Annotated in this window: 53 protein-coding genes (2 of these 53 only partly in view); 29 read left to right on the top strand and 24 right to left on the bottom strand. The window is 71.3% G+C overall.

The window, feature by feature from the left end; genetic code table 11:
* The 4 genes from Q0Z83_RS14395 to Q0Z83_RS14380 all read right to left on the bottom strand — a co-directional run.
* On the bottom strand, nt 1-300 hold the 5' portion of the coding sequence (locus tag Q0Z83_RS14395; protein WP_317794408.1) for a hypothetical protein. It extends 234 nt beyond the left edge of the window; the window shows 300 of its 534 coding nt (coding positions 1-300); the start codon lies at nt 298-300; its stop codon lies beyond the left edge, outside the window.
* A gap of 138 nt (nt 301-438) precedes the next feature.
* Nucleotides 439-5,493: an AAA family ATPase gene (locus Q0Z83_RS14390; protein WP_317794407.1), complete on the bottom strand. Its 5,055-nt coding sequence runs from the start codon at nt 5,491-5,493 to the stop codon at nt 439-441.
* A gap of 105 nt (nt 5,494-5,598) precedes the next feature.
* Nucleotides 5,599-5,892, bottom strand: a complete 294-nt coding sequence (locus Q0Z83_RS14385) for a hypothetical protein (RefSeq protein ID WP_317794406.1) — start codon at nt 5,890-5,892, stop codon at nt 5,599-5,601.
* Between the two features lie 95 nt (nt 5,893-5,987).
* Nucleotides 5,988-7,070: a tetratricopeptide repeat protein gene (locus Q0Z83_RS14380; RefSeq protein WP_317794405.1), complete on the bottom strand. Its 1,083-nt coding sequence runs from the start codon at nt 7,068-7,070 to the stop codon at nt 5,988-5,990.
* A gap of 37 nt (nt 7,071-7,107) precedes the next feature.
* Between Q0Z83_RS14380 and Q0Z83_RS14375 the strand changes: the two genes are divergently transcribed.
* A complete protein-coding gene (locus tag Q0Z83_RS14375; protein ID WP_317794404.1) occupies nt 7,108-8,463 on the top strand; it encodes a phenylacetate--CoA ligase family protein in 1,356 nt (451 codons plus the stop codon).
* Here Q0Z83_RS14375 and Q0Z83_RS14370 read toward each other — a convergent pair.
* Nucleotides 8,460-9,656, bottom strand: coding sequence for a protein kinase domain-containing protein (locus Q0Z83_RS14370; RefSeq protein WP_317794403.1), 1,197 nt, complete (start codon nt 9,654-9,656; stop codon nt 8,460-8,462). The genes Q0Z83_RS14375 and Q0Z83_RS14370 overlap by 4 nt on opposite strands.
* An 81-nt stretch (nt 9,657-9,737) precedes the next feature.
* Here Q0Z83_RS14370 and Q0Z83_RS14365 point away from each other — a divergent pair, with 81 nt between their 5' ends.
* Nucleotides 9,738-10,550 (top strand): NmrA family NAD(P)-binding protein, encoded by an 813-nt coding sequence (locus Q0Z83_RS14365; protein ID WP_317794402.1) that lies wholly within the window; start codon nt 9,738-9,740, stop codon nt 10,548-10,550.
* A 74-nt stretch (nt 10,551-10,624) separates the two neighbouring features.
* Nucleotides 10,625-11,830: a molybdopterin molybdotransferase MoeA gene (locus Q0Z83_RS14360; protein ID WP_317794401.1), complete on the top strand. Its 1,206-nt coding sequence runs from the start codon at nt 10,625-10,627 to the stop codon at nt 11,828-11,830.
* Nucleotides 11,831-11,949: 119 nt separating this feature from the next.
* Here Q0Z83_RS14360 and Q0Z83_RS14355 read toward each other — a convergent pair whose 3' ends face one another.
* Nucleotides 11,950-12,501 (bottom strand): GNAT family N-acetyltransferase, encoded by a 552-nt coding sequence (locus tag Q0Z83_RS14355; RefSeq protein WP_317794400.1) that lies wholly within the window; start codon nt 12,499-12,501, stop codon nt 11,950-11,952.
* Nucleotides 12,502-12,566: 65 nt separating this feature from the next.
* Here Q0Z83_RS14355 and Q0Z83_RS14350 point away from each other — a divergent pair, with 65 nt between their 5' ends.
* The 3 genes from Q0Z83_RS14350 to Q0Z83_RS14340 are packed head-to-tail and all read left to right on the top strand — an operon-like array spanning nt 12,567 to nt 16,203.
* Nucleotides 12,567-12,986: a hypothetical protein gene (locus Q0Z83_RS14350; protein WP_317794399.1), complete on the top strand. Its 420-nt coding sequence runs from the start codon at nt 12,567-12,569 to the stop codon at nt 12,984-12,986.
* A gap of 2 nt (nt 12,987-12,988) precedes the next feature.
* Complete coding sequence (locus tag Q0Z83_RS14345; RefSeq protein ID WP_317794398.1) at nt 12,989-15,439, top strand: DUF4132 domain-containing protein; 2,451 nt, start codon at nt 12,989-12,991, stop codon at nt 15,437-15,439.
* Nucleotides 15,436-16,203, top strand: coding sequence for a DUF4253 domain-containing protein (locus tag Q0Z83_RS14340; RefSeq protein ID WP_317794397.1), 768 nt, complete (start codon nt 15,436-15,438; stop codon nt 16,201-16,203). The genes Q0Z83_RS14345 and Q0Z83_RS14340 overlap by 4 nt, the downstream gene beginning before the upstream one ends.
* A gap of 569 nt (nt 16,204-16,772) precedes the next feature.
* Here Q0Z83_RS14340 and Q0Z83_RS14335 read toward each other — a convergent pair.
* Complete coding sequence (locus Q0Z83_RS14335; RefSeq protein WP_317794396.1) at nt 16,773-17,111, bottom strand: YnfA family protein; 339 nt, start codon at nt 17,109-17,111, stop codon at nt 16,773-16,775.
* A gap of 32 nt (nt 17,112-17,143) precedes the next feature.
* Nucleotides 17,144-17,791 carry a GOLPH3/VPS74 family protein gene (locus Q0Z83_RS14330; protein ID WP_317794395.1) on the bottom strand — a complete coding sequence of 216 codons (648 nt, stop codon included), beginning with the start codon at nt 17,789-17,791 and terminating at the stop codon, nt 17,144-17,146.
* A gap of 187 nt (nt 17,792-17,978) precedes the next feature.
* Here Q0Z83_RS14330 and Q0Z83_RS14325 point away from each other — a divergent pair, with 187 nt between their 5' ends.
* Nucleotides 17,979-18,506: a hypothetical protein gene (locus Q0Z83_RS14325; RefSeq protein ID WP_317794394.1), complete on the top strand. Its 528-nt coding sequence runs from the start codon at nt 17,979-17,981 to the stop codon at nt 18,504-18,506.
* On the opposite strand, the gene Q0Z83_RS14320 is transcribed toward Q0Z83_RS14325, so the two are convergent.
* Nucleotides 18,497-19,657 (bottom strand): sensor histidine kinase, encoded by a 1,161-nt coding sequence (locus Q0Z83_RS14320; RefSeq protein ID WP_317794393.1) that lies wholly within the window; start codon nt 19,655-19,657, stop codon nt 18,497-18,499. The two genes, Q0Z83_RS14325 and Q0Z83_RS14320, sit on opposite strands and share 10 nt — an antisense overlap.
* A gap of 132 nt (nt 19,658-19,789) precedes the next feature.
* Between Q0Z83_RS14320 and Q0Z83_RS14315 the strand changes: the two genes are divergently transcribed.
* Both Q0Z83_RS14315 and Q0Z83_RS14310 read left to right on the top strand, forming a co-directional pair.
* Nucleotides 19,790-20,416, top strand: a complete 627-nt coding sequence (locus Q0Z83_RS14315; RefSeq protein WP_317794392.1) for a TetR/AcrR family transcriptional regulator — start codon at nt 19,790-19,792, stop codon at nt 20,414-20,416.
* 190 nt (nt 20,417-20,606) lie between these two features.
* The gene (locus Q0Z83_RS14310) at nt 20,607-22,403 is read left to right on the top strand and encodes a flavin-containing monooxygenase (protein WP_317794391.1); all 1,797 of its coding nucleotides are present in this window, start codon (nt 20,607-20,609) and stop codon (nt 22,401-22,403) included.
* A 44-nt stretch (nt 22,404-22,447) separates the two neighbouring features.
* On the opposite strand, the gene Q0Z83_RS14305 is transcribed toward Q0Z83_RS14310, so the two are convergent.
* Together Q0Z83_RS14305 and Q0Z83_RS14300 are read right to left on the bottom strand one after the other, a co-directional pair.
* Entirely contained in the window at nt 22,448-23,083 is a 636-nt protein-coding gene (locus Q0Z83_RS14305) for a lipoprotein (RefSeq protein WP_317794390.1), read from the bottom strand.
* 53 nt (nt 23,084-23,136) lie between these two features.
* Nucleotides 23,137-24,243, bottom strand: a complete 1,107-nt coding sequence (locus Q0Z83_RS14300; RefSeq protein ID WP_317794389.1) for a phospholipase D-like domain-containing protein — start codon at nt 24,241-24,243, stop codon at nt 23,137-23,139.
* 191 nt (nt 24,244-24,434) lie between these two features.
* On the opposite strand from Q0Z83_RS14300, the gene Q0Z83_RS14295 reads away from it, so the two are divergent.
* The 4 genes from Q0Z83_RS14295 to Q0Z83_RS14280 all read left to right on the top strand — a co-directional run bounded on the left by Q0Z83_RS14295 (nt 24,435) and on the right by Q0Z83_RS14280 (nt 27,153).
* A complete protein-coding gene (locus tag Q0Z83_RS14295; RefSeq protein WP_317794388.1) occupies nt 24,435-24,749 on the top strand; it encodes a hypothetical protein in 315 nt (104 codons plus the stop codon).
* A 96-nt stretch (nt 24,750-24,845) separates the two neighbouring features.
* Complete coding sequence (locus Q0Z83_RS14290; protein ID WP_317794387.1) at nt 24,846-25,439, top strand: RNA polymerase sigma factor; 594 nt, start codon at nt 24,846-24,848, stop codon at nt 25,437-25,439.
* Nucleotides 25,429-25,923: a hypothetical protein gene (locus Q0Z83_RS14285; protein WP_317794386.1), complete on the top strand. Its 495-nt coding sequence runs from the start codon at nt 25,429-25,431 to the stop codon at nt 25,921-25,923. The genes Q0Z83_RS14290 and Q0Z83_RS14285 overlap by 11 nt, the downstream gene beginning before the upstream one ends.
* A 96-nt stretch (nt 25,924-26,019) precedes the next feature.
* Nucleotides 26,020-27,153, top strand: a complete 1,134-nt coding sequence (locus tag Q0Z83_RS14280) for a S8 family peptidase (RefSeq protein ID WP_317794385.1) — start codon at nt 26,020-26,022, stop codon at nt 27,151-27,153.
* 113 nt (nt 27,154-27,266) lie between these two features.
* Here Q0Z83_RS14280 and Q0Z83_RS14275 read toward each other — a convergent pair whose 3' ends face one another.
* Nucleotides 27,267-30,347, bottom strand: coding sequence for a CHAT domain-containing protein (locus Q0Z83_RS14275; RefSeq protein ID WP_317794384.1), 3,081 nt, complete (start codon nt 30,345-30,347; stop codon nt 27,267-27,269).
* A gap of 400 nt (nt 30,348-30,747) precedes the next feature.
* Between Q0Z83_RS14275 and Q0Z83_RS14270 the strand changes: the two genes are divergently transcribed.
* Both Q0Z83_RS14270 and Q0Z83_RS14265 read left to right on the top strand, forming a co-directional pair.
* A complete protein-coding gene (locus Q0Z83_RS14270) occupies nt 30,748-30,993 on the top strand; it encodes a hypothetical protein (RefSeq protein WP_317794383.1) in 246 nt (81 codons plus the stop codon).
* A gap of 388 nt (nt 30,994-31,381) precedes the next feature.
* Entirely contained in the window at nt 31,382-31,888 is a 507-nt protein-coding gene (locus tag Q0Z83_RS14265; protein ID WP_317794382.1) for a DUF4190 domain-containing protein, read from the top strand.
* A gap of 1,007 nt (nt 31,889-32,895) precedes the next feature.
* Here Q0Z83_RS14265 and Q0Z83_RS14260 read toward each other — a convergent pair.
* Nucleotides 32,896-34,077 carry an alpha/beta hydrolase fold domain-containing protein gene (locus Q0Z83_RS14260; RefSeq protein ID WP_317794381.1) on the bottom strand — a complete coding sequence of 394 codons (1,182 nt, stop codon included), beginning with the start codon at nt 34,075-34,077 and terminating at the stop codon, nt 32,896-32,898.
* 10 nt (nt 34,078-34,087) lie between these two features.
* Nucleotides 34,088-34,567, bottom strand: a complete 480-nt coding sequence (locus tag Q0Z83_RS14255) for a DUF1877 family protein (RefSeq protein WP_317794380.1) — start codon at nt 34,565-34,567, stop codon at nt 34,088-34,090.
* A gap of 141 nt (nt 34,568-34,708) precedes the next feature.
* On the opposite strand from Q0Z83_RS14255, the gene Q0Z83_RS14250 reads away from it, so the two are divergent.
* Complete coding sequence (locus tag Q0Z83_RS14250) at nt 34,709-35,455, top strand: SAM-dependent methyltransferase (RefSeq protein WP_317794379.1); 747 nt, start codon at nt 34,709-34,711, stop codon at nt 35,453-35,455.
* Here Q0Z83_RS14250 and Q0Z83_RS14245 read toward each other — a convergent pair.
* Nucleotides 35,442-35,921 carry a nitroreductase family deazaflavin-dependent oxidoreductase gene (locus Q0Z83_RS14245; protein ID WP_317794378.1) on the bottom strand — a complete coding sequence of 160 codons (480 nt, stop codon included), beginning with the start codon at nt 35,919-35,921 and terminating at the stop codon, nt 35,442-35,444. The genes Q0Z83_RS14250 and Q0Z83_RS14245 overlap by 14 nt on opposite strands.
* A gap of 80 nt (nt 35,922-36,001) precedes the next feature.
* Between Q0Z83_RS14245 and Q0Z83_RS14240 the strand changes: the two genes are divergently transcribed.
* From Q0Z83_RS14240 to Q0Z83_RS14220, 5 genes are all read left to right on the top strand, one after another.
* Nucleotides 36,002-36,889, top strand: coding sequence for a CPBP family intramembrane glutamic endopeptidase (locus Q0Z83_RS14240; RefSeq protein WP_317794377.1), 888 nt, complete (start codon nt 36,002-36,004; stop codon nt 36,887-36,889).
* Entirely contained in the window at nt 36,861-37,337 is a 477-nt protein-coding gene (locus Q0Z83_RS14235) for a macro domain-containing protein (protein ID WP_317794376.1), read from the top strand. The genes Q0Z83_RS14240 and Q0Z83_RS14235 overlap by 29 nt, the downstream gene beginning before the upstream one ends.
* A 73-nt stretch (nt 37,338-37,410) precedes the next feature.
* Nucleotides 37,411-37,782 carry an STAS domain-containing protein gene (locus Q0Z83_RS14230; protein ID WP_317794375.1) on the top strand — a complete coding sequence of 124 codons (372 nt, stop codon included), beginning with the start codon at nt 37,411-37,413 and terminating at the stop codon, nt 37,780-37,782.
* Nucleotides 37,783-37,808: 26 nt separating this feature from the next.
* Nucleotides 37,809-38,534, top strand: coding sequence for an STAS domain-containing protein (locus Q0Z83_RS14225; protein WP_317794374.1), 726 nt, complete (start codon nt 37,809-37,811; stop codon nt 38,532-38,534).
* A gap of 38 nt (nt 38,535-38,572) precedes the next feature.
* Nucleotides 38,573-39,124 carry a thymidine kinase gene (locus Q0Z83_RS14220; RefSeq protein WP_093613220.1) on the top strand — a complete coding sequence of 184 codons (552 nt, stop codon included), beginning with the start codon at nt 38,573-38,575 and terminating at the stop codon, nt 39,122-39,124.
* Here the strand turns inward: Q0Z83_RS14220 and Q0Z83_RS14215 are convergent.
* Genes Q0Z83_RS14215 through Q0Z83_RS14195 form a run of 5 tightly spaced genes read right to left on the bottom strand, consistent with a single transcriptional unit; the run spans nt 39,116 to nt 46,253 of the window.
* A complete protein-coding gene (locus Q0Z83_RS14215; RefSeq protein ID WP_317794373.1) occupies nt 39,116-39,736 on the bottom strand; it encodes a TetR/AcrR family transcriptional regulator in 621 nt (206 codons plus the stop codon). The two genes, Q0Z83_RS14220 and Q0Z83_RS14215, sit on opposite strands and share 9 nt — an antisense overlap.
* A 3-nt stretch (nt 39,737-39,739) precedes the next feature.
* Entirely contained in the window at nt 39,740-41,362 is a 1,623-nt protein-coding gene (locus Q0Z83_RS14210) for a glycoside hydrolase family 36 protein (RefSeq protein ID WP_317794372.1), read from the bottom strand.
* A complete protein-coding gene (locus tag Q0Z83_RS14205) occupies nt 41,359-44,184 on the bottom strand; it encodes a glycoside hydrolase family 2 TIM barrel-domain containing protein (protein ID WP_317794371.1) in 2,826 nt (941 codons plus the stop codon). Before Q0Z83_RS14205 ends, Q0Z83_RS14210 begins: the two co-directional genes overlap by 4 nt.
* On the bottom strand, nt 44,181-45,479 hold the full coding sequence (locus Q0Z83_RS14200) for a glycoside-pentoside-hexuronide (GPH):cation symporter (RefSeq protein ID WP_317794370.1): 1,299 nt from the start codon (nt 45,477-45,479) through the stop codon (nt 44,181-44,183). The genes Q0Z83_RS14205 and Q0Z83_RS14200 overlap by 4 nt, the downstream gene beginning before the upstream one ends.
* A gap of 45 nt (nt 45,480-45,524) precedes the next feature.
* On the bottom strand, nt 45,525-46,253 hold the full coding sequence (locus tag Q0Z83_RS14195; RefSeq protein ID WP_317794369.1) for a Rossmann-fold NAD(P)-binding domain-containing protein: 729 nt from the start codon (nt 46,251-46,253) through the stop codon (nt 45,525-45,527).
* A gap of 47 nt (nt 46,254-46,300) precedes the next feature.
* On the opposite strand from Q0Z83_RS14195, the gene Q0Z83_RS14190 reads away from it, so the two are divergent.
* The gene (locus Q0Z83_RS14190) at nt 46,301-46,678 is read left to right on the top strand and encodes a winged helix-turn-helix transcriptional regulator (protein ID WP_317794368.1); all 378 of its coding nucleotides are present in this window, start codon (nt 46,301-46,303) and stop codon (nt 46,676-46,678) included.
* 5 nt (nt 46,679-46,683) lie between these two features.
* On the opposite strand, the gene Q0Z83_RS14185 is transcribed toward Q0Z83_RS14190, so the two are convergent.
* On the bottom strand, nt 46,684-47,502 hold the full coding sequence (locus Q0Z83_RS14185; RefSeq protein ID WP_317794367.1) for a GNAT family N-acetyltransferase: 819 nt from the start codon (nt 47,500-47,502) through the stop codon (nt 46,684-46,686).
* A 145-nt stretch (nt 47,503-47,647) separates the two neighbouring features.
* Between Q0Z83_RS14185 and Q0Z83_RS14180 the strand changes: the two genes are divergently transcribed.
* Nucleotides 47,648-47,827, top strand: coding sequence for a hypothetical protein (locus Q0Z83_RS14180; RefSeq protein WP_317794366.1), 180 nt, complete (start codon nt 47,648-47,650; stop codon nt 47,825-47,827).
* 25 nt (nt 47,828-47,852) lie between these two features.
* On the opposite strand, the gene Q0Z83_RS14175 is transcribed toward Q0Z83_RS14180, so the two are convergent.
* Nucleotides 47,853-49,067 (bottom strand): MFS transporter, encoded by a 1,215-nt coding sequence (locus Q0Z83_RS14175; protein ID WP_317794365.1) that lies wholly within the window; start codon nt 49,065-49,067, stop codon nt 47,853-47,855.
* A 75-nt stretch (nt 49,068-49,142) separates the two neighbouring features.
* Here Q0Z83_RS14175 and Q0Z83_RS14170 point away from each other — a divergent pair, with 75 nt between their 5' ends.
* Nucleotides 49,143-49,898 (top strand): DeoR/GlpR family DNA-binding transcription regulator, encoded by a 756-nt coding sequence (locus Q0Z83_RS14170; RefSeq protein ID WP_317794364.1) that lies wholly within the window; start codon nt 49,143-49,145, stop codon nt 49,896-49,898.
* Nucleotides 49,895-50,509, top strand: coding sequence for an HAD family hydrolase (locus Q0Z83_RS14165; protein WP_317794363.1), 615 nt, complete (start codon nt 49,895-49,897; stop codon nt 50,507-50,509). The genes Q0Z83_RS14170 and Q0Z83_RS14165 overlap by 4 nt, the downstream gene beginning before the upstream one ends.
* Here Q0Z83_RS14165 and Q0Z83_RS14160 read toward each other — a convergent pair.
* Entirely contained in the window at nt 50,471-51,916 is a 1,446-nt protein-coding gene (locus Q0Z83_RS14160) for a hypothetical protein (protein WP_317794362.1), read from the bottom strand. The two genes, Q0Z83_RS14165 and Q0Z83_RS14160, sit on opposite strands and share 39 nt — an antisense overlap.
* A 47-nt stretch (nt 51,917-51,963) precedes the next feature.
* Between Q0Z83_RS14160 and Q0Z83_RS14155 the strand changes: the two genes are divergently transcribed.
* On the top strand, nt 51,964-52,710 hold the full coding sequence (locus tag Q0Z83_RS14155; RefSeq protein WP_317794361.1) for an SDR family oxidoreductase: 747 nt from the start codon (nt 51,964-51,966) through the stop codon (nt 52,708-52,710).
* Nucleotides 52,711-52,783: 73 nt separating this feature from the next.
* Nucleotides 52,784-53,458: a DUF6891 domain-containing protein gene (locus Q0Z83_RS14150; protein ID WP_317794360.1), complete on the top strand. Its 675-nt coding sequence runs from the start codon at nt 52,784-52,786 to the stop codon at nt 53,456-53,458.
* A 33-nt stretch (nt 53,459-53,491) separates the two neighbouring features.
* On the opposite strand, the gene Q0Z83_RS14145 is transcribed toward Q0Z83_RS14150, so the two are convergent.
* A complete protein-coding gene (locus Q0Z83_RS14145) occupies nt 53,492-54,127 on the bottom strand; it encodes a TetR/AcrR family transcriptional regulator C-terminal domain-containing protein (protein ID WP_317794359.1) in 636 nt (211 codons plus the stop codon).
* 153 nt (nt 54,128-54,280) lie between these two features.
* On the opposite strand from Q0Z83_RS14145, the gene Q0Z83_RS14140 reads away from it, so the two are divergent.
* Together Q0Z83_RS14140 and Q0Z83_RS14135 are read left to right on the top strand one after the other, a co-directional pair.
* Complete coding sequence (locus tag Q0Z83_RS14140; protein ID WP_317794358.1) at nt 54,281-55,012, top strand: DUF4386 domain-containing protein; 732 nt, start codon at nt 54,281-54,283, stop codon at nt 55,010-55,012.
* Nucleotides 55,013-55,051: 39 nt separating this feature from the next.
* A protein-coding gene (locus Q0Z83_RS14135) for an MFS transporter (protein WP_317794357.1) crosses the window boundary here: on the top strand, nt 55,052-56,068 show its 5' portion. The gene runs 192 nt beyond the window's last position; 1,017 of the gene's 1,209 nt are visible here — the first part of the coding sequence; it begins with the start codon at nt 55,052-55,054; its stop codon lies beyond the right edge, outside the window.

Raw genomic sequence — 56,068 nt, 5'->3', positions numbered from 1 at the left:
GAATGCCGAGCGGTGGGTCACGGCGATGCGGACCTGGGGCGCGTAGCCGATGTTGCTCGTCTGTGACTCGAACATCAGATGGCGGGTCGACATCCCCTTCACACAGTCCAGCAGGGCGAGCGCCTCACCGAGGTGCATTTCGCCGCGCTGGATGGCACGGGCGACGGCTGCCGCACCGAGGTCCAGGACTTCGTGATTGTCGTCGACCAACGCGAGCAGCCCTTGCGCGTCGGCGATACCCCCGGCCCCGGCGACGACGGTGATGAATTTCCGAATGAGCACCTTGTCGGCGATGTCCATCCTGGACCTCCAGACAACGGCCACTATGTCACAGGCGGGCCGCAGGTGGTCTCGTACCGCTCCGGACTGTCACCGGTTGGTGGAGGCGTTGCGCAACTCGGCGAAGGTCTCCAGCGGCACGGGAGAACAGACACCTGATCACGACCGTCGGAGCCCGGGTGGAAGCGTGAACCAGAAGGTCGCCCCGCGGCCGGCCGCTCCCTCGGCCCAGGTCTGCCCGCCGTGCCGTTCCACCACCCGGTGCACGGTGGTCAGCCCGATTCCGGTGCCGGGGAACTCGTCGGCGCTGTGCAGTCGGGCGAACGGCTGGAACAGCTCCGCGGCCTTCCCGGCGGGGAAGCCGACGCCGTTGTCGCGGACGAAGAACCCCCGGTCGGTGCGGCCGATCTCGACGGCCGGCCGTTCGGCGTCACGGGTGAACTTCACCGCGTTGTTGATCAGGTTCTCCAGCACCACCCGGATCAGGCCCTCGTCGGCGTCGGCGGTCATGGCTTCGTGCACGGTGAAGTCGACCTTCGACGCCGGGTGACGGGACTCGACGTCGTCGATCACCTGCCGGGCCGTCACGGTGAGGTCGAACGGCGCCCGACGCAACTGGCCGCGGCTGGCCCGGGCCAGGACCAGCAGCGACTCGACCAGATCGGTCATCCGGCCGGCGGCGGTCTGGACGCGGCCCAGCCGGCGGAGGCTCTCCGGGCCGATCCGGCCCTCCTCGTCCTCGAGTACCTGCTCGGTGTAGCTGCCGATCACCTGGAGCGGGCCGCGCAGGTCGTGCGAGACCGAACCGGAGAACGCCTCCAGCTCGCGGTTGCGCCATTGCAGCTCGGCGACCAGGGCCGCACTGGTCGCGGTACGCTCGGCGACTTTGGCTTCCAGGGAGGCGTAGAGCAGCGCGTTGTCGATGGACACGGCCAACTGCCCGGCGATGAGGCGGACGGCGTCGAGGCGGTCGGTGGTGAACGCACCGCGGGCGAGCCGGTTCTCCAGCAGCAGGATGGCCCGCGGCACGCCCTGCGCGAAGATCGGCAGCACCAGCAGGGAGCAGCAGGTCAGACCGGTCAGATAGGGATCTCGGGCGAACCGGTCGTCGTGTACCGCGTCGTCGACCAGCAGCGGCTCGCGGGTGCGTTCGGCGTAGCGGACCACCGACATCGGTACCAGCCCTCGCGCGGCGCCCTCCTCGACCGCGACCGTCGCGCCGGGTTCGCCGGGCGGGCCGGGTAGACGCCAGCCGCCGTCCTGATCGTCGCGCAGCAGGACCTGGACGGCGGTGGCTCCGGTCATGGCACTCAACACCCCGCTGACCCGGGCTCGGATCCGGTCCAGGTTGGTCTCCGAGCTGAGCGCCTGGGAGGCGTTGAGCACGGCGAGCAGGTCGATGGCATCGGTGGAGAGGTCGCTGTTGCCGCGGCCGGTGGCGGGCGAGCCGGCCGGCTCCGGATGGGCGCCGTCGATCTGGCGGACCTTCGCGGTGGCACCCCATGCCTCGTACCCGGCACGGGCCTCGGCCAGCAGGGTCCGGCCGGTGTGTTCGAGTCCCTGCGCGGTATGGAACCGAGCGGCACGTTCGAGGATCAGTGCACGATGCCAGGGCCGTTCGGTCGCCGCGGCCGCGCGGATCGCCGCGTCGAACGCGGATGCCGCAGCCGGGGCGTCGCCGAGCGCCCAGGCCTGCTCGGCCTCGATCAGATCGGCGAGGTGGGCGAAGTTGTCGGGCGCGTCCGCGGCCCGGGCGGCGAACCAGCGGCCGCAGGCGGCCAGGTCGGCGGTGACCCGCTCGTCGGCCGCCGAGGTCCGGACCCGCTCGGCGAGGGCGATCCCGCACAACAGCCGGGCGATCGCCGTACAGTATTCGCCCGTATTGTCCGGCAGTAGGGTGGTCATCACCGCCGTGTAGGCGGCAAGGCCGGACATGCTGCCGCAGAGCACTTCGGCGATCCCGTGCATGGTGTGGAACGTCAACGCCACGATGGGATTCGCGGCCAGCCGGGCCACGAACGCCGACTCGTCGAACGAATCGTCGTCGAAGGAGGCGGGCGCCGCGGTCTCGCCGCGCAGCGCGCGGGCCAGCTGGCGGATCGGCGTCAGCGAGTCGACGACGTTCGGGTCGCAGGTCGCGGGGGTGCGGGCGATCGACGCCTCCACCTCGGTGACCAGGTCGGTGAGCGTCGGCGCGCTGTCGACCAGGGCGATACCGAGCGCGACCCGGCAGTAGGCCGCCGTATACGGATCTCCGGCCCGCAGCAGGCCGTCGTGTGCCCGCCGCAGGGCGGCGACGGTGCCCTCGAGCCGCTCGAACCAGTGCGCCGCTCCGGTGTTGAACACCAGCAGTGCGGTCGGGGCGGTGCCGTACCCACGCGCCTGGGCGACCGCGACCGCGTGCCGCGCCACCGTGTAGCCGGACCGGAGTTCCTGCCGCACCGTCTGCTCGACGAAGGCCACACAGCTCAACGGCACGATCAGTTCGGCGCAGGGGCCGTGCTCGACCCAAAGACGCCAGCCCTCGAAGACCAGCCGTCCGTAGACGGCCGGATCGCCGACATGAGCGATGGGCATCAACCGCGTCAACAGCCCGGCGACGGCCAGCGCCGACGGATCGGTCACCTCGGGCCGGTCCAGGTCGGCGGCCGGGCCGCCGGCCGCCACCCAGCTGTCGACGGCGGCCATCCGGTCCTCGAACCCGGCACCCGCCGCCTCGGCCGCGGGCACCACCACCCCGAGCCGGCCGAGCAGGTCCAGGCCCAGCACCATCGCCTCGCGTACCCGGCCTCGGTTGACCAGACTGGGGATCTGGGCGTTCGCGGCGGCGGCGAGCGCTTCCGGGCCGGGATCGCGGCGCTCGATCGACCGGTAGACCTCGTCCGCCTCCGCCGTCCGGCCCAGGGCGAACAGTGCGGCGTGCCGGTCGATCTCCAGCACTACCAGCAGCGGCTCGCCGTCGGCCAGGGCCAGCGCCGCGGCCAGCAGGCGTTCCGCGGTCACCGGGTCGACCACCCGCAGCGCCGCCGCGTGGGTCTGGAACAGCCCGGCCACCGACAGTCGTTCACCTCGGTCGACCAGCTCGGCGGCCCCCGGCAGATACTGTTCCGCCGCGGCTGCCGCGAACTGCGGGATCGGCGCCAGCCGCCGGGCCAGCTTCAGACTCAGCTCCTGCCGGGCCACCGGTGCGAGGAGGGCGAACGCGGCCTCCTGAACCCGGTCGTGCCGGAACCGCACCGCAGAGGTGGCCTCGCGCTCCATCAGCAGCAGGCCGTCCTCGAGTGCCGGCCGTAGGCTCTCCTCGACGACGTGGATGCCGAGACCGGCCGCGGCCGCCAGCAGGTCGAGGGTGACCTCGCCGCCCAGCAGAGCCGTCATCGTCAGCAGATCCCGGGTGGCCGGCGGCAACCGGTCGATGCGGGCCATCACGAGTTCCAGCACGTCGCCCCGGCCGACATGGCGGCGCACCGCGTCCGCGTCCCACCGCCATCCGTCCGGGCCGGGTACGAGCACCCCCTCCCGACGCAGCGCGTTGACCACTTCGACGCTGTCGTAGGGATTGCCACCGGTACGAGCGACGAGCGCCTCGGCCAGACCTGCCGCATCGTCCGGACCCAGGCGCAGCATCTGAGCGAGCAGCACGCCCAGGTCGGTCGGCGGCAGGTTCGCCAGCCGGATCCGCTCCGGTGCCGGCTCGCGGCCCGCCCACTGCGACGACGCCGCCGCCAGCGGGTGGGAATTGTCGATCTCGGCATCCCGGTAGGCGCCGACCAGCAGGAGCCCTCGAATCTCGGGATCGGTGAGCACCGCGTCGATGAAACCGACCTGTGCGGCCCCGGCCCACTGCAGATCGTCGAGGACCAGCACCACCGGCCGTTCCGGTGAGGCGACGACGCGCAGCACGTCGAGGCCGACCCGCACCAGCCGCCGTTCGACGGTCCTCGGGTCGGGGGCCGTCTGGTCCGGGGCCACGTCCATCAGCGGCGCGAGTTCGGGCACCGCCGCCGCGGCCAGGCCGACGTTGGTGTCCAGCGTGGCATGCAGCCGCCGGACCAGCGCCGCCACGGCCTCCTCCGGTTCCGCCAGCAGCAGGCGGCACAGCGCGCGCATGGCCTGCCGTACCGCGTCGGAGTCCGGATTCCGGCGGTACTGGTCGCATTTGCCCGACACCAGCCAGCCGCCACGTCCGGTCACGTACGGCCGTAACTCGTCGATCAGGCTGGACTTTCCGACGCCGGGACCGCCGCTGACCAGCACGCCACGCCCCCGGCCGGCCATCATCTCGTCGAAGGCGGCCCGCAACCGGGTGATCTCGGTGTCCCGGCCGACCAGCCGCGACGGCGGCACCAGCCGTACCGGGAAGTCCCGCTCCCCGAGCGGGAACACCGTCGACCCGGCACCGCGCAGGCCGTCGAGCAACCGCGACAGGTCGTGGGCCAGACCGTCGGCGCTCTGATAGCGCCGGTCCGGTTCCTTCTCCAGCAGCCGCCCGACGATGTCCGACAGCAGAGGTGGTACCAGCGGATTCACCTCGGCCGGCGGGACCGGGGTACGGGCCAGATGATCGTGCGTGAGCCGCAACGGGTCGCCGAACCCGAAGGGTGGACCGCCGGTCAGCATCTCGTACAACGTCGCGCCGAATCCGTACAGGTCGGCGCGTCGGTCCACCGGGCGGGCGGTGCGCCCGGTCTGCTCCGGCGCCAGGTAGGCCAGTGTGCCCACGATCCGGTTCTCGTGGGTGAAGGCCGGCCGTTCCTCGGCGAACGTGGTCGCCAGGTCGAAGTCGATCAGCGCGGGACGCCGTCGCGCTCCGCAGAGCAGCACGTTCGACGGACTGATGTCCCGGTGCACGACACCACGGCGGTGCACCTCGGCGAGGATGCCGGCCAGGACCACCGCGACCTCCACGGCGTCCACCGGATCGAGTGGCCCGGCGGCGAGAGCCGTGTCGAGGCCGGCACCTGCCACGTCGGCGCACACGATCGCCTCGTCACCGTCGCGGCACACCAGGTCGGGTACGCCCACGACGCCGGCCAGACGTTCCAGGATCGCCCGCTCGTGACGGCGCCGGCCGGCGGCGTCGGCACCGAAGACGTCCTTACGGATCACCACCTCGGTGCCGTCCGCCGAGCGCACCCGAGCGACCCGCGTCCGGTCGCTCTCGTACAGCACCTCGACGTCGGCTTCGACGGCCGAGGTCCCACCCGCTGCCATGAGTCACCCCCAAAGTCGCCCCTGTTCGATCATTCCCCTCGGGGCGGAGCAACTTCGGGTTTCGCCGAGGCCCGGCTGTCCGGCCGGTCCCCCGACTAGATTCGGTCAGGAGTCCGGTGTCGCGGGAGCCCGCAGGGGGTGGGCCCGAGCCTCCTCGGCGGCGAGGTCGGCCATCGCGGCCCGGTAGTCGTCGCGGGAGATCCGGCCGGCGCGCAACTTCTTCAGCAGGGCCTTCTCCGGGTCCGGGGCCGGTGGCAGTGGCAGGTCGAGCAGCGGGGCCAGGCATGGGTCGGGGTGTGGCGGTAGCGGGGTGGGTGGGCGGTCGACCAGGGACAGGGCGATCAGGCCCACGACTTTCATCAGCAGGATCACGGCGAACAGCATCAGCACGGCGGCCATGGTCACATCACCTCCGACGAGGCCCGGGACACCGGCAACGTCCGCCGATGTCTCCGGACTCAATGTCACCACGTGAACGCCCGTAGTGATAGGGCTTATCGGCTCCCCTTGGTCACGGTCAGGGTGCTGACCGGGGTGGGGTTCAGCGCGTTCGCCCGGGTGCCGGTGTCGCCCCAGGTCCCGGCGGTGATGGCGGCGTCCCGTTCGGCGATCAGGGTGGTGAAGGTGGCGGTGGTCAGGCGGTCCAGGCGCAGCTGCCACTCGACGCCGGTGCCCTCCGGTTTCGTCGAACCCAGATACACCGTGTACGGGGCGGCGACACCGTCGTAGAGGTCGACCTTGCCGTCGAGGTAGCAGCGCCCGGCCACGCAGATCGACAGGGCGACGACCGTGGCGGTGGCGGTGGCGTCGGCGGCCGAGACGGCGAACTCGGCGTCGAACGGCCACGGAACGGTGCTGTGGTCCGCCGGCGAGACGATCCCGGTCTTCACGGCGGCGCTGGAGGCGGGGGCTTCGACCGTACGGGATGGGGCTGTCGACGGCGTGGCCTGGACCGTGGCGGCCGACGCGGGCTCGGATTCGTCGTCCGGCAGGACGAGGATCGTGGTCACGGCGATGGCGATCACGCCGACCGCCGCAGCGGCGAGCGCCCAGGACTTCCGCGACGTCGCAGCGGGCTCCGCCGGGATCCCGGGGAACACCGCGGGCGAGGCGATCGACGCGGGCGAAGGGGCCGGCGCGGCCGGCGCGGGCTGGTCCGAGCCCAGGTAGGCGAGTGCCCGGACCACTGCCGGATGCTCCGGGCCGAGAGCCGCCGGGCCGAAGGCCGCGACCCTCGCGTGGTTGGTCCGAGCCACATGGCGGTTGGCCAGTTCCTCGGCGACGACCGCGAGATCATGGGCCAGCAGCAGCCCGAGCGGATCCGCGTCCTCGAGTCGATGCCCGATCTCGAGAGCCTCCTCCAGGACCCGCCGGGCGGACATCGGGTCGTCCGCGCGCATGTGGATCCCGGCGAGCTGTCGCATGGTGGACAGCAACTCGGTGTCTGCCTGGGCGAGCTGTGCCCGCCCGATCTCGATGGCACGTTCGAGCAGCGCCTGGGCACCCTGCAGGTTCCCGGCGGCGGCGAGTGTCTCGGCGTGCTGCCGGGCTTGGGCGAGGGCGGGTGAGTCAGGCATCCGATCATGCTGCCAGACCGGGTTTAATCTGATTTCCATGCAGGTGCTGGAGTTGTTCCGGAACACAGTCGCGCACGTGCCCGCCTACTCCGTGTTCCTGCGGGAGCAGGGCGTCGACCCGGATGAGGTGACCGACCCCGCCCAGATCCCGTTGATGACCAAACAGGATTACCACCAGCGGTTCGACCTGCCACAGCGCTGCCGGGACGGCCGTCTGGACGCGGCCGCGACGGTGGCGGTGTCGTCGGGATCGTCCGGCCGGCCCACGGTCTGGCCGCGAACGGTCGCCGACGAGGACCCGGTGGCGGCCCGGTTCGCGCAGGTGTTCCTGGACGGCTTCCGGGCGGGTGAGCGCCGCAGCCTGGCCGTGGTGTGTTTCGCGCTGGGCAACTGGGTCGGCGGGATGTATACGGTCGCCGCCTGCCGTCGGTTGCCGGTGACGGTGGCCGCGCCCGGCAACGACATCGGCGAGATCCTGCGGGTGGTCGGCGAGTTGGGCGGCCACTTCGATCAGACGGTTCTGCTGGGCTATCCGCCGTTCGTGAAGAACGTGATCGACGCCGGTGTGGCCCGGGGTGTCGACTGGCCGTCGCTGCGGGTCAAGCTGGTGCTGGCCGGTGAGGTGTTCAGCGAGCAGTGGCGTGACCTGGTGGCGGCCCGGGCCGGGATCGGCGATCCCGAGACGGACATCGCGTCGCTGTACGGCACGGCCGATGCGGGGGTGCTGGGCAACGAGACCCCGTTGAGCGTACGGATCAGGCGTTTCCTGTCCACCCGGCCGGAGGTGGCCGCGAAGCTGTTCGGCGAGTCCCGCCTGCCGACGCTGGTGCAGTACGACCCGGCCACCCGCCTGTTCGAGCCGGCCCCGGACGGCACGCTGGCGTTCAGTGCCGACGGCACGGTGCCGCTGGTGCGCTACCACATCGCCGACGACGGCGGCCTGATCCGGAAACCCGACCTGCTCGCCCTGTGCCGTGACCACGGTTTCGACCCGGGCGACGGCCCCGACCTGCCGTTCGTGTACGTCTTCGGCCGCTCCCTGTTCACCGTCTCGTTCTTCGGCGCGAACGTCTACCCGGAGAACGTCACGGTCGGTCTGGAACGCCCGGACATCAGCGCCTGGTCGACGGGTCGTTTCGTGCTGAGCACCGTGGCCGACGACGATCACGACCGCCATCTGTCGGTGGTGGTCGAGTTGGCGCCGAACGCCGAGGCGACCCCGGAGCGCGCGCGGCTGGCGGCCGACGCGATCCGGACCGAACTGCTCCGCCTGAACAGCGAGTTCGCCAACTACGTGCCCTCCGGCTACCAGACCCCCCGGGTCGAGTTGCGGCCCGCCGACGACCCGGAGTTCTTCCCGAAGGGCGTGAAGCACCGGTACACCAGGCGTTAGACCAGCCGTTGCAGCAGCGTGGCGTATCCGGCGTCGGTGAGCAGCCCGTCGCGGTGCAGCTCCGCCAGGTCGGCGCGGAGTGCGGCGGTCTTGACCGCGAGCCGGTTCGCACCGCCGCGCCCCGAGTCGAGGTCGGCCAGCTTGCGCCGCAGTTGGCGGGCCTGTTTCGCGGGCAGCGAGTCGATCACCCCGAGCGGGTCCGGCCGCGGCGGTGGGTGGGCTTGCGAGGTGGGGCGAGGCGCCGGCGCCGGCGACGTCACCGGAGCCGGTCGGCTCGGTGCCACCGGCGGCACGGCCCGTGGCGTGGTGCCGGGCGGCTCGGGCGATGATGACACGACACCGACCAGGGCTACCGCCGCCGCGACGGTGATGATCACCGGCCGGTGCCATCGCCGCCCGGTCGCGCGGTGTGGGGTGCTCAGCCGCTCCAGCGCGACACGAACCAGGGCCGGGCTGTCCGGGCGGTCCGCGGGGTACTTCGCGAGCAGCGTCCGCGTCAGCCTGTCGAGGGCCGGCGGGACGTCCGGTCGCAGCGCGCAGATCGCCTGCGGGGTACGTTCGACATGTTGCCAGGCGACCTGCTCGGTGTCGCCGTCCACGTAGGGCGGCCGCCCGGCGAGCATGTCGTAGAGCACGCAGCCGAGCCCGTACAGGTCGGTGCGGGCGTCGACGACGCTGCCGGTCACCTGTTCGGGTGCCATGTAGGCGCTGGTGCCGACCATCGGTGCCGAGTCGGCCCCGGCGAGTCCGGCGATGCCGAAGTCGCAGACCTTCACCCGCCCGGCGCGATCGAACAGGATGTTGGCCGGCTTCACGTCGCGGTGCACGATCCCGGCCCCGGCGGCCGCCTCGAGGGCGGCGCACACGCCGATCGCGATCCGGATCGCCTCGGTCACCTCAAGGGGTCCGCCGTGCAGCCGGTCGGCCAGACTCCGCCCGTGGACCAGCTCCATCACCAGGTAGCGGACCCCGTCGTCGGCCCCCACGTCGTGCACGGCGACGATGTTCGGATGGGTCAGCCCGGCGATGGTCCGGGCCTCCCGATCGAAGCGGTCCGGTCCGCCGCGGCGCAGCACCTTGACCGCCACATCCCGGCCCAGACGAAGATCGAATCCCCGCCAGACCTCGGCCATCCCACCGCGCCCGAGCGGCTCCAGCAATTCGTACCGATCACTCAATACGCGCCGCCCCATCGAGCAACCCTGGCACAGAACGCCCCGCATCCGCCCCATCTGTCCCCCGCACGGGCGTAGTCGTCGGGTTAGCGTGGGGTGATGAGCATTCTGGTGATCGGCGGGACCGGAACGGTGGGCGGCCGGGTGACCGCACGGCTGCGTAAGGCCGGACACGACGTGCGCGTGGCATCGCGACATACCGAGCCACGGTTCGACTGGACCGACCCCGGCACCTGGTCGAGCGTGCTCCACGGCGTACCGACGATGTTCGTGCTTCTGCCCGATCAGACCGAAATGCCGGAGGCATTTCTTCCGGAGGCGCTGCGCGCCGGGGTGCGCCGGGTGGTCCTGCATTCCGATCGGGGCCTGGAGGTGATGGGTCTCGGTCACCTGCAGAAGGCCGAGGATCAGGTACGCGACTCCGCCCCCGAATGGAGCATCGTCCGCCCCGACTGGTTCCACCAGGACTTCGAGACGTTCTTCCGGCAGCCGGTGATCGACGGCCGGCTGAGCGTGCCGGTCGGTGACGCCGCGCAGGGCTTCATCGACGCCGACGACATCGCCGCGGTCGAGGTGGCCGCCCTGACCGGCGACGACCTGCTCGGCCGGCTGGTCGAGGTGACCGGCCCGCGGGCCCTGTCGTTCGGCGCGGCGGCCGCCACGATCGCCGCCGCCACCGGCCGCCCGGTCGAGTTCGACGGCTCCCCCGACGCCTTCCGTGCGGCGATGCGGTCCGACGGGCTGCCCGACGAGATCGTCGAGTCCCTGATCGAGGGTTACACCCGCCTGCGGGCCCGGGGCGACACCGAACCGACGGGCACGGTCGAGGCGATCCTGGGCCGCCCCGGCCGCGACTTCGCCGACTACGCCGCCGAGGCCACGGCCCGTGGGGTCTGGGACCCGGCCGGGTAGGCCGGACGGCCCTGTCCGCCCGGGGCGGTCGGCGGGCAGGATCGAGTCGAGCGCGATCACAACGGGAGTGGACAGTGGGTGAGGTTTTGGTCGCACGCCGGCAGCCGGGTGGGCACACCGCCGACACAGCGGGCGGATCTACTCGGGCGGTGCACATGTCGTGGTCGGACGCCTATGCCACCGCGCGGGACGCCGCGAAACCGCTGGCCGCCGAGCTGTCGCCGGTGGTCGCGGCGACCGGGCGGGTGTTGGCGACGGCGGTCCGCTGTGAGCGGCCGGTGCCGGCGTTCGACAACGCGGCGATGGACGGCTACGCGGTCGCCGGTGACGGTCCGTGGGCGGTGCGGGGCCGGGTGCTGGCCGGCTCAGCGGTCGACGGCGGACTGGCTCCGGGCACCGCGGTGGAGATCGCCACCGGTGCGCTGCTGCCCGACGGCGCCGAGGCGGTGCTGCCCTACGAGGACTGCCGGGTCGAGGACGACCTGGTCATCGGCGTCATCGGGGCACGGCGGCACATCCGGCGGGCGGGTGACGCGCTGTGCCCGGGCACCCTGATCGCGCCGGCCGGGCGGGTCGTCACGGCCACCATCGCGGCGGCCGCACTGCAGGCCGGGGCCGAGCAGGTCCTCGCCCAGCGGCCACCCACGGTGACGATGCTGGTGACCGGCGACGAGGTGATCACCGCCGGCTCTCCGGGGCCGGGCCAGGTGCGGGACACGTTCACCGGGCTGGTCACGGCGATCACCGACCGCGCGGGTGGGCGGCTCGTCACCTCGCAGCGGCTGCCCGACGATCCGGCGGCACTCACCGCGGCCCTGGCGGCGGCGGTCACCGACGTGATCGTGGTGAGTGGATCGTCGTCGGCCGGAGCCGCGGATCATCTGCACCGGCTGCTCGGCGAGGCGACGGCGACCTGGCTGGTCCGTGGGGTGGCGTGCCGTCCCGGGCACCCGCAGGCGCTGGCGGTGCTGCCGGACGGGCGTTTCGTGGTCAGTCTGCCCGGTAACCCGTACGCCGGCCTGGTCGCCGCCCTGACCCTGCTGGAACCGCTGGTGGCCGCACTCGCCGGACGCCCGCCCGCGTCGCTGCCGACGGCGACGGTGACCGGCCCGGTCAAGCTGATGCCGGGCGGTGTCCGCATCGTCCCGGTCGGCCCGGACGGTGATCTCGCCGCGGCGGGCCCGGTCGGACTGCACGCGGCGGCCGCCGCCGGCAGCCTGGCCGTGCTTCCCGCCGACTGGGCCGACGGTGATCCGGCCGTCACCCTCGTCGTCCCGTGAAAAAGGGATGTGCCGGGAGCCCGCCGGTTCCTATCATCGACGGCGACGGCGGGCGGCCATCGTGGGGCTTCCTTCTCACACACTTCCAGGTATAGCCCCGCGGCTCTCCGCCCGCCGCTTCACCTCGGCGGCACGTCGTTGAGGACCCGCTCGTAGAGGTGGCTGTCCTGCCACGCGCCGTTGAGGAACAGGTGGCCGTGCGCCGTGCCGTAATGGCTGAACCCGTTCTTGACCAGCACCTTCTGCGACGGCACGTTGCCCGGCGCGGTCGCCGCCTCGATCCGGTGCAGGCCCCGCGCCTCGGCCACCGCCAACAGGTGCGCGACGGCGGCACCGGCCAATCCCCGGCCCTGCTCGGCGGCGTCCGTCCAGTAGCCCAGATCGGCGCCGCACAGCGGGGCCGGCGTGATCCGGGTCAGGCAGGAGAACCCGACGACCTGCGCACCGCGGACCATCACCCGGGTGATCACCTCACCGGCCTGCTCCTCGGCCACGATCGACCGCATCCGGTCGCGCTGGCCGTCGAGGGTGAAGAACGACTCCGGTCGCGGAAACTCGTACGGCGCCAGGTGCTCCCGGTTACGCACATGCACGTCGAGCATCGCCGCGGCGTCCTGCTCCCGCAGCGAACGCAGCACCACACCGGACGGCAGAACCACCGCATCGAACACCGACGAATCCTAGCGTGGCGATCACCGACGGACAGAATGTCGGACCCCTGTTCTAGGGTGCCGGCATGGTCGATGTCGAGGTGCGCAGCCGGGTCACCGGCACAGCCGCGGGCCTGCCGCCGGTGCTGGTGCGGCTGGCCGGCGAGAGCACGACCGCGCGGGAGCTGATCCGTGGCGCGGTCGAGGAGCAGATCCGGCTGGCCGGGGCCGACGCGGTCCGCTGCCGCCAGGCCCTGGACAGGCAGTTCCTGTCCGATGACGACCTGCGTGCTCAGGCCGCCACGGGTGCGATCCGCATGCCGTCCCGGCCGGTGACCCTGCCGGATGCCGAGGCCGAGGTCGCGCGGGCGCACCTGGCGTTCAGCCGGGGCACGTTCGTGATGTTCAACGGGGGCCGTCAGGTGCACGACCTCGATGAGCCGGTCACCGTCCGGCTCGGGCAGCCCGTGGTGTTCCTGCGGCTGGTCGCCCTGGTGGGTGGCTGATCATGCTCCCCGACGGATACGCCGACGTGATCCACACCGAGCAGGCCGCCCTGGCCGAGCTGGTCGAGACGGCCCGGGCCGCCGACCAGGCCACTCTGGCCGTCCTGGCCGACGAGATCACCCGCCGGATCGAGCGGGGCAACGGGCTGGCCGGCGGCCATCTCAAAGCCCGCATCGGCCACCTGACCGGGCAGCTCGACGAGATCTTCGACGCGGCGTTCCCGGTCGGCGACCCGGGCGACCTGCGCCACATTCTGGACATCCCGTGGCCGACCGCGTCACGTCGTGCCCTGCTGTCCCGGGCGCTGCGCGTCGAGAGTGGCCGGCTCGTGATGCTCGACGAGACCACCGAGCAGGCCATCGCCGCAGGCGACGTGCGTCTGATGCTGGTTCTGATCCACACGCCGCTGGGTTACCTGGCCCGGCATTCCCGGGCCCGGCTGCTGCAGGCCCTGCACGTGGCCGGCGCTCTGGACGCGGCGGCCGTCGAGCGGGCCTTCACCGCCGACCGCCACCTGTGGGACGGCATCGGCGGCCGGTTGGGGCTGACCTGCGCCGAGTCGGTGCGCGACCATCTGGATGCCTTCGTGTGGCGGCTGGTGACCGCGCCCGAGCCGCCACCGTGGATGGAGTTCCCGGACGGGCCCGTTCCACGCGGGCTGCGTTTCCTCCGGGCCGCCCTCGCCTGGCCCGGCGATCGGCAGATCGCCGACCACCTGGGCTCGGCCGAGCTGACCACCACCGAGCAGGCCGAGCTGGTGACGTTCCTGCGCGACCGGCCCGAGGCGGAGCAGCAGCGGGTCTGGCGCTGGCGGGTGGCCGCCGGTGACGCCGACACACTGCTGCCGGCGTTCGACCTGGAGGCGGCCGCGCCGCTGCTGCGCCTGATCCGGGCGATGCCCGACGGTCACGAGCCGTTCCGGCAGGATCGGGCCGCGGTGCTCGCCACCGTCGAGGCGGTCGGTGTGGAGTCCGCCCGGCGGCTGCTGAAACGGCAACCGCACGAGCTGGTGTCGGCGGTCCTCGGCGACAACCGGGCCGCCGTGCTCAAGCGGGTGAAGAACAACGCGCTGCAGGGCATCGCCGCGTTCGGGATGCTGCCGCTCGCTCCGGACGAGACGGTCCTCGACCGCTACCTGGCGATACGTGAGATCGCCAAGAGAGGCCCGGCCCTCGGCCCCAACCGGCGCATCTCGCACGCCGCGGCGGTCGACGTCGCCCTCGACCATCTGTCCCAGGTCTCCGGGGCCGGCTTCCTGGAGTGGGACTGTGAGGCGCAGATCGCCGCCGAGGCACCCACCACGGCTGACGCCGGCGACTACCGGGTCGAGCTTCGCTTCGACGGTGCCGATCCGGTGCTCGCGGTGAGCCGGGCCGGCAAGCCACTGAAGTCGGTTCCGGCCGCGGTCCGGTCGCACGCCTCCTACCGCGAGTTGCGCGAGCACCAGGAGCGGCTGCGCGAGCAGGCCCGGCGGATGCGGACCGGCCTGGTCGAGCGGCTGGTCGCCACCACGGCCACGCTCACCCCCGACGAGTTGGCCCGGCTGCGGTCGCTACCGGCCGGTGAGGCGATGCTGCCCGGCCTGATCTGGCGTGACCGGGGCGGCGTCATCGGCCTGCTCGACGACGTCGACGTCACCGGCCCGGTCACCGCCGTGCATCCGTTCGACCTGCTCACCGCGGGCACGCTGGCCCACTGGCAGGAGGAGGTCGTGCGGCGGCGGCTGCGGCAGCCGGTGAAACAGGCGTTCCGCGAGCTGTATGTGCTGACTCCCGCCGAGCGGGCCGCGGTCGGCGTGTCGCAGCGGTTCGCCGGGCAGACGGTCACCGGCCGGGTCGCCGCCCAGCTACTCGCCGGGCGGGGCTGGAGCACCGGCCACGAGTATGGGGATCATCAGGCCACCCGCCCGGCCGGCGACGGTGTCGTGGCCGCGTTGAGCGCCGACCTGCACGGTTACTGGGGCATGGGTGACGTGGTGATCGGCGGTCTGCGGTTCCTGCGCGACGACCGGTCGATCCCGCTGGCCGACGTGTCACCGGTGGTGTTCTCCGAGGTGATGCGCGACCTGGACCTGGCCGTCTCGGTCGCCGGGACGGCGCCGGAGCGTTGGGGGTCGCCCGCGCAGGCGGAGAGCCGGGCCCGGGTGCTGACCGCCCTGATCGACGACCTGGGCCTGACCGGGGTCACCGTCGACGGCACGGCCGCGGTGGTCCGCGGTACCCGGGCCACCTACCGGGTGCACCTGACCAGCGGCAGCATCCACGTCGAACCGGCCGGCTACCTGTGTGTCGTCCCGGCCGATTTCGGGGCCGCCGCACACCCCAGGTTGTTCCTGCCGTTCGCCGACGACGACCGGATGACGAGCGTGATCCTCTCCAAGGTCCTCCTGCTGTCCGAGGACGACCGCATCACCGACCCGTCGATCCTCCAACAGCTGAAGGCACTGACGTGACCTCGCCTGAGCCCGGTGTGCTCGCGGCCCGTCTGCCGGGCCTGCCACCTGTCGAACGGGTCGTGGTGACCCCGTCCGGGGTGGAGATCGTCGGGTTCCAGGCCGACAGCGACACGGCCCTGACCTGGTGGCGACGGTTGCGGGAGGTCTATCCAACGAGCGGCCGGTGGCCGTTGCTGATGGACTCCGACGCCGGCGAGTATCTGGAGGATCCGTACACCTCCGCCACCGTCGAGGAGTCGCTGGCCGAGGCCCACACCCTGGACGGGGCCGCCCTGCTGGCCGACACCGGCCGACGGTGGCTGGCCGAGTGCTCCCCGGAGTATGCGGCCGAGCTCCGGGCCGAGCTGGCCGGTCAGGGGACGTGGCCCGAGGAGCCCGAGCAGCCCGGTTTCGGTCTGCGCCACGATCGGGGCGGCCGTCCGGAGGCGATCACGGTCGCCCTGGTCCCCGCCGCCGAGCCATGGCTGGTCCCGGTGACCCTGCACTACGGCGGGTGGAACAAATACCCGTCCCCCGCCGAACACGCCGCGATCATGCGGCACTGGCTGGACCGCTACGGTGCCGAGCCGGTCGTGTGGACCGGCACCACCATGGATTACGCCGTCGCCCGACCACCGTCCACCAGGCCGGAGGCTCTGGCGCTGGCCTGGGAGTACCGCCATTACAACGACGGCGAATACGACCTGTACCGTGCCGAAACCCTGACCGCCCTGGCCGGCGGCCTGCTGAACGCCCCGGTCTGGCGCATGTGGTGGGACTGACCACCGGATCGGGCCGGCAGAGCCGGGGCACTGCCGGATTCAGGGTCTGGTCGATGCGCGGCGGCCGGGATCGGTCTTTGAAAACCGGCGCCGACGAGTCGCCGGGTCGAGAGAGAAGCCGCACCACACGCCCGCACCCCGACCAGGCCGCACCACACGACCACATTCCCACCAGACCACACCGGCCAGCCGCACCACAGGACCACGTCCCCACCAGACCACATCGGCCAGCCGCACCACGCCCGCACCCCGGCCAGGCTGCACCGGCAGGCGCGGGCCCGATCTCGCCACCCGGCTCGGAGGGGCGAGGTGCGGGCGTGGTGCGGCTCGGAAGGACGGGACCTGCTCGGAGGGGCGAGGTGCCGGCGTGGTGCGGCTCGGAAGGACGGGACCTGCTCGGAAGGGCGGGGCCGGCTCGGAGGGCGTCCAGATCGGCGTGGGTGTATCGGAGGTGAGTCTTCCCGGTGGCTTCGGTGATCAACAAGGCCGCAGCCTTCTCACGACGGGTGCGGCCCTTCGGCGATCAGGGTCGGTAACTGATCAGAACGCGGATCCGCGCGCGAGAACGATCAGTCGACTGCCCGTGGGGCGTACATGATCACGGCGACGCCCGCGAGGCACAGAGCGGCCCCGATCAGGTCCCACCGGTCCGGGCGGAACCCGTCGACGATCACGCCCCAGAGCAGCGACCCGGCCACGAAGACGCCACCGTAGGCGGCGAGGATCCGCCCGAAGTCGGGGTCGGGCTGGAGGGTGGCGACGAACCCGTAGGCGCCGAGCGCGATCACCCCCGCCGCGATCCACCACAGCCCGCGGTGTTCCCGCCAGCCCTGCCAGATCAGCCAGGCCCCACCGATCTCGGCGACCGCGGCCAGCACGAACAACAGCAACGACCGCAAGGTGATCATGCCGGGCACCCTATCCGTGGCCGCCGAATCGGTCAGCCGGCGGCTGCCGGTACCGCGTCGGCGGCGGTGGCTCGGGTGTGTGCGACCAGCTGGGCCAGCGGCGGCGGCATCCGGCGGCGGAACTGGTCGGAGAGCCGCGCCCGGTCGCGGGGATTGCAGGTGTCCAGGACGAACGCGTCGAGCCCGGTGGCCAGGATCAGCCCGGCCAGCATGAGGTCGGCGGTGTCGAGGTCTTCGTTGTAGGACAGGTGGGTGCGGATCCGGCCGGCGGGTTCGCCGGGGCTCTTCGGGTCGGTGAACACCAGGGTGGTGGTGCCGGCGCCGAGGAGCCGTCGTTTGGTCTCCGGCCGCAGCACCTCGGCGACGACGAGCCGCCGCTGGACGTGTTCTTCGGCGCCGGTGGCGAAATATCCGATCCACTGCCCGATGCTGTACGGCCCCCGGCCCGTCATCCGCTGGAGAACGGCAGCGGTGGCCGGGTCGGTGGTGGGCGTGGCGTCGACCACATGCAGGAGGTCGCCGTCGACCAGGAGGCGCCGCCAGAACATCAGCTCGCCGATCAGGGACGCGGCGAGACCGACGCCGAGCACCCGCTCGGGCAGCAGCGCCCGGCCGCCTATCCCGTCGTGTGCGGCCAGGTAGAAGTCGTCGGCCGGCGCTAGTTTCGGCGGCGATGTCATCGGCTCAGCCCCAGAGATCGACGTCCGTGTCGAACCGCCACGCTAGCCGCAAATGGTTGCCACAAGGTTGCCGCCCGGTGAGAGGTGGCTGGGTAAAGCCGACGTAGGGTGAGCAACGGCTCTCACGTGCGGCACTGACGTGTCGATACGCAAGAGGATCGCGTGGTCGCATCGGAGCGGAGGTCGGATGGACGAGTACGGTACGGATTCCGCCGGGGTCGGAGCGGCTCCTTCGGTGGCACGCCTGCTGCTGGAGTTGCGCAGCCGGGCCACCGTCGACGTGAAGACGCTGGGTAAGTCGTTACAGGTGCGCCCACAGGGCAAGACGGGCGTGGCGGTGCGGATTCACCCGGGCGGGGTGGACTTCGCCGTGGACCCGGAGCGGGCCAACGACGTGGCGCTGAGCATGCCCGGGTCGTTCGTGATCGACCCGGACGACCCGGACTGCTGGGTGTCGGTGCAGGCGGACTACATCGACGACAACTACGAAGCCCTGCTGGACGCGTCGGTCGAGGCCGTCGAGCTGCGGTCCGCGGGCAAGCCGGCGCCGGTCAAGCGGGTTCGGGCGGCCGCCGCGCCCAAGGCGGAGCGGAGCACCGCGACGAAGTCCCGGGCCGCGGCCAAGCCGGCACCACGTCCGGAGCCGCCCCGGTGCCCGAAATGCCGCCAGTACGAGTTGCTGGCCAGTGGTGAGTGCCCGTCGGGCTACTGCTGAGGAGCCGGCACCGGCGGGGGTGGGAAGGTCACGACCATCGCCACCCCCGGTTCGCGTGCCTCGGCGGTCGCCTGGCCGCCGTGGGCCACGGCCAGTTGCCGGACGATCCACAGCCCGAGCCCGACGCCCTGCTCGCCGCCGACTGCGAACTGCCCGAACAGCCGCGGCCGCAGGTCGTCCGGGATGCCCGGGCCGTGGTCACGGACTTCGAGCCGGTCGCCGGTGGCGTCGCGGGCGAAGGTGACGATCACCGGCGCCTTGCCGTAGCGCAGAGCGTTGGTGACGAGGTTCATCAGGATCTGCTCGAACCGCTGCTTGTCGACGTACACGGTCAGGGCCTCGTCGACCTCGGCTCGCACGTCGGCGTCCTCCCGGACGTAGGACAGCGTGTCCTTGACCAGCAGATGTGCCGGGTGTGGCGCCCGGTCGAGTTTGAGGTGCCCGGTGCTGTCGATGCGCTGGACGTCCAGTAGGCCGTCGGCGAGTCGCGCGATGCGCGACGTCTGCCGCAGGGCGGCCCCGACCATCGCGACCTGCGCCTGGTCGGCGTCCTCGGCGATTTCTTCGAGCACCAGTCGTACGGTACTGAGCGGCGCCCGGACGTCGTGCGCCAGCGTGTTGATCATGGCGGCGCGCCACTGCTCGATCCGGGACAGCCGGTCCCGGTCGTCGCGGAGTCGGCGGGCCTGCGCCTCGATCAGGAAGGCGACGGCGAGTGCGATCGGCATCAGCACGGCCGCGCTACCGAGCACGAGGGGCGGCTGGTCGGTGAGGATCAGCGGGACCAGGTAGGCGAGGGTGGCCGGCAGCGCGTACAGGCCGAGGATCCAGCGCGGGAAGTGCAGCGCCGCCCAGGCGTAGAGCAGCACCAGGAATGGGCCGGTCCCGGCCGCGACCCCGCCGAACGACCAGGTGGACAGGCCGAGGACGGCGAATCCGGCCAGCCCGAGCAGTGCCGGGGCGTGCCGGGCGACACGCCGCCAGGGGACGAGCAGGCCGATCAGGGCCAGGAGGAGATCGCAGGCGGCCACGATGAGCAGTCGGCCGGTGTGCACGGGGTCGTTGAGGATGCCGATGAGGGCGAGCAGTCCGGCGACGGTGAAGAGTACGGCCGCCTGCCGGGCCGCGGCTCGCGGTCCGGTTCCCAACACGCGGAAGGGTCCGTTTTGCACAACTGTGGCAGCATATAGCGGCTCCGAGGGGTGAACGGGCGACTCCGGTGACCCACCCGGGCCGAGACAGGCCCTATCCTTGCGCTTTCCCCCACGGCACGGAGTTCGACGATGAGCACGGGCGGGCGGCGCGCGCGGACCGGACAGGCGGAGCAGACCCGGGCGCTGATCCTGGCGACGGCCGAGCGGCTGTTCGCCGAGCAGGGCGTGCACGCGGTCTCGAACCGGCAGATCGGCGAGGCGGCCGGGCAGGGCAACAACGCGGCGGTCGCCTATCACTTCGGGACGAAGACCGATCTGGTACGGGCGATCATCCGCCGCCATGCGGAGCCGACCGAGCGGATCCGGCGCCGGCTGCTGGCCGTGCACTCGGGCAGCGACGATCTGCGCGTCTGGGTGACGTGTGTGGTCCGGCCGATCACCGACCATCTCGCCGAGCTGGGGCATCCGAGCTGGTACGCACGGTTCTCGGCACAGCTGATGACCGAGCCGGCGCTGTTGGAGGTGGCGGCCGAGGAGTTCCGGGACGCGTCCGGGCTGCATGCGGTCATCGACGGGCTTCAGCGCTGCCTGCCGGATCTCTCCGAGGAGGTACGGCACGAGCGCACCCACATGGCGCACACCCTGCTGGTGCACTTCTGTGCGCAACGCGAACGGGAGGCGGCGCCGGTGTGGGATGCGACGGCGGTCGGGCTGATCGACGCGATCGTGGGCCTGTTCACAGCACCGGTGACCTGAGGACGCCTCTTTCCCTCCACGGCAGGCGTCCGATCGTACGATATGAGGCTTTTTAAAGGGGTCTTGCCTTTATTGAAGTTGAATTTTCGGACATCCATGATGTCGAGCACGCTTTTGGTAAGACAAGTGCTTTAAATTGTGCCCTCTGAGTTTGGTCGCACCACCGGATCAACCCCGCGAAAGGGCCCGCATGTCCCCCTCACCCCCCATCCCCCACCGCCTCAAGCCCGAGGACCTCGCAGCGTTGCGCGAGCGTTACCGGCTGGAGCGGGACCGGCGCATCCGGCCGGACGGCACCACGCAGTACCGGCGGGCCGCCGGCGAGTTCGGCTATTACGCGACGGATCCCTACACCGAGCGGACCGAGCGGGATCCGAAGACCGATCGGGTCGAGGCGGTGGTGATCGGCGCGGGATTCGGCGGGCTCCTGACCGGCGCCAAGCTGCGGCAGGCGGGCGTGCAGCAGATCCGCACGATCGACGAAGGCGGCGACTTCGGCGGTACGTGGTACTGGAACCGCTATCCGGGGATCCACTGCGACATCGAGGCGACCGTCTACATGCCGCTGCTGGAGGAGGTCGGTTATGTGCCGAAGTGGCGGTACGCGCCGGGCGAGGAGATCCGGCAGCACTGCATCAACATCGCGAAGCGCTTCGACCTGTACGCCGACACCCTGTTCCACACCCGCGTCACCGGCCTGACCTGGGACGAGGAGAACGCCGAGTGGCAGGTGACCACCGACCGCGGCGACGACTTCCGGGCCCGTTACGTGGTGATCTCCTCGGGCACCCTGACGAGTCCGAAACTGCCCGGCATCCCGGGCATCGAGGAGTTCAAGGGACACACCTTCCACACCAGTCGCTGGGACTACGACTACACCGGCGGTGACCAGTCCGGCGGCCTGACCGGGCTGGCCGGCAAGCGGGTCGCCGTGGTCGGTACCGGCGCCACCGGCATCCAGGTGATCCCGCACCTGGCCGAGTCGGCCGAGAGGCTGTACGTCTTCCAGCGCACCCCGTCGACCGTGGACGTCCGCGACAACCGGCCCACCGACCAGGCCGTCCTGGACGGCGTACGACCCGGCTGGCAGCGCGAGCGGATGGAGAACTTCCTGCTCAACGTCACCGGCGGCTGGGCGGACGAGGACCTGATCGACGACGGGTGGACGTCGACGGCGAAACTGCAGCGGCAGATGCTCACCGGCAGCGTCGACGGCAACATCTCCGAGGAGGAACGCGAGTACCTCGACGAGATGGCCGACTTCCGCAAGATGGACGAGATCCGTGAGCGCATCGACTCGATCGTCACCGACCCGGCCGTCGCCGAGGCGCTCAAGCCCTGGTACCGGTACATGTGCAAGCGGCCCACGTTCAGCGACTTCTACCTGCAGACGTTCAACCGGCCGAACGTGACCCTGGTCGACACCGCCGACCACGGTGGCATCACCCGGATGACCGCGACCGGTGTGGTCGTCGGCGACACCGAGTACGAGGTCGACGTCGTCATCTTCGCCACCGGTTTCGAGGTCGGCATCTCCGGTGTGTTGTCCGGAACGCTGCCGGTCACCGGCCGGGGCGGGCTGCCGCTGCTCGGGCACTGGCGCAACGGGCCCCGGACGCTGCACGGCTTCTACAGCCACGGCTTCCCGAACCTGTTCCACCTGGGTTCGCTGCAGAACGCGGCCGCCGTCAACTTCGTGCACGTGCTGCAGGAACAGGCCACTCACATCGGCGCGGTGGTCGCCGAGGCCGCGAAGCGGGGCGCCCGCTGGATCGAGCCGACCGCCGAGGACGAGGAGGCGTGGGCGGGCGTGATCTTCCAGACCGCGCCGAAGACGTTCAAGTTCCAGTCCGAGTGCACGCCCGGCTACTACAACGGCGAGGGCCAGCCGCGGCCGGTGATGTTCTCCTACGGGCCGGGGCCGGTCGCCTTCCACGAGCTGTTGCGCGAGTGGCGGGCCGACAGCATCGCCACCGTCCTGCATTGACCCGATCCGTCCCGGGGCGGGGTGACCGCCCCGGGCCGATCGGTCTAGATCTTGACGGACGTCTTGGCCAGCTCGTAGGCGGGCTGCATCGAGGTGAACTCGCCGGTGTCCAACGGGCTCAGCTGCACCACGACCATGCCCCGCTTGGTGTTGAGGGCGAACGCGGCGTACCTACTGCGGATGTCGTACTCCTTGTCGACCGTCTCCCAGGTCGCCTCGGCGGCCTGCGCCCCACCGATCTGCACGTCGGTGAAATCGGTGTTGGACGCCTCCTTCTTACCGATCGAGACCTTGACGAACTCCTGCAGGTGCTCGGCCGGCGCACCGCTGAGCCCGTCGGCCACGTGCACCCGGATGAACCCGATGCTGCCGGCCGGTTTGGCGTCGATCTCGCACACCACGGTGAAGTCGCCGACCTTGGCCAGCGCGGCCAGCTCACCGAGTTTCTTCACATCGATCGGCTTGGCCTTCCAATCGGCGGCCGTGGAGAACGAGATCGGCAGCTCACAGGCACTGCCCTTGGCTCCGATCGCGGCACCCGCAGCCGCCGCGGGCACGGCGGCGGGGGCGGCTGGTGCGCTGCTCGCGGGCGGCGCCACCGGCGCCTCGGCCGGCTTCGCCGACGAACAGCCACCGACGACAAGGAGTACGGCGAGCCCGAGCCCCGCCGGAACATGCATGGTCTTCACAGTTGCGAGACCCTACACAGGGGGTACGACACCCCCGCCGTCGTCTAGGCCGGAACCGGGCGGGACAGGTCGGTGACGATCCGGTCGATCTCGGCCAGAGCGTAGGCGGCGAGCCGGCGCTGGGCCGTCTCGGCCGCCGGGTCGGTCTCCTCCAGGTCGCCCAGGACGACCAGGTTCTCGTCGTTGAGGGTGTTGGCCGGCGCGGTGAAGTTGAAGCTCCCGGCGACCACCAGCCGACGGTCGATGATCATGAGTTTGTGGTGGACCTTGCGGACCCCGTTGCCGAAGGCGTTCTCGTAGAGGTCGGCGCCGGCCGCCTGCAGGCGCTTGGTGGCGGACCACTCCTGTGCGCCCTGACCCCGGTCGAGGACCCCGCGGATCGGGATGCCGGCCCGCAGCAGCCACTCCATGGTGTCGTCGATGCCGGAGGACTGGGCGAACGTGAACATCGCGAAGTCCACCCGTTCGGCCGCCTTGAGCATCTGCTTCATGATCTCCATCTCCGGCCCGTGATGGGGCGCGAAGATCGGCTTGACCCGGATCCGGCCGAGCCGGAACTCGGCCGGACGCGGGGTGACCCGCTCCTGCAGCGCGCCGAACGTGCCGGACCGCATCCGGCTGAACTCGGCCAGATACAGGCTCGCGGCGGTCTGCCCGCGCAGGATCACCAGGTGGTTGAGGTTGTTGCCGGGCTGCTCCGGGTTGTCCGGTGGGTTGATGCCGGTGTCGGTACGGGTGAAGTTCGTCGACCCGGTCAGCACGGCGGCGGTGTCGCGCCCCGGATCACGGACGATGAACTTCTGGTGGAAGATCTTCGGGTTCAGATCGGTGATCAGGTCCACCCCGGCCCGCAGTAGAGCGGCGTGGATGACCCGGTTGGTCTCGTTCTCCCCGTCCACCGCCCACGGATCGGCCCGCGGCGGATCCTCTCGGAGGTAATCACCCTCCAGAATGACCTGAATACGCACTTTACGCAGTTTGGCGGCCAGTACCGCCTCGGCGATCGGCCGCGAGTCCAGCTCCTGCACGGCGATCAGCAGGGTCTCGGTCGCCCCGCCGATGAACTCACGGATCACCGCGTCGAGATCATCGGGTGCGCCGAGCACGGGTGGTCCGGTGTAGAACTCGACACTTCCCAGGTCCAGGCCCATGACCTCAGTGTCGGCGGTAATCCCCGGCGCGTACCTCATTTGATCGGATTGTCTGATCGTAGGATTCGGTCTCATGTTCGACACCACGGCCGAGCTCCGGCCGCGCATCGGAGACCGGGCCGGGGTGTGGGAGTTCCTGCGCCTGTTCACCGCCGCGTGGGGCCTGACCGGCGCAGGCGTACGTCGATCGGGTGTCTCTGGCCTGTGTCGACATCGCCCTGACCACCGTCGTGCAGGAGCATGATTTCGAGCTCTGCAACGCCGCCGAGCTGCCGGCCGACGTGGTCGAACCGGCGCTGGCCCCGTTCGACCGGGTGCCGCTGCCGGATCTCCCGATGTGGATCGACGTCGAGGAGTCGCCGGTCCGGTGGTTCTCGGCGCCCGGCCAGTTGCTGCGCGCCCACGGCGAGGGCGGGGTGTGGGTGTGGGTCAGCGCTCAGTCGAGCACTACATTGGACGCCCTCTATGCGGCCATGCCCGCCGCGGAGGGCCACTGGAGCAACTGACCTCCGGCGTCCACGTCATACTGATCGACCTGCCGCGCGAGTCGTGAAATCGTTTCAGGGCGGGGCGGGGCATGTGGGACGACGAAGGAGGGCTCGATGGAGCCGGTGGAGACGGCAGCACTGGTACGCCGAGCGGCTGCCGGTGACGCGTCGGCCTGGGAGGAACTCGTCCGGGCCTACGCGGGTCTCGTCTGGTCCGTGGCCCGAGCCTACCGGCTGGGGCGGGCCGACGCCGAGGACGTCAGCCAGACCACCTGGGAGCGGTTCGCCCGTTCCCTGGACAAGCTGACCGACCCGGGCCACGCCGGTGCCTGGTTGTCCACGACCGCACGCCGCGAGTCGCTGCGCGTGCTCGCCGCCCGCAACCGCATGGTGCCGACAGGTGATCTCGCGTGGATCGGTCCGGCCCGGGAGGACCAGTCCCCCGAGGAGATGGCCGTCGCCGCCGACGAGGAGGTCAGACGAGACGCGCTGGCCGGCCGGCTGTGGCAGGCGCTCAACCAGCTCGGCGACAACTGCCAGCGGTTACTGCGGATCCTGATGGGCCAGCCGCCGCCCTCGTACGCCGACGCGGCCGCCGCCCTGGGCGTCCCGATCGGGTATCTCGGCCCCACCCGCCGCAGGTGCCTGGAGAAACTTCGCAAACTCGCGGATGTATCTGAGCCGGCGGAGCAGGGTCATGACTGGTGACGAAGACCTGCCGCCGTCCGAGGGAGAAACCGAAACCATGAACGTGGACGCGGCGCTGAGCGCACTGATCGCCCGGGTGGATCCGATGCCACCCGAGGTGGCCCGCTATGCGGTCGCCGCGTTCGCGTTCCGCTCCGACGGTGAGGACTTCGCCGATCTTGAATGGGATTCGCTGACTGACGCCGAGGTCCTCACCCGCGGCCCGGACGATGTCCGGATGCTGGTGTTCGGCCCGGCCGGCCCCGACGGTGTCCGTGTGCACCTCGGCCTCGCGCGTACCGCGTCGGGGTTCGAGGTGGACGGTTTCATCGAGCCGGCCGGCCACACCGAGGCGGAGTTGCTGCACGACGGGGGTGCCGTCCGCCGGCCGATCGACACCGGAGGCAGGTTCTTCAGCGATCTGCCCGTGGTCCGATCGATCCGGCTGCGGCTGCGGGGCAGCGAATCCGCGCCGATCGTCACCGGCTGGGTGGCCCTCGGCTGACCGCGAGAAAGCGAGACGACGATGCCCGGAGAGACCAGTTTCCCGAACCCGTGGGCACTTGACCCGCGAGTCCGGCGTACTGGCAACACCTACTACATGGCCAATGAGATCCTGGTGGCCGCCGACGACGCCGGAATGGTCCGCGGCGCCATGCGGGGCCTGGGCGCGCAGCGGAGCGAGGCCCCGGACGGGATCGACGAATACGTTCACCGGTACGTCCTGCCCGACACCGGTGACGACCCGCCGGTCGTGCCGCAGGTGGTGGGTCAGCTGCGAGCCCAGGGCAACAGCCCGCGGGTCGGGCTCAACCACGTGTTCGCGGCCAACGCCATCCCGATCAGCGGGCAGCCGAAACTGCACGGCGGCACCGCGACCGACCCGGTTCCGGCACCGCAGCCGGAGATCGGCGGCGTGGCCACCGACAGTCGCGTGGTGCGGGTCGCGGTCATCGACACCGGCCTGGACCCGGCGGCGCTCACCCTGCCGGTCTTCTACCAGCACCAGCGGCACGGCCGGCACGAGCCGGACGCGGTCTACGAAAACCCGGCGGTCCGGCGGATCGGCCTGATGGGCGGTCACGGCACGGCGGCGGCCGGGATCATCGCACGGTACGCCCGGCGCGCCCACCTGACGTCGATCCAGGTCCTCAACGTCCACGGGATCTGCGACGAGTGGACGCTGGCCGCCGGCATCCTGCGGGCCCGCGACGCCGGTGCGGAGATCATCAGCATGTCGCTCGGCGGCACCTACGTCGGTGACGAGGAGCCGCTCGCGCTCAAGGCGGTCCTCGACGACCTGCCCGCCGGGACGGTCGTGGTGGCGGCGGCCGGAAACGTGGACGCGGCCACGCCGAACTTCTACCCGGCCAGCCGGCCCGGAGTGGTGTCGGTGGCCGCGATCGACACCACCGACCCGGCCGGGACCGAGGTGCCCGCCCCGTTCAGCAACACCGGCGACTGGATCACCGCCTGCGCTCCGGGTGTGCGGGTGCACGCGCCGTACGTGTTCGGCACCTGGAACTACGGGGCCAACCCGATCGACTTCACCGGCGCGGTCGCGTGGAGCGGCACCTCGTTCGCGACTCCGTTCGTGGCGGCACAGATCGCGGCCAACACCACGTTGAAGGAGACGTGCGCGGAGGCCGCCGACCGGCTGTTCGGCGGGCTGACGCGGTCGTTCCCCGGCTACGGGCGGTACGTCGCGGCGCCGCCCGGGTTCATCCTCCAGTGATCACTTCACGCGGTCAGGTGACCGGCCATCATGCTCCGATGTCCGGTCACCCGACTCCAACGGCCGGGTAACCGGGCGGCGGCGCGCCGGGTGGCCGGTCCCTGCCCGGTCGGTCACCCGGCCCCGTAACAGACGTACGCGGCTGCGGCCGGGTCGTCGCCGGATTCACGCTGAGCTTCGGCCAGCGCGGTGGCCGGCGACTTCCCGGACCGTAGGTGCTCGTGCAAGCGGAGCATCACGTCGCGGGCGGCACCGTCGCGCACGGGGGCGACGGTGGCGATCACCGAACGGGTGCCCATCGCCAGCAGCGCGGCGGCGAATCCCATGATCTCGTCGCCGCGGTGCACGGTGGACATGCCCGAGTCACACGCCGACAGCACCACCAGGCCCGGGGGCTTGCGCAGGCCCTCCAGGTCGTAGACGGTCAACGGCCCGTCACCCAGCCGCAGCGCCGAGAACTGCGGATTGTCCGCTCGGAACGTGCCGTGCGCGGCGATGTGCGTACGACCGGCGCCGTCCATGGCCTGCAGGACCGCCGAGACCCGCGCGTCGGCGCCGGACAGCGCGGACGTCGCGCCGTACCGCCCGGAAAGAGCGCTGATCTCGTCCGCCGCGCCGGGCAGTCCCGGGCCCGCCACCAGCACCGTCGCGTCCCCGGACGGCTCGGCGGTGACGGCCCGCAGCCAGGCGGCGGCGCTCGGCGCCACCGACAGGGTCCGATCCCGGCAAGCCGGAAGAAGCCGCCACGGTACGCCGTGCAGGCGCCCGGACGGCACGATGACCAGGTCGGCGTCCCCGATCCGGTCCCGTAGCGGGCCGAGCAGGATCGCGTCGAGCCGTTCCCCGCCGGCGCCGCCCCCGCCGGGCCGCAGCGACATCCGGTGCAGCGCGAACCGCAGCCCGCGCACCTCGGCGTCGACCGCGGTGACCGGACCCAGGTCGTGCCGGGTCAGGCGGCCGCCGGCCAGCACCACCGCGTACATCATGTCGCCGACGGTGATCAACTCGACGAGCGCCCGGTCGCCGAGGCACGAGATCAGCGCCGGGACATCCCACCCGGCGGCCCGGCCCGAGTCGGCGGCCGCCCGGCTCGGCCCGGAGCGGCGGGTCCGTTCCCGGATCGAGCGTTCCAGCTGGGCTTGGCGATGGCTGTGGCGGCGGGCGTCGCGGCCCTCGGCCAGGGCCTGTTCCCGGTCGGCGGCCACCGCCCGCAGTTCGGCGATCTCGGCCGCGAACCCGTCGTCAGCCGGCGGAAGCGCGGGCCGGGCCTGCTGGGCGGCCGCCCGTCCACGCTCGGCCCAGGTGAGCAGCGCCAGCGCCGACCCGTCGGCCACCGCCGCGTCCATCGCGGTACGCACCAGCTCCAGTCCGTGCTCGGCGGCCCGGACCCGCAGCTCGGTGGCGCCCAGGGTGAGCCGGTGCTCGTCGAGGGCGCGCAGCCCGGCCCGTAGCGCGGCGTGCGCGCCACGCCGGTCCCCGCCGGCGATCCGCAGCAGCGCCTCGGCGTGCCAGGCGCTGACCCGCTGTGCCGCCGGACTTCCCGCGCCCCGGGCCCGGCCGGTGTGCCGCAGCAGCTCGGTGGCCTCCTCGGTGCGCCCGGCGGCCAGAGCGCACCGGGCGGCGATCAGCGCCGCATCGGCCGCGGCCACGGCCCAGCCGCCGGCCCGCAGTTCCTCGCTGCCGGCGACGGCCGCCCGCAGCAGGTCCGGCCCGTGCCGGCCGGCGGCCCAGTCGGTGCGGATCAGCATGTACCGGGCGACCGCCGCCCAGCCCGGCCGGCCCTGCTGGTCGAAGGCCCGCCCGGCCAACCGCGCCGCCTTGCGGGCCTCGTCGGTCGCGCCGCAGGCCAGCGCCGCCGCAGCCAGCAGCAGCCGGGCCTCGGCGAGGTCGGCGGCCATCCGGCGGCGGGCCAGCTCCCGGACGGCCGCGGCGGCCACCTCCCGGGCCTCCTCGTGCAGCCCGGCCGACAGCAGGACGTCACACCGGTCCATCATGATCAGCGCCGCTGACAGGTGGTTGCCGACGTAGTGTTCCTCGGCCGCGGCCAGATGCGTCAGCGCGGCCACGACCTGCCCGGCCCGCCCGGCCGCGAATCCACGGTTCCATCGCACGTCGGCGACCGCCAGGTCCTGGCCGAGCTTGCCGTACAGCTCCTCGGCCCGCAGCAGATCCGCCTCCGCCGGGCCGGACCGTCCGCGATACGCCTGGAGCACGCCCCGGTTGTTGAGCACCTTCGCCTGCCACAGCAGGTCGCCCTCGCGTCGGAACACGGCGAGCGCCCCGCCGTACTCCTTCAGGGCCTCTTCGAGAAGGCCGCGCCGCTGCGCGACGACGGCGAGTTGATGACGCAGGCGGGCCGCTTCCAGGCCTTCGAGGTGTACGGCAGCGGCCTCCCCCAGCCGTACGGCTCCCGAAATGTCTCCCTGGTCGGCCCGAACGAGTGCCAGTGTCATCCGGGCCCGTGCCGCCGGCACCGGAAGCCCCGCCTGGTCGGCGACCGCGACCGCCCGCCGCAGATGAAGCGCCGCCGAACGCATCCGGTTGCTCTCCCGGGCCGCCAGTCCGAGCACCCGTTCGGCCGCCGACTCGGCCCCGGCGTCCCCCGCTCGCCGTGCCGTGGCCCGCAGCCGCAGGGCCTGTCCCTTGGCCACTCGCGGATCGATGTGCACGAGCCGCATCGCCTCGGCCGCGATCTCGAGGAGCGCCGACCCGTCCGCGGATCCCGCCACCGGATCGACCTCCGGCAACCGCCCGGCCGGGGCCCCGTTCTCGCCCGCCCGCCCGCCGTCGCCGGACAGCGCCTGGTCCACCAGCGCCTGGGCGTCCACCGCCACCGGCCCGGCAACCGCCCGGAGATCATCCGCCGCGAGAACCCGATCGACCACCGGCAGGCCGTCTCCGGCCGGTGTCGGTTCCATCACCGGCAGGCCGTCTGCGGCCGGTGTCGGTTCCATCACCGGCAGGCCGTCTGCGGCCGGTGTCGGTTCCATCACCGGCAGGCCGTCTGGGGTCAGGACCCGATCGAACGATTCGAGGCCGTCGGCCGGTTCGGGATCGCCGGTGGGCGGGGACGGGTCGCCGTCCGGTGGGGCGCCGCCGGGCAGCGGGATTCGGTCGACCGGCGGTGTCGGGCCGGCCGGCGGGGTGGGATCGGCCATGAAGTCACCGCCCCCTGGATGTATCAGGGTGGACACTGGCCCCTCCTTCTGTACATGACACCGGTTGAGAAGGCGAACTGGATCATCACATCGGTGATCCAGAGTGGAATCAACGTAGGCAGTGTGCCGGTGTTCGCGTTGATGTCCGCACGCGGATCGCCGAGGCCTCACCCGTGACTTCTTCCAGGCGGCCGGGCCAGTTCGCCCGCCGCCCCTGATTCGTGGCTGGTTCGCAGGTCAGCGGCTGGTTCGGCGGCTGACCGACCAGGCGGGCCCAGCCCGACCGCGTCCTGGGCACACCCGGCCGGCCGCCGATCGTCGAGAACACGGCCGGACCCTGCTCAGGATATTTCCGACCGGACGACCAGACCGAACAATTTCACCGGGCATCGCGTGCGAGTCCCGGTATCACGTTCACCGTTCCCAAGGAGCAGAAGTGATCGACGCTGACCTGATGGACAAGATCCTGATAGGACTGATCGGAGTGACCGCAGACGTGTCCGATCGAGTCCTGGACCTGGTCTCGGAATTCGCCGACGAACTCGGCGACCTCTCCCACGAGGACGTCGTGAAACTCGTCGAGGCCGCCGTCACCGCTACCGCCGGAACAGCGGTGACGGCGGCGTTCAACAAACGAAAGGCCCTGGCCCACGCGGACGGCGGAATGGCCCCGATCGCCTGAGACCAGAGCACCACCCGAGACAGGGAAATTCGACCGCGCCGACGGCGTTCGTCGACAGCAGATGCGCGGCCGGGCCGGTGTGCCCGGTCGAAGCTCGGCCGGTCCGGCAACGGGACACGGCCGAACTGAGGGAGATCGGTCAGACCGAGGGGGGCCCGGTCAGATCGAGGGGGCCCGGCCGAGCCTTCGGGCTCGGCCGGGTCGGTGGGCTCGGCCGGGTCGGTGGGCTCGGCCGGGTCGGTGGGCTCGGCCGGGTCGGTGGGCTCGGCCGGGTGCGGCGCGAGCTGGGCCGGGCGGGCTACCATCGGCGGCGATCACACCGGCAGGGCGGTGTGCGTCGTGGGCGATGTGGCAGGGCCGCTCACCAGGACTGATCGAGGGGGCCCGGATGAGCTACAACCCGTACGAGCCGAACCACGACCCCTATCGGCAGCCCCAACCGCAGTTCCCGCCGGAGCCGTACTCGCCGGGGGTCGCCCCGCCTTATCCGCCGCAGACCCCGTCACCGTATCCGGCGCAGTCGTTCCCGCCACCGCCTCCGACTTATCAGGCACCACCGCCCCATTACGGGCAGTACCCGGGCTTTCACGGGCACTACCGGCCGCATGCGGCCTACGGCTACCAGCAGCCGATGCTTCTTCCGACGTCCGGGTGGGCGACCGCGGCACTGGTCCTCGGCATCGTCGGCATCCTGACCGGCTGGTGCCTGGCCGGCATCCCCTCGCTGGCCGCGATCATCACCGGTCACATCGGTCTGGCGGAGACGAACACCGGCACCCGAGGCGGACGGGGCCTTGCGGTGGCCGGCCTGATACTCGGCTACCTCGCCGTGATCCCCGGCGCGGCCCTGTTCTTCCTGACCGTCGTCGGCTCCCTCACCGGCGCCGGTAGTTGACGGTCGCCGACCGGCTCGGTTCCCGACCGGCAGCCGACCGGCTCGACACCTGACCAACGGCCGACCGGCTCGGCTCCTGACCAACGGCCGACCGGCTCGGCTCCTGACCAACGGCCGACCGGCTCGGCTCCTGACCAACGGCCGACCGGCTCGGCTCCTGACCAACGGCCGACCGGCTCGGCTCCTGACCAACGGCCGACCGGCTCGGCTCCTGACCAACGGCCGACCGGCTCGGCTCCTGACCAACGGCCGACCGGCTCGACACCTGACCAACGGCCGACCGGCTCGACACCTGACCAACGGCCGACCGGCTCGGCTCCTGACCAACGGCCGACCGGCTCGGCTCCTGACCAACGGCCGACCGGCTCGGCTCCTGACCAACGGCCGACCGGCTCGGCTCCTGACCAACGGCCGACCGGCTCGGCTCCTGACCAACGGCCGACCGGCTCGGCTCCTGACCAACGGCCGACCGGCTCGGCTCCTGACTGGCAGCCGATCGGCTCGTCGACCTCCAAACGACGCCACCAGGACAAGCCCGGCGCGACGACCCGAGAGACTGGGGCAAATTGGCCGTCGGCAACCTGGCCGCCGGCCCCGCGCGGCCCGGCGCCCGCGCGGACCGGCACCCTCAACGCCGATCTCCTGCGCGATTCCGAGACCCTGGTGAGGACCGTCGAGGGCGAGTTGCAGCAGGACGATCGACCTGGGCCGTTCAGTGCCACCGCTCCAGACCGACGCGCCCGCCACTTTCCGGCCCCCCTTCGGCATCGACGAAAACCGCTTCGCCGACCGCTTGGTCGGCCTCAGCGCGGCCCGGGGATCGGCCGTATCGGGTGGGAAGCAGGCCCGGGGATCGGCCGTATCCGGTAGGGAGCAGGCCCGAGGATCGGCCGTATCCGGTAGGGAGCAGGCCCGAGGATCGGCCGTATCCGGTAGGGAGCAGGCCCGAGGATCGGCCGTATCCGGTAGGGAGCACTCCGTTATGGATGCGTCGGCTCCCCCGAGGGTCAGGGCGCCACGTTCGCTGATCCGTCGCTCGGCCGGGCAGCTCCGGTGGTCGCCATGATGTGGTCGATGATGGCCTGGCGGCCGGGGCGGGCTTCGGGCACGGGAAGTAATGGGTAGACGTGCACGGCGCCCGGCTCCTCGTGGTAGGTCAGCGGCACCGTCGACGGTAGGCGGTCACGCAGCAGGCGGCAGTCGGGCAGGGTGATGTCGCGGGTGCCGACCAGGATCTGCAAGGGTGGCAGGCGGGTCAGGTCGCCGAAGAGAGGGCTCAACCTCGGGTCCTGAAGTGGGATCTCACCGGCCCAGGCGGTGGCCAAGGGGCGTAGGCCGGGGCGGCGCAGCCAAGGGTCGTGCGGCTCGACCTCGTCCACCTCGGGGTTGCTGATCGACAGATCGAGCCAGGGCGCTATCGCGGTCACACCCACCACTCCCCCGATCGAACCGGCCGCCGCGGCCAGACCACCGACCACGGCACCAGCCTCACCGGCCGCAGAAACGAAGCCGCCCGCCACGGAACCAGCCTCACCGGCCGCAGAACCGAACCCGCCCGCCACGGCACCACTCTCGCCGGCCGCAGTGACGAAGCCGCCCGCCACGGAACCAGTCTCGCCGGCCGCAGGGGTGGGACGGTCCGGTGCGGAACCGGCGCCAAGGGCGAAACGGCCCTCGGAACCGGGCGGGCCGGGTGGTGGGGTGGGGTCGGCGGCCATGGCCTGGGCGGCCAGCAGGGCCAAGCCTCCGCCGGCCGAGTCGCCGGCCAGGTAGCAGCGGCGACCTCGGGCCGTCTCGGCGGCTATCACGGCCGTCACGAAGGTCAGCGCCTGCAGGCCGTTGTGGGTGGGGGCCAGGCCGTAGATGGGGACGGCCACCTCGTGACCGGTCCGGGCGGCGATGTGGGCGATCAGCGACCAGTGCTGGCTGACGATCTCGCTCGTGTAGGCGCCACCGTGCAGGTAGATGACCGTCACACCGGTGTCGGGGCCGGACGGGCGGATCCGGTGCAGGTCGAAGCCGTGGTCGCGGGTGGTGCTTACGGCGTACCTCTTGAGGATCGCCGAAGGCGGCTTGGAGGGGCCCTTGGGTCGGGCGAGCGTGCGCAGGCCCGCCTCCGCCGTGGTGAATTTTCGCTGGTAGGCGAGCCTGGTGAAGGCGGCCACCACGGTCATCTGCCAGCTGGTCACGGTGCCTCGCTCACATCGCGGTGAAGATGACGGCGCGGCCCGCGGCGGCGGCCCGCTGGTAGAAGCCCTGGAGACAGACCAGGCCGTCCCACGTGTAGTGGAAATCGTCGTCGTCGGCGGCACCGTCATAGTCGTCGTCGAAGTCGCCGAAGCGTGCCCGCAGCCATGGCTCGTCGATGTCGGCCAGGGCCTCGGCCACGGCACGGACCTCGTCGGGCGCCACATACACCACATACATCTCGTCGTGCAGGTGGCGGCCACCGACGACGGCCAGGGCGAGCGGCCCGGTGCCGCCGTCGGGGTCGAGCGTGCCGTCGGTGAGGCAGCGGTGGATCGCGTCCCACGCCTTGTCGGTGTCGACCTTGAGCGCGTCGTCCGCCCAGTCCTCCTCGAGGGCGCCGATGATCTCGCTGACCGCGTCGTCGTCACCATCGGCGTCGAGCAGCAGCTTCTCCTGCTCCGCGGTGATCGCGAAATGCACTCCCAACATGGCGCCGATCATAGGGCGACCCACCGACAAAAAGACCGGCTACATTGACGGTCGAACGATCTACCAAAGGGGTGGCTACTATGCGTGTCCTCGTCGGTTCTGTGCTGACCATCCGTTCGTCCGACGTGAGGAACATCAGAAGTGGATCTACCACGTAGTTTTGTCGTTCGTGAGCGTGACCACCGCATCCACGATCCGTTCACGCCTGAGAAGCTGGACACGCTCGGTGACGCCATCCGGCTGCGGCCGGGCATGTCGGTGCTGGACCTGGCGTGCGGTAGTGGCGAGATGCTGTGCCGGTGGAGCCGGGATCACGGGATCATCGGCACCGGTGTCGACATCAGCACCGTCTTCCTGGCCGCGGCGCGGTCCCGGGCCGCGGAGTTGACGGTGGCCGACCGGGTGACCTTCACCCACGGTGACGCCTCCGGCCATGTCGCCGCGGAGCCCGTCGACGTCGCCGCGTGCGTCGGCGCCACCTGGATCGGCGATGGTGTCGAGGGCACGATCAACCTGCTGGAGCGCAGTCTGCGGCCGGGTGGCCTGATCCTGATCGGTGAGCCGTTCTGGCGGCTCGACCCACCGGATCAGGAGGCGGTGGTGGGCAGTGGTGCCGGGTCTCGGGACGATTTCGAGGACCTGCCGGGTCTGGTCGAGTCGTTCGGCCGGCTGGGTTGGGATCTGGTGGAGATGGTGCTGGCCGACGAGGACAGCTGGGACCGGTATGTGGCCGCTCAGTGGTTCACCGTCCGGGCTTGGCTGGACGAGAACCCGGACGATGAGTCGGCGGTGTCCTTTCGGGCCGAGCTGGACGCGGCGCCGGTGAACTATGTCCGTTACCAGCGGCGTCATCTGGGCTGGGGGGTGTTCGTCCTCAAGCGGCGCTGATCGCCCGCGGTTCCAGGATCACGACCTCGGTCGGGGTGGTCCGGTTGGACGCGAACGCGTCGAGGTCCTTGTTGGTGGTGCGCCACAGGGCCCAGAGGCGTTCGCGTTCGGCGCCCTCGGCGACCCGGGCTCGGACCAGGCGTTCGCCGCCCGGCCAGACGACGTGGGCGTCCGGATTGGCCTTGAGGTTCAGCCACCACGCCGGGTCGCCCTCGCCCCAGCCGTTCATGGCCAGGGTGGACAGGTTGGGGCCGTCCTCGATGTAGGCGAGGATGACGGGACGTTCCCGGCCGCTCTTCCGGCCGGTCACGGTGACCCGCATCGTTCCCCACTTCTGCGGTTTGGCCCGCTGCAGGGCGAACCGGCCGCCGGTGACACGGTAGATGCCCCGGTGCACCGCCCAGGCGGTCCGGATCACCCAGCGCGGCGGCAGCCACGGAGCCGTGGACTGTGGATTGTCTGTCACACCGATCACCTCTGACGGGGTCGAGTCCGATGCACTGACCATCCACTGTGTCACCGCGGGGCCAGTCGGATACTGGCCGGATGAGGTCACGGGGAGATGTCTGGGTGTTTCTCGGGATCGTGTTCGCCCTGCCTTGGCTGTTGCGGGGGTTGGAGGTGGTCACCGGGACGCGGTTCCTGTTCTGGGCGATCATGGTGTCGGTGGCGGTCGCGACGTGGGTGGCCGCGCGGTATTTCTGGCGGCCCGCCGAGGGCGTCGCCCGGGCCACTTCGATCCTTCCGGTACGGCCGTGGCGGCGCACCCTGGCCTGGTGCGGGTTCTCGTTCGTGCTGTTCCTGGCGATGTCGGCGGCCGCGGTCGCGCTGAACGCGGTGACCGGCGTCTACCCGGCCGACCTGGACGGGTTCTCCGCGCTGCGGGACGCCTATGCGCCGGAGACTCTCGGGCAGACCGGCGTCCCGTGGGACCTGATCGGGCAGGCGCTGCTGGCCAACCTGGGGCAGTTCGTGCTGATCCTGCCGCTGGCGTTCTACGAGGAGTGGGGTTGGCGCGGCTATCTGTTGAACCGGCTGCGGGAGCCGCTGGGTACGTGGCCGGCGATGATCGTGATCGGGGTGATCTGCGGGGTGTGGCACATGCCGGGCTTCGTCCCGGTGGGCGCGGACGGGCTGTGGCCGCTGCTGCCGTTCACCGTGTTCACGGTGTTCTTCGGGGTGCTGCTCGGGTGGCTGCGGCTGGCGTCCGGGTCGATCTGGCCGGCCGTCGTCGGGCACGCGGTCAACAACACGGTGGTGTTCTATTTCGTGCAGGTGGTGGTGGCCGACAAGGCGGCCGAGGACCGGATCGACGGGTGGTCGACCGGGCTCAGCGGCTGGCAGGGGTTGCTGATCATGAGTATTCCGATCGCGGTGCTCGCCGTCCGTACGCAAAGATCATCCGATGTCGGCATTGAGGTTCGTCAAGGGTGACGCCACCAGTCCGCAGGCCAAGGGGCCGAAGATCATCGCGCATGTGTCGAACGACATCGGCGGATGGGGCAAGGGGTTCGTGGTGGCGATCTCCCGGCGCTGGAAGGAGCCGGAACGTGCGTTCCGGCAATGGCATCGGGAGCGGGCCGGTAACGATTTCGGACTCGGGGCGACCCAGCTGGTGCAGGTGCAGCCGGACGTGTGGGTGGCCAACATGGTCGGGCAGCGCGGGATCAAGCCGGGCAGTGGCGGGCCGCCGGTGCGGTACGAGGCGATCGGCCGCTGCCTGCACACGGTCGGCGATCATGCCGTCGAGCTGGGGGCGTCGGTGCACCTGCCGCGGATCGGATGCGGGTTGTCCGGTGGAAAGTGGGAGCGGATCGAGCCGCTGATCGTGGCCGCGCTGTGTGAGCGCGACATCCCGGTGACGGTCTACGACTTCGACTGATGGTTCAGGCGTAGTGTTGCACCGACACCTTCAGCAGTGAGGGGCCACCGCCGCGTGCCTGACAGGGGTCTTGATGAATTTCGGCCATTCCACCATTCGGCTCACCGTGTCGGTGGGCCCGCTCGAGGATGACGGTCGTCTCCGGGTCTCGCTGATCGGCGAGCTCGACCACGACGAGGCCGACCGTCTTCGTGTCGCGGTGTCCGACGCGGTCGACCGCTTCGCCCCCCGACACGTCACGCTCGACGCCACTGAGCTGACCTTCCTCGACTCGGCCGGGATCCGGGCGTTGCTGGAGTGCCGTGATCTGGTCGAAAAGGCCGGGGCGGGCATGTCGGTGAGCCAGGTGAGCCCGATCGTCCATCAGGTGCTCAAGGTGACCGAGCTGCTCGACTACCTGGCGGTGTCCGCGGCGCCACTCGCGGAGGTCAAAAGGGCTGACTGATAGGTTCGGCGAGTGACAATGGGTGGATGACGGCCATCCGATGCGACGTCGAGTCGATCGGCACGCGGCTGCTGGTGCGGGTCACCGGTGAGCTGTCCGTGTCGTCGGCGCCGCAGGTCCGCCTGGCCCTGATGAAGTGCCTGGTCGAGCAGCCCGATGCGGTGGTGCTGGATCTGGCCGGGATGGGTCTGGCCGAGTCGGCCGCCGTGTCGGTGTTCCTGGGTGTGTCCCGGCAGGCCGCGGTGTGGCCGGGCACGCCGTTGCTGCTGGCGGCGCCCGCTCCGGCGTTGTCCCGGTTGCTCGGCGGCGGTGGTCACGGGCGGTTGGCGGTCTTCGACACGGTCGACGCGGCGATGTCGGCCGAGCCGGGTCCGAGCCTGCCGGTGATCAGCGACATGATGCTGCCGGTCGCCGGTGCGCCCCGCCGGTCGCGGGAGGTGGTGGCCGGGGCCTGCCTGCGGTGGGCGCTGCCGCATCTGATCGATCCGGCCTCGGTGATCGCCGGTGAGCTGGTGACCAATGCGGTGGTGCACGCGCGGACGATGCTGAGTCTGCGGCTGACGCTGAGTCGCCGCTACCTGTTGCTGGCGGTTCGGGACGGTTCGGCCGAGGTGCCGCTGCTGCCCGGTCCGGCGTTCACCGATCCGGCGGCGCCGCGCGGGTTGCTGCTGGTGGATGAGATGTCGGCGCACTGGGGCAGTCAACCGACCGGGGACGGCAAGGTGGTGTGGGCCACCCTTTTCCGATCTTGATTTGAAGCACGGCCGGGTGGGATGGCACGGTGTGCGGCATGGACCTGACCGTGATCCTCGGCCCGATGAAGGGCGGCAAGTCGCTGGAGATGATCAGCCTGCTGTCGCCGTTGCAGTATGCGAACATTCCGCACCGGGTGTTCCAGTCGGCGCGGCACGGGCGGGACACGGCGGTGACGTCGCGGTCGGGCGGCAGCCTGGAGACGGTGAAGGTGCACACGCTGGCCGGGGCGGCCGACGGCGGGGTCGAGGTGATCGGCGTCGACGAGATCCACATGTTCACCGTCGACGACATCGCGGTCCTGGGTGCGGCGGTGCGGTCCGGGGTGCGGGTGGTGGTGGCCGGGATCGACCTGGACCATCGGGGGCAGCTGTTCGCGCCGGTGCGGGCGTTGTTCGAGCTGGCTCCGGCCGAGGTGATCTACCGGCGGGCGGTCTGTGATGTGTGCCGGTCGCTGGATGCGACGCACACGCAGGTGCTGGAGCACGGTAAGCCGATGATCCGGGAGCTGGCTCCGTCGACCGCGCTGCCCGACGACGGGACGTACACGTACGAGGCCCGCTGCCGCCGGTGTGTGGTCCTACCGTGAGGCGCCCAGCCCGGTCAGGAACAGCCGGCCCAGCTCGGTGAGCATTCGTCGGGGTTCGATGCCCTGCTCGTCGGAGAGCCGGTCGCCCATGCCGTAGACCCGCTGGGCCAGGCCGAGGTAGGCGTTGGTCATGGTGGACGCCATCAGTTCCGGCGGTACCGCGTAGACCAGCGAACCGTCCCGGCGGCCGGCGTCGAGGATCTCCACGATCGGGGCGAGCAGCTCGCGGACCGCGGCGTGGAACTGCCGGCCGAGCTCGTCGGTGACGTTGACGCCGGGCTGGGCGTCGAAGACCCGGGTGAAGCGGACCTCGTCGGCGGCGTCGTCAACGAGCTGTTCGATGTCGGCGAACGCGGACCGCAGCCGTTCGGCGCCGGTGCCGGTCCAGCGCGGGCGGTACTCGTCGAGCAGCCGCGCCCACCGGTGCAGCACGTCCACCTCGACGGCGAGGGCGACCTGTTCACGGGTGGCGAAGTAGCGGTAGACGGTCCGTCTGGTCACGTCGCAGCGGTCGGCGATGTCGTCGATGGTCACCTGGTCGACGCCGCGTTCCAGGAACAGTTCCCGGGCCGCGGCGATCAGCGCCGCACGGCGTCGTTCCCGTACGCCCACGATCTACCCGACCACGCGGCCGGTGCCGTCGCCGAGCGCGAGGCCGAGCGCTCCCCGGTCGGTGACCAGGTGGTCCACTCCCCCGGCCCGGCAGTGCTGCCGGACCACGGCGGCGCCCGGCGGGTCCCAGCCGGCCAGCAGCGCCGTGGTGGCGTCGTCGTAGCCGGCGATGTCGTCACTGACGAACACCAGCGACCCGAGTGTGGTGTTGACGGTGAACAGGGCGCGACGTTCGGCGTCGGTGAGCCTGGTGTCGTCGGTGCGCAGGATGACCACGTCCGGATCGTTGCCGAACCAGGTGCCGTCCATCCAGGCGCGGGCCAGGCTGCTGCGCATCGACGAGACGGTGGAGATCCGTTCCGGGTAGCGCAGGGCCCGCTGCACCGGGTCCTCCCATCTGGCGGCGACGTCGGCGCCGACCCGGCAGTAGTCGACCAGCCCGGCCGCGCTGACCAGGGGCACCCCGCAGCCCAGCATGACGGCGTCGCCGCACCATTCGCGGAGCAGGGTGACGGCTCGCCGCATCCGCTGGGCGCGGGTGGCGCCGGGTCGGCCGTCGAGGGCGGCGGCGTACAGGAAGTCGAGTTTGAAGAAGTCGAAGCCCCACACGTCGCGGGCGGTACGGATGACGCCTGCCAGGTATTCGAGGACCTCGGGGTGTTCCAGGTCGAGGGCGTGGAAGGTGCCTTTCCAGCCGGGGTTCCAGCCGGCCGGCACGCGGTGGCCGCGGTCGTCGCGCAGCAGCCAGTCGGGGTGCTGTTCGGCGAGGTCGCTGTCGCGGGCGGCGACGAACGGGGCGAGCCACAGACCGGGCCGCATCCCGGCGCGGCGGGCGGACGCGGCGAGTGGGGCGACGCCGTCGGGGAAGCCCGGCGCGAACGTGGTCCAGTCGCCGACCCGGGCCTGCCAGCCGTCGTCGATCTGGAAGACGTCGAACCGCACCCCGGAGGCGGCCAGGACGTCGATCTCGCCGGTGAGCCTCGGTGCGTCGATGTCGTTGTAGTAGCGGTACCAGCTGGTCCAGCCGGTGACCGGGCCGGCCGGGCGGGCGGTGGCGATCGACGCGGCCCAGGCGCGCAGCAGCTCGGGGGCGTGCTCGCCCTCCCGGTGGTCGATCCAGGCGACCCGGACGGTGCGGCCGGGTTCCAGGCGGCGGCCCGCCACGTCGACGACGATCCGCAGTTCACCGCGGCCGACCTCGATGATCGTGTACGCGTCGAAGCCCAGCCGGGAGCCCCACAGCTGGGCGCCGTCGGTGTTCTGGACGGCGAGGACCTCGTGGGAGCATTCGGCGCGCGGGTCCCGCTGACCGGTGGCGATCGCCGCGTCGCCGTACCTGTCGAATTTGAACAGTCGGCCGACCGGGTGCAGTGGCCGTCGCGCCGCCCGCAGCGGCCGGACCTGTGACTCCGACCAGGTCTGGTACCCGGACAGCCAGGCGAGTTCGCCCGGGGCGACGGCGGCGGGCAGCCGGATCACCAGGTGGTCGAGTTCGAGTTCGCTCGCGCCGGGGGTGACGTCGAGCCAGAAACCGGAGCCGTCGTCGCCGGTCGTGACGGTCGCGTCGGTGGCGTTGACCGGCACCACGGTGCCGCGCCGCCGGACGGCGAGCCTCCACTCGGTCACTTCGTCATCCCTTCGATCAGCCAGGCGGTGTGCCAGGTTCGTCCACGGGTGAGCCGGCCGGCCGGCTGTAGCCGCAGGTCGCCCGGTTTGTCGCCGCCGACCCCGCGGTGGGCGACGTCGAGCGACACCGTGGCCGGTCCCGTGGTGGGAAGTTCGTCAGCGTACGCGGCCGCGGCGAGCTGTTCCTGCGTGTACGGGCGGACCGACGCCTCGAACGGGTCGCCGGCGATGCGCCGGACCGTCAGGGTCAGGCCGCCGCCGGTGAGGGTCAGCCTCTCCAGACCGGTACGGTTCCCGTTCTCCTGCGGATGGGCGTAAGCGTGGGGGAATTGCTCGACCGTACGGGACCAGCGGCCCAGCGGTGATCCGGAGCAGCGGTCCCGGTAGTTCTCGCCCCGGCCGCGGCCGATCCATTCGACGTGGTCGAGGCGGCTGTCGAGGGTGCCGGTGAGCCCGGCCCGGACCAGTTCGTGCCGGCCCGCGGTGGCCCACATCTCGACACGGACGCCGCGGTCGGTGGCTTCGACGGCGAGCCTGATGTCGGCGCCGCGCACCCGCCAGCGGGTCCGGCCCCGGTCGGACCGGTACGGCCTGGTGCGCCGGTTGGCCCGACGCCACGCGGACACGCCGGTGAACGGGGTGAGGACGGGCGCGAAGTTGGTCAGGCCGCGATCGTTGTCGGTCGCGGCGCGCCACAGGTTGAGGCGCAGCGGGCTGCTCAGGAATTCGACTCCGCCGAACCGCAGGGAGGTGATCGCGCCGTCGTGGGTGTCGACGGCGGCCCACTCGGAGAAGCCGATGGCCGGGATGCGGGCGAGTTCGAACTGTTCCCAGGCGGTGTCGCCGACCTCGACCATCAGCGCCCACAGTCCGGGCCCGGCGATCGGCATGATCGGCAGGCGCACCTCGCGGGATCCGCCGGGGGCGGTGACGATGTCGCCGACCCGCCCGGAGGCGACCGTGACGCCGTCGCGTTCCAGCCGCCAGCACAGCGCCCGGCCGGTCAGGTCGTCGAAGCTGTGCCGGTTGGTCAGCCGGACCCCGTCGGCGGTGCGGGTGATCACCACGTGCTGGTAGACCTTGGCCAGTTCGTCGTAGGCGGGGTGCGGGGTGCGGTCGGCGGCCACGATCCCGTTCGCGCAGAACCAGCGGTCCGTCGGCGTCTCCCCGAAGGCGCCGCCATAGGCCTGCCGGACGAGATCATCCTTCCCGGGTACGGCGATCGTCTGATCCACCCAGTCCCAGACGAAGCCACCGGCCCAGTTCGGGTATCGGTGGAAGTTCTCCACGTGGTCGGCGGCGTTGCCGAAGCTGTTCTCCATGGCGTGCGCATACTCGCAGGCGATCACCGGCCGGCCGGTGTACCGCGCCGCGGGGAACGGTTTGTCGTCGCCCGCGAGCCTGTTGAACAGTCGCTGGATCAGGTTGATCCGTACGTCCCGGTGTTCGCCGATCCGCCGTTCGAGCTGCGGTGTCGGATACATCAGCGAGTACACGTCGGAGGTGGTGAGGGTGGTGTCGCCCTCGTAGTGGACCGGCCGGCTGTCGTCCAGCGCCAGGACCGCGCGTCTGGCGGCCCGGAAGGCCTCGCCGTCGCCCGCCTCGTTGCCCAGCGACCACATGATCACGCTCGGGTGGTTGCGGGACCGGCGGACCATCGCCTCGACCCGGGCCAGCACCGACGGCTGCCAGGCCGGGTCGTCGCCGGGGATGCCACGGCGGCGCACCCCGTGCGATTCCACCTCCGCCTCGTCCATGACGTAGAGGCCGTGTTCGTCGGCGAGCCGGTAGACCTGGTCCGGGTTCGGGTAGTGGGACAGCCGCAGGGCGTTGACGTTGGCCGCCTTCATCAGCGCGATGTCGTGTTCGCGGACGTCGGCCGGGACGTCCCAGATCCGCTCCGGGTGGAAGTCGTGGCGGTTCACGCCGTGCAGGACGATCGGGCGGCCGTTGACCCGCAGCTGTTCGCCGACGATCTCGACGCGCCGGAAGCCGACACGCAGATGTCGCCGGTCGGTGGCGCCGTCGCCCGCACCGGTGGTGACGCGGAGGTCGTACAGCATGGGGGTCTCGGCGCTCCATGGGCGAACCCGCAGGTCGACCGCCCACAGTGACCCCGCGCCCTCGGCGATGAGATCGTCGCCGAGGTGGACCTGGACGTGGGCGTCGACGTCGACCCGCAGCGAGCCCCGCTCTTCGACATGGTCGAAATCGGTCGTGACGGCGATGTCCCAGGGGCCGTGGGCGGGTTCGGCCTCGAGCCAGACGTCGCGGGTGATGCCGGACAGGAACCACATGTCCTGGTCTTCGAGGTAGGTCCCGGTGGAGTAGCGATGGACCACGACGGTGATCTCGCTGCCGGTGGTGACCCGACCGGACAGGTCGAAGGTGGCGCCGGTCATCGAGCCCTCGCTGTAGCCGATCAACTCGCCGTCGAGCAGCAGGTGGAAGGCGGATTTGACGCTCTCGAAGCGCAGCGTGATCCGGCGACCGGCCCACTGTTCGGGGATGTCGAGGCGGCGCCGGTAGATGCCGGTCGGCCGGTCGTGACGGTCGAGGCGGCCGTTCCCGCCGATCGCCGGTGGGTAGCGGAAGGCCAGGTAGTAGGGGGTGCCGTAGCCGTTGAGCTCCCAGACTGCGGGAACCTCGATCTCACCCCACGGGCCGGCCCGCAGGGTGGGGCTCCAGGCGAACTGCCAGGTTCCGCGCAGACTGACCCGCTCGATGGTGTCCGCTTCCGATCGCTCGGCGCGTTGTGGCATCCGCCCCCAGCCGACGATCCGCGGGTCCTCGACGTCGCGGCGCATCCGGTCCAGGTTCACGCGAGTTCCAGCTCCCGGACCAGCTCGGCGTGGCGTCTCTCGTCCAGTCGGTACCAGATCAGCGGGATCGCGGCCAGCACGCCGATGACACCCGGGACGATCGTCATGGTCGCGTGCAGGCCGTCCAGGGTGGCCCGGGTCTGGTCGGTGTTGGCGACGTAACCGAAGACGCCGAGCAGGGCCAGGCCGAGCGAGGCGCCCAGCGCGGAGGCGACCTTGGTCTTGAAGATGTTGCTGGAGAAGACCAGTCCCTCGGTACGCCGTCCGGTGCGCCACTGACCGTATTCGACGGTGTCGGCCAGCATCGACAGCAGGGTGATGTTGGTGACGCCGTAGCCCAGTCCGGTGATCGCGATCCACACCAGCATCGGGGTCAGCGACGCGTAGCCGGTCAGCCAGGAGCCGACCGAGGTCACGGTGGTGACGGCGAGCCCGGCCAGCGCCGCCCTCCGCTTACCCCACTGCTTGGCCACGACCGGGCTGAGTAGCGAACCGGTGACCGTGGTGATCGCGAAGACCCCGATGAACGCCGGCACCATGGTCTCGGCGTCGAAGTTGTAGCGCAGGTAGTAGGCCGGGATGATGCTGCGGATCGTGAACGCGATCTCGGTCAGCAGCATGGCCAGGAGCAGCAGCAGGAGCGGGCCGTTGCGGGCGAACAGGGCCAGCATCTCCCGTGCGCCGTAGTGGGGCGACGGCACGTAGTCCTCGCGCTCGCGGACCCGGGCGAAGGTGATCCAGGTCAGGATGATCGCGGTGACCGCGTAGACGATCGCGACGGCCTGCCAGGACAGCGCGGCGACCAGCGGCAGCGTGACGATGTTGACGCCGATGAAGCCGATGCTGGCCAGCGTGCGCGGGACCATGACGAGCGAGGTGCGTTCGGCGGCGTCCAGGGTGAGGGCCGCCGACATCGACCAGTACGGCACGTCCATGGCCGAGAACGACAGCCCCCACAGCAGGTAGCTCAGGTAGGCCAGCGCGAGCGTGGTCGATTCGTCGAGCTTGGGCACCGAGAACGCCAGGACGGTGAGCAGGCCGAGGACCGGCGGGGTGAACAGCAGGTACGGCCGGAACCGTCCCCACCGTGACGAGGTGCGGTCCACCAGCAGGCCCATGACCGGGTCGAACAGGGCGTCGACCACCCGGACGACCAGGAACAGCAGCGACGCCGCGGCGGCCGTGATGCCCAGCTCATCGGTGTAGAACAGCGCCAGATACGTCGCGACGAACCCGTAGATGATGTTGTTGCCGAGGCTCCCCCAGCCATAGGCGAGTTTCGTGCTCCAGCCCATTGTTTCTTCCTTCCGCTGCCGCGGCAGGAAAATAACACACGTGTGTCATTTTTGGGTGGGCTGGATCACGTCGTACAGGCGCGCGGCATCGGTCGAGTCGGGCAGCGGCACCGGTCGCCCGCGGCGCAGCGCGGTCAGCGGGGCGGTCGGCGGAGCGTCCAGCAGCGGTTTCAGCCGGGCCGCGGCCCTCGTCGTGGACTCGCCGAACAACCTCGCGGCGCCGCCGATCACGGCCCGCATCGGCTGGTCGAAGTTGCGGTGCATGCCACTGTCGACGAACAGCGGGTTGTACAGGACGTACCGGATCGGGCTGCCCGGATAGCGGTCGGCGAATCCGGCGCCGAGCAGGTCGTTGGCCCGGGCAACCTGCATCGTCGCGGCGAACAGCGAGTAGCCGCGGGTCAGTGTCAGATCGTCCCAGTGCAGGTGGCCCGCCCGGATGCCACCGACCCCGCACAGGTTGAGGATCATCGGGTTCGGGCTGCGTTCCAGGGCCGGGCGCAGGCCGTCGGCCAGCAGGTGGCGGGCCAGAGCGCCGATCGCGAAGGTCCGCTCGTGGCCCTCGTCGGTCACGATCCGCCGCCGGGAGAATCGTCCGGCCGACAGGATCAGGGTGTCGATCCGGTCGGGTAGCCGGTCGATCAGTTCGCGGGTCTGCCGCATCGACGTCAGGTCGGCGTCGGCGCTGCCCAACGCGATCACGTTCGCATCGATCGACGCGGCCAGGGCTCGGCCGATTCCGCGGGTCCCGCCCGCGATCACCACAGTGCGCATACTGGGATCGTCGACGCCGCCGGACGCGCCCGAAAGAAGGCACATCGATGTCACCGGTCCTACCGCTGCCCGTCACCACCGCCTCGCGGGAGTCGTGCGAGGCGACCGACGTGCTGCGCCTCGTCGGCGAGAAATGGACCGTCCTGGTCCTGGTCATCCTGCGGGACGGCGGCCCGTCCGGCTTCAATCGCCTCGATCGTACGGTCGAGGGGCTCAGCCGGCGCATCCTCACCCGCACGCTGCGCGGCCTGGAGCAGGACGGCCTGGTCAGCCGTCAGATCACCGCGTCCCACGTGGAGTACGCGATCACCGACCTGGGCCGGTCGCTGCTGCCGCTGATCCTCGCGGTCGGTGAGTGGGCGGTCGCCCACGCCCCGTCGATCGCGGCCGCCCGAGCCGCCTACCGTGGCGACCCGCCCGCTTGAGCGGCCTACCGCAACGGCTTGCGATACCGGTGATGACTCGTCGCCACCCGGAAGCCCAGCCGCTCGTAGAGTGTCCGGGCGCCCGCCGGATCGTGCGCCTCGGTCCGTAGCCGGGCCGGCCCGCCGAGATCCGCCAGCGCCCGGGTGAGCAGCGCCGACGCCAGCCCGCGCCGCTGAAAGTCCGGATCGACGGCGACGTCCTCGACCTCGTCGCCGTGCACCGCCACGAACCCGGCGATCCGCTCCCCCGACGTCGCCACCAGGAACGACGACCGATCCGAGCGGTGCAGCCAGTCCCGCAGCCGCTCCCGCGACGGCAGGCTCACGAACGGCCGCCCGGCCCACGCCCGCTGCGCGAGCCGCCACAGATCCCCGGCATCGTCCACGGTCGCGTTGCGGACCGCGATCCCTTCCGGCAGATCCTTCCGCGGTACGGGCGAAGCGTCCCGCCGCATCCAGATCATCGTGAAGATCCGCGCATAACCCCGGCTGGCCAGCAGTGCCGCCCGGTCGTCCTGTCCGTCGTCGGCGTTGCCACCGAGCATCACCGGCCCACCGAGCCGCCGTTGCTCGGACAGTCTCGCCGCGGCCGCCTCACTGGCGTCGAGCAGGAGCCCACCGAGCCCCCGTCGCCGGTCGGCGGCCCGCACATGCCCCTGGGTCAGGAACAGATGGACGCCGTCATCCTCGGTCCACGACCGCAACGAGGCCCACCCGGCGACCGTCCCGTCGCCGGCGTCGGCCACCAGCGACCACTCCGCCGACCCGAGCCGCTCACCGACGGCATCGCCCACCCGCAACGGCCGCAGCCGATAGCCCGCCATACCCCTCGACTCTAGGCACCCACCGGCGTTTCCCCCAGCCCACCCGCCCGGCACGGTCGGGGAGTCTGACCGACGGGTGGAGTCGTCTCGAGGGTCGGGCGGATTAGCGTGCCGGGGATCGACGGGCGACTCGCGGAGGCGTGGCATGGGATGGCTGACGGCGGTGGCGGCCTGCTATCCCCTCAATCAGTGGCTGGTCCGCCGTAAAGGGCTCGATCATCGGCCGTGGTTCGCTCCGAGCCTGTGGGGTCCGGTCGGCACGCTGATCATCGTCTTGGCCGAGCCCATGGGCTGGGCCCGGCCCTCCGGCCGCCGCATGCGGTAGCGACACCGGTGGTGTGCGTTCGTCGCTACTCGTGCGGGACCTTGACGGCGGGTTCCTGGACCGGGAGGGGGCGGACCGCGGTGGCGATCAGGGCGGCCAGGCCGAGCAGGGCCGCCACCAGGATCAACGCTCGCAGGACGGTGATCCGGTCGCCGAGGAATCCGATCACCGGCGGGCCGGCCAGGAACGCGCAGTAGCCGATCGAGGCGATCACGCTGACCCGGGCGGCGGCTCGGGTCGGGTCGTCGCCGCCGGCACTCATGCCGACCGGGAAGCCGAGGGAGGCGCCCAGGCCCCAGAGCAGGGCGCCCGCGTAGGCGAGGATCGGGTTCGGGGCGAAGACGAACAGGGCCACCCCGGCGGTGCCGATCAGGGCCAGGACACGGATCACCGGGGTACGGCCGTGGCGGTCCAGGATCGCCGGGCCGTACCAGCGTCCGATGGTCATCGCGGTGAGGAATCCGGCGAAGGCGAGGGTGCCGAGCGCCGGGGAGACGTGATGGCCGTCGATGGCGGCGATGCTGATCCAGTCGTTGCCGACGCCCTCGGTGAACGCGAAGGCCAGTACGAACACGCCGATCAGCAGGGTGCGCGGTTCCTTCCAGGCGGTGAGGGCGCTGATCTTCGGTGTCGGCTCGGACGCGTCGTGCGAGGTCTCGTCGTGGTCGGCGACGAAGTGCCGGGCCTGCCACACGACGGCCGCCACGACCAGCACGGTCACGCCGGTGAGGTGGGCGGCGACCGGCACGTGCAGGGCGACCATCCCGGCGCCGAGGAGAGCGCCCGCGACGGTCCCGAGGCTGAAGCCGGCGTGGAAGCGGGACATGATCGACCGGCCGAGATGGCGCTCGACGACGGTGCCCTGGACGTTCATGCCGACGTCCCAGGCGCCGTTGGCGAACCCGAGCAGGAACAGCCCGACCACCACCGGGACCACGCCGACCAGGGAGCCGAGGGCCGCGATGGTCAGGCCGACGCCGAGCAGCAGGGCCATCGCCATGACGGTGCGCGACGAGCCGATCCGGGTGACGACCGGGCCGGAGAGCGGGAGCGCGAGCAGGGACCCGGCGGCGATGGCGAGCAGCACCAGGCCGAGGGCGGCCGGGTCGAGACCCAGCTGGTCGCGGACCTGCGGGATGCGGGAGGCCCAGCTGGCGAACGCGAAGCCGGAACCGATGAAGGCGACATAGGTGGCCGTGGTGGCCGCCCGGACCGTCTCCGGCCGTACGATTGTGAACATGTTTTCGAACATAACAAACAGATCCGATGTTCGAAACGTTGTAACGGGGCCATCTTTTGTTGTTCAATGACGGGCATGACTCTCACCGACCGCCACCGGAAGATCCTCGACGCGGTCAAACAGGACGGAACGCTCACCGTCCGGGAACTGGCCCGGCTGACCGCCACCTCGGAGATGACCATCCGCCGTGACCTGGAGCAACTCGCCGAGCGCGGCATGATCACGCGCTATCGCGGCGGAGCCCGCAGTCTGACGCTGCGAGGCGAGGAGCCACCGTTCATGCTACGCGCGCAGGACGGTCAGGAGACGAAACGCCGGATGGCCGCGGCCGCGGCCGGCATGCTCGCCGACGGCGAGGCGCTCGTCCTGGACAGCGGCACCTCCTGTGTCGAGGTGGCCAAGCTGCTGCCCGGGCGACGGCTCACCGTGATGCCGATGTCGCTGCACTCGGTCGACGTGCTGATCGGCGTGCACGGGGTGCGACTGCTGCTGCCCGGCGGCGAGCCACGCCCGCACGAGCTGGCGCTGACCGGTCCGCTCGCGCTGGCGTCGCTGGCGTCGCTGCGGTTCGACACCGCGATCATCGGCTGCTGCGGGCTGACCGCCGACGGCATGACCGCGTACGACCTGGAGGACGCCGCGATCAAACGCGCGGTGATCGCCTCCGCCCATCGGGTCATCGCGTTGGCCGACCCGTCGAAGTTGACCCGGACCGCGCTGGCCTACGTGGCTCCGGTCTCCGCGATCGACCTGGTCATCACGACCGACGACGCCCCCGAGGAGCACACCGACGCCCTGACCACAGCCGGCACGATCGTGCATCGGGTGTGACGGCCGTGCCCGAGGCGATGCTGTTCGACCTGTTCGGCGTGATCGCGCTGACCCAGTCCGCCGAGTCCGAGCAGGCCCTGGCCTCGATCGCCGGTGCCCCGGTCGACGACTTCCTGGACGCCTACTGGCGGCCGCGCGCCCCCTACGACCGTGGGGAGCTCACCGCTGCCGACTATTGGCGGCAGGTCGCGGCCGACCTCGGCGCCGTCTTCGACGACGACCGGGTCGGCGCACTGGTCACCGCGGACGTGGCGAGCTGGGCGGGCGTCGACGAGGCCATGGTGGCGTACGTCGAACGGGCCGCGGCCTCAGCCGTACGCCTGGGTCTGCTCTCCAACATCCCGGAGGACCTGGCGGCCGATTTCGAACGCCGGCACCGCTGGTTGCGGTGTTTCGAGGTGGTCGCCTTCTCCTGCCGGACCGGGCTCGCGAAGCCGGATCCGGAGGCCTACCTGCACTGTTGCCGCGAGTTCGGCCTGGCACCGGAGCGGGTGCTGTTCATCGACGACCGCACGGAGAACGTGCGGGCCGCCGAGCGTCTCGGGATGGCCGCCCGGCTGTTCACCGGTGGATCAGAGGACCCGTTCGAGGGCGGCCTCCCACTGCAGTGACGGGTTCGCGGCGGCATCCACGGCCAGTTCCGGGTCGTCGAGCAGGGCGGCGATCCGGTCGGCGGGCAGGAGCGGGCAGCGGGCCGCCGCCGTGCGGACGCGTTCGCTTCGGTCGCGGGTCAGACGCTCGGCGACCGACGGATCGAGGGCCGGGTCACGCAGAGCGAGGCGGCGCACCTGGGGGTCCTCGTGATCGGCGAACCGGGCCAGCCCGTGGACCGGGAACCGTGGCCGGGCCGGCAGCACGTGCCGGGCCTGGCCTTCGAGGAAGCAGCGCAGCAACAGTTCGCCGGGGGCGTCCGGGTGGTTGGTGGCGAGCTCCCGCCGTACCGCCGGATCGGGGTCGTCGGTGAGGATCGCGACCAGGTCGGAGGGCAGCCCGGGGACCGCCGCGGACCGACGGCGAAGCCGGGGGTTGTCCGATCGTGCCCAGCGGATCGCGCGCGGCAGATCCGTCTCGGACAGTTCGAGTGCGGCCCGGTCGTCGTCGTCGACGTAGGCGTACTCCTCGATCGCGGTGCGGACCGCCTGGTCCGGGTCGGCGGCCAGCGACCGGATCAGATCATCTGGCAGGCCGGGCCGGGTGGCGATGGCCCGGCGGACCGTCGGGTCCGCGTCGTGAGCGAGCCGTCGCACCTGCTCAGGGATGAGGTCCTGGTGGGTGAGCGCCTCCCGGATCGGGCCGTGCGGGTGCCGGGACAGGGTTTCGATCAGGTCGGGCGGCGTGGTCGGGTTCGCGGCGACCGACGCCATGGCCTCCAGGTCGCCGGATGCCACCACCTGTTCGGCCAGCTCCCGCGACAGCGGCAGGTGCAGCGTGGTCCAGAACGCATGGCAGTGCTGCTGCGGCAGGTCGGCCGGGACCCGCGGCCGGTTCCGCTCGGTGTGAGCCTCGGCCGCAGCCGTCGCGACCTGCGGATCCGGGTCGTCGAGCAGCATCTCCGAGCGGGCGTAGGTGACGTGCAGGCGCACCCGCGGGTCCGGGTGCCGGGCCGCGAAGTCCAGCCGGCTCGGGGGCGCGAAAAGGATCTCCTCGAAGAACTCGGGTGCCGTCAACAGCGACTCCGCGGTCAGGTCACACGCTTCGGACATCACCCGAATCAAGGCGTCGGCCGGTAGCGGCGGATGATCACGAGCGGTCAGCACGTTGAGCCGAACCAGCCAGTCGTCGTCGGTCAGCAGAGCCGCCCGCAGCACGAGGTCGGCGTCCGGATGACCGGCGAGGGCGGATCGGATCTTCCGGGACGGGTGCACGGCCATCGCCTCCTGCACCGGCTTCGGCAGGGTGGCCCGGCCGAAGATCCCCCGGCCCAGCGCGTCGGGCCGGGCTCGCAGGAGGTGGAGAAGGGCGTCCGCCGGCACCGACGGGTTCTGGGCGAGGCCGCGTACGACCTGTTCTCGATCCACCGGTGGAAGGCTGTCACATTCGCGCGACCCCGTTCGTCCTGGTGGTCATGAAGCGCATCCTCGTCACCGGTTCGACCGGCACCCTCGGCCGCCCGGTGGCCGAACTCCTCACCTCGCTCGGCCACGACGTCCGGGGCCTGAGCCGCCGTCCCGGTGCCGCCTACCAGGGCGATCTCGTCTCCGGGGCGGGGCTCGACGCGGCCCTCGACGGCGTCGACACGGTCGTGCACTGCGCCAGCGACACCCGCCGGCAGGGAAAGACCGACCTCGCGGCCACCCGCAATCTGCTGGACGCCGCCGCCCGGGCCGGGCACCCGCACGTCGTCTTCGTCTCGATCGTCGGCGTCGACCGGATCCCGTACCCGTACTACCGGATCAAGCTGGAAGCCGAGGGACTGATCGGCGCCTACGGCGGAACGACCCTGCGGGCCACCCAGTTCCACGACTTCGTGCTGGCCGGCGCCCGCATCTTCGCCAAACTGCCGCTGGTGCTCGCGCCGGACGTCAAGGTCCAGCCGATCGCCACCCACGACGTCGCCGTGCGCATCGCGGAACTCGTCGACCAGCCGGTCGCCGGGCGCGTCGACGACCTCGGCGGTCCCGAGGTGCTCTACGTCCCCGACCTGTTCCGCTCCTACCTGGAACGGATCGGCAGACACCGCCGGGTGGTCCCGGTACGCCTGCCGGGCGCCGCCTTCCGCGCCTTCCACGACGGCGAACACCTCACCCCGGCGCATCGGTCCGGCGGCGAGCGGTGGTCCGGCTTCCTCGGCGGTACGGCCGTCGAGCGCTGATCCCACGCTGATCCGATTCGGGCGGCCCGGTGCCCTCACCGGGCCGCGATCACGCTGTGTCATCATCACCGGCATGAGTGCTTGGGTCTACAACGACCGCCCCGACGGTGTGAGCTTCCTGCCCGCCCGGATCACCGATCCGGCCCGCACCGAGATCGAGGAGGAGATCTGGACCTGGATCGTCCGGGGCGAGGACGACCCGGCCGAGTTCGTCGACTACCTCGAGGACGACGAGGAGCGGCACGGCCTCACCGACGAGGAGCTGACCGCGGCGTACGAGAAGGCGCTCACCGTCCGCCGCGATCAGCAACGGTCATGGGGTGAGATCCGCAGCAACCTGACGCGCGCCTTCGACGAGCTGAACTCGGTGGGCGTGCTGGCCCGGGAGAATTTCAGCTGCTGCGGCACCTGCGCGTCGGCGGAGATCCACGACGAGCGCGACGACTCCCGGCACTGGCACGGCTACGTCTGGTACCACCAGCAGGACACCGACTCGCTGATCGCCGACCCGAACGGCTCGGTGTATCTGGGCTACGGGGTGTATCCGCCGGTCGACTTCGACGAGGACGCCTACGAGAAGCTCTCCGATGAGGACAAGCAGGCCGCGTACCAGATCGACCTGGAACACCTGATGGACGACGTGGTCTTCCCGACCCTGCAACGCCACGGCATGCAGGTCGTCTGGAACCGTGACCAGGCCAAACGCATCCTGGTCACGGGCGCCCGCTGGTACGCGCCACTGGACTGACCGCCCGGTCCGGTTACCACCGGAGTGTCGGGATCAGCCGCCGCCGGGGTCTCGGTCTGCGGTCAGAGCGCGCTCCAGGCCGTTGATGATCAGGTCGAGGCCGTAGTCGAACTCGTCACCGTAGGCGTACCCGGGCTGTAGCGCGTGGTCGACGATCATCTCGGTGAGGTGCGGGTACTGCTCGGCGTCCAGGTCTCGCAGGATCCCGTCGGCCACCTCCGCCACCTCCTCGGGGGTCGCGATCGGCATGTTCGTCGACTGGAGCGCGAAACCGTACACGTAACTGTCGATCACCGAGACGGCGTGTGCGGTGAGCACGAGCGGGAAGCCGGCCCGCCGGAACACGCCGAGCACGGCGTCGTTGTGTCGCCGGTTGCCCGGACCCGGGGCCGGCCGGGACTGGAGGACACCGGTCGCCCAGGGGTGGCGGGTGAGCGCGGCGCGAAGTGAGGCGGCGTGCCGTCGGGTGGCGTCCTGCCAGCTCTCTCCTGGAACGGGTAGTTCGAGTTCGGTGAAGACCAGATCGACCATGCCGTCGAGGATGTCGTCCTTGTTCGACACGTGGTTGTACAGCGACATCGCCTCGACGCCCAGCGCGGTGGCGATCTTGCGCATGGCCGGTGTGGCCAGGCCGTCCTCATCGGCCAGCTGGACGGCGGCCGCGATCACCCGTTCCCTGCTGAGCGGAAGGCGAGAGCGGGACCGGCCCGTCGCGCGCGTCGCTTGTTCGGCCATCGGCTCCTCCGGCGCTTGACGAACTTACTTTGTAAGTCCTACCGTACTGCAACAACGGCAACTTACTAAGTAAGTAAGGAGAGGGTCATGAACGTCGGTGAAACGACCAGGACGACCGAGGAGCTCGGTGCGCGGCGGCTGGCCCGGGCGACCGGCCTGCTCTTCGTCGTGCTCCTGGTCTTCGGGATGCTGACCGCCCTGACTCTGGACGCGGTGCTCGTGCCGGGCGACGCGACGGTCACCGCGAGCAACGTGCTCGGGTCGCGGTGGCTGTTCGTCGCCGGCCTGGTCGGCTGGGTTCCCCTCGTCTGCGCCGACGTCGCGGTCGCCGTCACCTTCCACGCCCTACTGAAGGCGGCCGGTCCGCTGCTGTCACCGCTGACGGCCGCGTTCCGGCTGGTGTACGCGGCGACGCTGGTCGCCCTCGTGCCTCAACTGTTCACCGCATATCGGCTACTGACCGACTCCGGCCCGGCCTCCGAGGCCGGGCGGGCCGGGCGCGAGGCACAGGCGCTCGCCGGGCTGGAGAGCTTCGACGTCGGCTTTCAGTTCGCTCTCGTCTTCTTCGGTGTCCACCTCGTCCTGCTCGGAGTCCTGTTGCGCCGGTCCGGCCACGTGCCCGCCGTCCTGGCCGGGCTGGTCGTCGCGGCCGGCGCCGGATACCTCGTCCACAACCTCGCCGGGCTCCTCGTCGACCTCCCGGCGCCGCTGAGCGCCGTCCTGCTCACACCGTCGCTCGTCGGCGAGGTCGGCATGATGATCTGGTTGCTGGTCAAAGGCGTCCGGGTCCCCACCACCGCACCCGCTCCGCTGAAATAATCAGCGGAGCCGATGGCGCGAGTCTGTTAGACAGTTCCGATGCCCGGACGCCGACGACTGATTCCGCTCGCCTGTGCCCTCGCCGTCGACATGTTCGGCAGTGGTCTCTTCCTGCCCGTCTCGCTGCTCTATTTCACCGAGGTGGCCGGGTTACCGCTGGCCACCGTCGGTCTGCTGCTGAGCGTCGCGGCGATCGGCTCGCTGCCGGTGCCGCTGCTGGTCGGGCAGGTCGGGCACCGGTTCCGGCCGATCGACCGGGTGATCCTGGCGCAGGTGGTGCAGGCGGTGGCCTTCGCGGGGTATGCGTGGGCGGACACCGCGGCCGGAGTCCTGGCCGTGGCGATGCTCGCGGCGATCGGGCAGCGGCTGTTCTGGTCGTCGTTCTTCTCGGTGGTCGCCGGCCTGGCCGAGCCGGAGGAGGACCGGTCGGCCACCGACCGGCGCTACGCGCTCACCGGCATGATCCAGATGGCGTCGATGGGTGCCGGCACGCTGCTCGGCGGACTGGTCGTGGCGTACGGCTGGTATCAGCCGGTGGTGTGGTTCAACGCGGCGAGCTTCCTGCTCTCGGGGGTGCTTCTCCTGCTGGCGCCCCGCGACCGGGCGGCCCTGCCGGCGGGCCCGGCGGTCGGTGGTTACCGGGAGATGCTTCGCGACCGGCCCTACCTGCTGCTGATCGCGGTGAACACGATCTTCGCGCTGTGCAGCGTGTTCATCGGGGTGGCACTGCCGGTCTACCTGATCGAGGCGCTGCCCACCCCGGACTGGCTGGTCGGGCCGCTGCTCGCGGCCAACACGGTGCTGCTCGCCTCCGGGCAGGCGCTCGCGGTCCGGCTGGTCCGGCCGCTGTCCCGGCCGCGAGGGCTGGCGCTGGCCGGTCTGCTGTGGGTGGTGTGGGCGCTGCTGTACGCGGCGGCGATCCGCGTGCCGGGGGCGGCGCTGGTCCCGTACCTCCTGGTGGGGTTGATCTTCTTCGCCGCCGCCGACCTGATCCACGCGCCGCTGTCGAACACCCTCTCCGCGGCGGCCGCGCCACCCGCGCAGCGGGATCGGTAT

Origin of the sequence: Actinoplanes sichuanensis, from assembly GCF_033097365.1 — a bacterium.
In the GTDB taxonomy this organism is placed as follows: Bacteria; Actinomycetota; Actinomycetes; order Mycobacteriales; family Micromonosporaceae; genus Actinoplanes; species Actinoplanes sichuanensis.
Note: the sequence above shows the minus strand (reverse complement) of the source record. Positions and strands in the feature narration are given on the sequence as shown.

Bases quoted from the DNA above. Each gene is read 5' to 3' on its own strand.
- Q0Z83_RS14390 (WP_317794407.1), bottom strand. From the start codon at position 5,493: ATGGCAGCGGGTGGGACCTCGGCCGTCGAAGCCGACGTCGAGGTGCTG.
- Q0Z83_RS14385 (WP_317794406.1), bottom strand. From the start codon at position 5,892: ATGGCCGCCGTGCTGATGCTGTTCGCCGTGATCCTGCTGATGAAAGTC.
- Q0Z83_RS14380 (WP_317794405.1), bottom strand. From the start codon at position 7,070: ATGCCTGACTCACCCGCCCTCGCCCAAGCCCGGCAGCACGCCGAGACA.
- Q0Z83_RS14375 (WP_317794404.1), top strand. From the start codon at position 7,108: ATGCAGGTGCTGGAGTTGTTCCGGAACACAGTCGCGCACGTGCCCGCC.
- Q0Z83_RS14370 (WP_317794403.1), bottom strand. From the start codon at position 9,656: ATGGGGCGGCGCGTATTGAGTGATCGGTACGAATTGCTGGAGCCGCTC.
- Q0Z83_RS14365 (WP_317794402.1), top strand. From the start codon at position 9,738: ATGAGCATTCTGGTGATCGGCGGGACCGGAACGGTGGGCGGCCGGGTG.
- Q0Z83_RS14350 (WP_317794399.1), top strand. From the start codon at position 12,567: ATGGTCGATGTCGAGGTGCGCAGCCGGGTCACCGGCACAGCCGCGGGC.
- Q0Z83_RS14345 (WP_317794398.1), top strand. From the start codon at position 12,989: ATGCTCCCCGACGGATACGCCGACGTGATCCACACCGAGCAGGCCGCC.
- Q0Z83_RS14335 (WP_317794396.1), bottom strand. From the start codon at position 17,111: ATGATCACCTTGCGGTCGTTGCTGTTGTTCGTGCTGGCCGCGGTCGCC.
- Q0Z83_RS14330 (WP_317794395.1), bottom strand. From the start codon at position 17,791: ATGACATCGCCGCCGAAACTAGCGCCGGCCGACGACTTCTACCTGGCC.
- Q0Z83_RS14325 (WP_317794394.1), top strand. From the start codon at position 17,979: ATGGACGAGTACGGTACGGATTCCGCCGGGGTCGGAGCGGCTCCTTCG.
- Q0Z83_RS14315 (WP_317794392.1), top strand. From the start codon at position 19,790: ATGAGCACGGGCGGGCGGCGCGCGCGGACCGGACAGGCGGAGCAGACC.
- Q0Z83_RS14310 (WP_317794391.1), top strand. From the start codon at position 20,607: ATGTCCCCCTCACCCCCCATCCCCCACCGCCTCAAGCCCGAGGACCTC.
- Q0Z83_RS14305 (WP_317794390.1), bottom strand. From the start codon at position 23,083: ATGCATGTTCCGGCGGGGCTCGGGCTCGCCGTACTCCTTGTCGTCGGT.
- Q0Z83_RS14300 (WP_317794389.1), bottom strand. From the start codon at position 24,243: ATGGGCCTGGACCTGGGAAGTGTCGAGTTCTACACCGGACCACCCGTG.
- Q0Z83_RS14290 (WP_317794387.1), top strand. From the start codon at position 24,846: ATGGAGCCGGTGGAGACGGCAGCACTGGTACGCCGAGCGGCTGCCGGT.
- Q0Z83_RS14285 (WP_317794386.1), top strand. From the start codon at position 25,429: ATGACTGGTGACGAAGACCTGCCGCCGTCCGAGGGAGAAACCGAAACC.
- Q0Z83_RS14280 (WP_317794385.1), top strand. From the start codon at position 26,020: ATGGCCAATGAGATCCTGGTGGCCGCCGACGACGCCGGAATGGTCCGC.
- Q0Z83_RS14265 (WP_317794382.1), top strand. From the start codon at position 31,382: ATGAGCTACAACCCGTACGAGCCGAACCACGACCCCTATCGGCAGCCC.
- Q0Z83_RS14255 (WP_317794380.1), bottom strand. From the start codon at position 34,567: ATGTTGGGAGTGCATTTCGCGATCACCGCGGAGCAGGAGAAGCTGCTG.
- Q0Z83_RS14240 (WP_317794377.1), top strand. From the start codon at position 36,002: ATGAGGTCACGGGGAGATGTCTGGGTGTTTCTCGGGATCGTGTTCGCC.
- Q0Z83_RS14235 (WP_317794376.1), top strand. From the start codon at position 36,861: ATGTCGGCATTGAGGTTCGTCAAGGGTGACGCCACCAGTCCGCAGGCC.
- Q0Z83_RS14230 (WP_317794375.1), top strand. From the start codon at position 37,411: ATGAATTTCGGCCATTCCACCATTCGGCTCACCGTGTCGGTGGGCCCG.
- Q0Z83_RS14225 (WP_317794374.1), top strand. From the start codon at position 37,809: ATGACGGCCATCCGATGCGACGTCGAGTCGATCGGCACGCGGCTGCTG.
- Q0Z83_RS14220 (WP_093613220.1), top strand. From the start codon at position 38,573: ATGGACCTGACCGTGATCCTCGGCCCGATGAAGGGCGGCAAGTCGCTG.
- Q0Z83_RS14200 (WP_317794370.1), bottom strand. From the start codon at position 45,479: ATGGGCTGGAGCACGAAACTCGCCTATGGCTGGGGGAGCCTCGGCAAC.
- Q0Z83_RS14195 (WP_317794369.1), bottom strand. From the start codon at position 46,253: ATGCGCACTGTGGTGATCGCGGGCGGGACCCGCGGAATCGGCCGAGCC.
- Q0Z83_RS14190 (WP_317794368.1), top strand. From the start codon at position 46,301: ATGTCACCGGTCCTACCGCTGCCCGTCACCACCGCCTCGCGGGAGTCG.
- Q0Z83_RS14185 (WP_317794367.1), bottom strand. From the start codon at position 47,502: ATGGCGGGCTATCGGCTGCGGCCGTTGCGGGTGGGCGATGCCGTCGGT.
- Q0Z83_RS14180 (WP_317794366.1), top strand. From the start codon at position 47,648: ATGGGATGGCTGACGGCGGTGGCGGCCTGCTATCCCCTCAATCAGTGG.
- Q0Z83_RS14175 (WP_317794365.1), bottom strand. From the start codon at position 49,067: ATGTTCACAATCGTACGGCCGGAGACGGTCCGGGCGGCCACCACGGCC.
- Q0Z83_RS14170 (WP_317794364.1), top strand. From the start codon at position 49,143: ATGACTCTCACCGACCGCCACCGGAAGATCCTCGACGCGGTCAAACAG.
- Q0Z83_RS14155 (WP_317794361.1), top strand. From the start codon at position 51,964: ATGAAGCGCATCCTCGTCACCGGTTCGACCGGCACCCTCGGCCGCCCG.
- Q0Z83_RS14150 (WP_317794360.1), top strand. From the start codon at position 52,784: ATGAGTGCTTGGGTCTACAACGACCGCCCCGACGGTGTGAGCTTCCTG.
- Q0Z83_RS14140 (WP_317794358.1), top strand. From the start codon at position 54,281: ATGAACGTCGGTGAAACGACCAGGACGACCGAGGAGCTCGGTGCGCGG.